Below are 57,671 nucleotides of genomic sequence, written 5' to 3'. Positions count from 1 at the left end.
ACTGCCTTTTTCAGGGCTTCTACGTAATCAATTTCAGAAGCGTAATAGCCCGGTTTTTTCTTCAAATAGCTTAAAGCTTCATGGGTTTCAGGTTTAGCTTCCGCCGCCAACCGGGTATATTTCAGCACCGACGCAGCCTGGGCATAAGTAAGGTTGAGCCGCTGCAGATTACTAATCAGCCGAATCGCCTGAGCGTTGCCCTCGAAGTTAGCGAGTTCATGGGTCAGCTCGGGCGATAAACCTCCTTTCAATTCTGGCAGGCAATGCGCAAACCAACGTGATATCGCCGCCTCGCCAAAATGACCAAAAGGCGGGTTGCCGATGTCGTGCATCAGGCAGGCCATCTCGACCATGCTTTCCATCGAGCGCTCGTAGCTGAGCAAAGGGTGTCCGGGTTGCTGTTGCTGCAATTTGCGACATAATGTCTGCACAATGAAACGCCCGGTCTGCTGCACTTCCAGCGAATGAGTTAAACGGCTACGCACCGCCGCATTGCGCTCCAGCGGAAATACCTGAGTTTTTTGCTGCAGACGACGTACGGCTGCCGAATTGATAATACGTCCGCGATCGCTTTCATTGGCCCGCTGCAGAGTTTCGTCCTGAGACGAGGGGTAGGGACGTTCTATCGAGAATTTACTATCAAAATCAAACATCTTGTACTCGCCTTGGTGGACGGATGAAGCAAAGTTACTATCCTAAACTAATTAACCATGTAACCAAAGGAGACGCAATGCAACGCTGGACCTTCTACATATCTGGAAAAGTGCAGGGCGTATTTTACCGCCAGTCCACGCTGGAAAAAGCCCGTCAACTGGAAGTGACCGGCTTCACCCGCAACCTCCCGGACGGCCGCGTGCAAGTCATCGCGGAAGGCGAGAAACACCAGTTACAACAACTGCTCGACTGGTGCTGGCAAGGACCTGAAAGAGCCCGTGTGGATGATATTGAGATAGTCCCGGAGCACGCCACCCAGGAATTTACTGGTTTTACCATTCATCACTAATGCTCAGATCACCACTAACACTCAGTATCGCTATGGCTGGCAACCAGATTGACAGCACTGACTGGCCGCAGCATCAGTTCAGTACAGAGTCGTTCAATCGTCCGTCGTACCTGACCTGCATGTTCTGCATGCTGCTCCGGCACATCCACGTCAATCAACAGGTAACTGCCCACCTGAGCGGCTCGTATGGTCGACACCGGCACCTGCGAGTCATGTAACTGCTGTTGTAGGCGTTCAATCAGACTGGAATCAGCACTGATTAGCAGAATTTCCCGCAGCGCTTTCTTCATCATCCCTAAGGGTGTTTTAAAGAAATAACTGACAATTAATAACACCATCACAGGGTCCGCATAGACAGCCAGATGTTGATAAGGCGTCAGACTAATTGCAAAAGCTATGATAAAACCTATAAGTACCGCGGCGCTCAGCCAGGTATCCATTTGCCATTGGCGCACTTCGGCCACCAGTAAAGGCCCATCACTGTCTTTCCGACAGCGCGCCAGATAAGCCCAGGTTATTGCGCAACCTATCACATTGATAGCTCCAAAAATGAGCACCAGATCCATCTCAACAGCACGTCCACCCTGCCATAAAGTCCATGCCGCGGAAAACAGGGAAAGCAGGCAAATCAACAGGAGCACCAGCCCTTTTAACAGCACCGCCAAAGGCTCCGCCGTCATACGACCAAAAGGATAACGTCGACTGGCGGGTTTATTTGCAGCCCGCATCGCAAATAAGGATAAAGCAGCCAGTAACAGGCCTATTAACGAGTAAGCGCTATCAAAGAGGATCATTATGGAACCACTCAGTAGCCCCATAATAAGACCCGACAACGCAAATAACGACGCAGAAAACGCGGAACATAACAAAGCTCGCCTTTGTACCTGATTCGTCGACATAGTACTGCTTCCTCAACCTGGATGTAGAGGCGCATAGTAACGCGGCAAAAAAGGTCGACATAATCGCTCAGTGCTAATAAAATTAGCACTCATGGAGGTAGGTGAATTATGCGAAGCGACCAGATCAAAGCCTTTGTAGCTGTCGCTGACTGCGGCTCTATAACATCAGCGGCAAGAGATACAGGTATTAAGAGAAGCACCCTGAGTGCAAGCCTGAGTGTCCTTGAAGACGAACTCAATGTGCAACTTTTTCAGCGCTCGGGTAACAGCATAGAGCTTACCCCCATAGCCAGAGCTATTCTGCCTGACTGCCGTCGTTTGCTGCATAACACCGAGTTGATAAATCAGCGTTGTGCCCAGCACATGCAAGGCACAGAAACTGAACTGCGCATCGCCCGGGACGACGCTTTGCCTGAAGCATTCTGGCGCTCCACCATGAATCGGCTTAAAGCAGAATTTCCGCTCACGGCGGTATCTGTCTATCTGTTACCGCCGCAGGAATTAGCCCAGTTTGTGCAGAAGCAAAGCGTTGATCTTGCCTTCGGTCTGGAGTATGCAAACGCGGAGCAGACTCTCGGCGAAACACTGGCCCCGGTCCAGATGCACCTGGTAGCCGCTTCCAGTCATCCACTGAGCAGCATGCCTAATATCGAAGAGAGCGACCTGGCCAGTTATACTCAGGTTACTCTGGCCCACCTGGCCAACGACAGAATTATTACCGATGCGCTCTATTCTACTAATTATTTGGGCCTGACACTTTTTGAAGTGATGCGGGACGCGGTTAAAAGTGGCAGCGGCTGGGCCTGGTTACCTGAGCCTCTGATACTTAATGAACTGCAAAAGGGAGAACTCAGTCAGCTTCGTTATCAGGAAGCCACCCTGGGCTTTGTGTATCAGAGCTTCCAGTTAGGATCGCCAGGGCCTGCCGCTACTTTTTTACGTAACCAGGTCATTCACTTTTTGCAGCACAAGGCGAATAATCCCGCATAAGTGAGCCTTGCGCCTTATCAATGCCGGGTTACGCATTCTCAGTTATGCTGCAACTCAGGTTAACGAAAAGGAATCCAGATGAGTACAGTACATATTGCCGCCAGCCCGGATCAGGTCGCCCCTGCTTTATTGATGCCCGGCGATCCGCTGCGCGCTCGCTTTATCGCGGACAATTTTCTGACCGAAGTCTCCCAGTTTAATCAGGTGCGTAACATGCTCGGTTATACGGGTAACTATAAAGGACAGCGCGTGAGCGTAATGGGCAGCGGCATGGGCATGCCAAGTATGGGCATATACGCCCATGAGCTTTTCACTCAGTTCAGAGTTGAACGTATTATCCGGGTCGGTTCCTGCGGTGCCTATACCCGGTCACTGCAACTCTTTGATCTGCTGCTGGCAGATGATGCCTGGAGCGAATCCAGTTTCGCCCAGGCCTACTCAGGCGCTGAAGGGCCGTTAACCCACCCCAGCCCCACATTGAACCAGGCAATCAAGAACTCCGCAGAGCAACTGCAACGCCCACTAATCAGTGGCCGCATTCATTCCACCGACGTATTTTACCGCCAGCAATCTGAAATATTCCGCGAATTGCATCGTCGGCACGGTTGCCTGGCCGTAGAGATGGAAGCTTATGCCTTATTTCATATCGCCGCCGAACTGAACAAAGAAGCCGCCTGCCTGCTGACGGTCTCAGACTGCCTGGAAACCGGAGCCGCAGCTACCAGTCAGCAACGCGAAGCAGCCTTCACCGGCATGATAGAAGTCGCTCTTAATGCGCTTTGATATCCAGCCAGTGTAGTTGCAGCCCTTGCAGCCACTGTTGTAACAGAGCACGCTGATTATCTTTGGCATATTCAAGATAAGGCGCTAAAAGACCCGTCGTCTCTGCATTCATAAAAGCGTGCTGCTCGCTCCGCCAGTGAGCGCCACTCGCCCTGGCGGTAAAGTCCTGCAACTGAGGTACTGCAAGATGTGTGTAGCCGGAATAAAGGGCTTCATGCATGCTTTTCAGATCAAGGTCGGCAAAGAACTTCAAGGCTTTGCCTGTAGCCAGCCAGCGTTTACATAACTGAGCTCTGCCGCCACCAAATTCGGAGTCGCCACGGTACAGAAGCAGGCTCTTGTCATTCCAGGGGAGTTGAAAACGACTCAACTGATAAAAACAATCCAGGTTTTCTACCACCACCAACTCTGTAAATACCTGCAGATCCAGTTGCTCAAAATGCACATCCAGATAAACCCAGCCATGCTCTGCAGCTGGCAAATTAATTCCAACAGGCAAACTGACTTCTTGTTGTGATACTGCGATAAGCACTCGATTTTCTCTCGGCTTGTTACCGACGCCTTTATGCTCAGCATTGGTAACCAGCGCCTGCTGCAAACGATCGCCATGAATTCCATGCGTTATGCTACCGGCCTGACTCAGGCGCAGTAGCGCATCAATACGCTCTAATAAAGTTTTATCAAAATAAAAATACTGCCCTTGTAGCTCACCGGAGCGAATCAAGTCAGCCTGATAACACCAATCCAGAATTTCATTAATATAGCGGGTACGTTTTTTCTTAACCGCCTGGGCATGCTGCATCTGCTTATATAAGGTACTCAGCACTTGTCGCGCTTTTGCCGAAAGCTCTGCCACGCCTAGAGTTCCCCCTGAAACTGAATACTGACATCCTCTATAATTCTCAGATCGTTAAAAATATGAGCAGGGACCTCTTCACGCTGCAGTTTAAATACTTTGCGTTGAGGTACAGGCAAACCCTGATGTTCGGCAAGCACCTGAAACAGCCAGATTTCGGCGTCCCAGTCCAAATTCTGCTCGCTTAGATACTGCAAAGAAGACAGACTGTGGTCACGCTCCAGAGCTTCCAGATAGAAGCTCTCCACGTCATTTTTCAATGCCTGTTGACGAGCCGCGACTTCTTCATCCTTTTGCCCTTCGCCAACCGCCGCGTTTTCGCTCGGCGGCGTAGCACTACTCGCGGGTGCTGGTAGCGCCTTTAGAAGGTCTGTCAATGCCGGGTAATTCTGACTTCGGTCCAGGGCGATAGCCGCTGCCGGGAGTATGGGTGCTGCCTGATTAATTAATTCAGGAACCTGACTACGCCAGGCATAATCGCCAACCTGAAAACCTGGGTGCTGGCGCAAAAAGGCGGCCATGTTACTGACCAGCAGGCTCCGCGCCTGTTGCTCTCTGAACCGTCCCATCAATTGCACCAGACGTTTTTGCACTTCCAGCAAGCTACCGTGATGCTGGTTCATGCGCGTTTGCAGCTGAGTGACCAGCAACTTGCGCAGAGTGGCATTGCCCTCGCCCAGTTCAATCAATTCATTGAAATTAATCAGCGACAAACCGTCCAGTAAACGGCGGATCTGATTTTGTGCTCTTTCGTTTTCGCGGATCTTATCTGCCAGGTTACTGACAAAACCAAAATTGGAATTCAGCCGATGCCACAAACTATCAATAGCTTCCTCAAACTGGCCCGCCAGATTGTGCACCTGCTCGGTTACCAGCTGCAACTGCAACTCTGCGCGCGGGTAGTCACCCCGATACTGAGCTTCACGATAGGTACTCACCCCAGTGCGAATACTCTCCAATTTGTCAGCGGTATCAGCATGAATACTGCGCCGTTGCTCGTCCTCGACCATGCTGGCTATCAGGTTATTGAGCAGATACGACAGCACCAGGCCGCGACTTTCATCCGGCTGATACAACAGACGCGCTTTGACCAGCCTTTTTAAGGCACGCTCAGAAAACTGCGTTTCGTCAATCTCGCCTTTCAGGTAACCCTGCATCAAGGCTTTGCTGTGTTTGCCAATCAGCGCCAGGCGTTCGCTGCCCAGACTCAGCAGATTACTGGCCAGCTGCTGTTCATCCATTACAGAAGCTCCTCCTGCTCGGGCTCTTCACTGACTGGCAGGTTTTCTTCGTCACGAATAAAACGCACCAGTTCGATCAGATGTTCAATTTTACCGGTCACTTCGTAATACTGACGGTCGCCATGGGGCTGACGCAAATAGCCATTTTCCTTCAACCTTTTGAATATTTGTTTGACCTGAGCATCCACTGCGTCGGCCTGAGAATTAAAAAACTTATCGTTCGCCAGCGCCTGCAAGCGTTGCCGCAAACTTTGGTTATCTTCGGTTTTTAAGGCAAATTCCTGCAGTTTAATGGTATCGCCAGCCGCCAGCGCGCCGTCTTTACCCAGCGCTTCCTGCACCAGTTGCATCCATTCCAGCAATGGCAATAAGGCGCTGATGGTTTGACTGAACTGTTGCTTCAGCGTTTCCCGGGCATGGTTATCCAGCTCTTGATAGGCCACAAAAAAGACACTGCCGTCCTGGCTTTGCGCCAGCCTCCGGTTCAGGGGTTTCAGATAATCACTCACCTGTTCTTGCAGTTGCTCGTCCTGCAGGCGTCGAAAGTTCTCGCTGTCGCTAATAGCGCAAATAAAAGCACCGGTTAGTAATTTTTCCAGTAAAGGGCCATGTTGCATCATGCCGACACCTCCGCCTGTGCAGCTTTTTGCTGCAGCTTTTCACTAAGCCTCGAAATACGCGGTTGAATGCGCTTCAGCTGGCCTTTGCCTGGCTGCTCCGGGTGCGGCTCTATTAAATAACGATGCTTAAATAACATCAGCACATCCGACTCAGGATTCGGGAAGGCACCAACAATTTGGATATTATTACTGTCACAGGCGGCAAAAAGCTTTTCTACATTGTGGTACGCCAGCGTACCTATCTCGTCAATCGGCCAGTGCACTACGACATCACTCTCGCCCCGCAGCAAACGGGTGAAGGCAAGCAAAAACTTGCAGAGAATTAAATACGCCATGCCATGACTGGACGATTCCAGCAACTGGCGGTCATTGCGAATCACTAATTCAGATCCGCGTTCGTTTAAGTGCAGCTCTAATTTAAGCAGCGACTCAAGACTGTATTCCTGATCGGCTCGCAGCAATTCCGCAACATCTGAAAGGGTGTCCAGATAGTCCTTATCCGGCAATAAGGCACCGGATTCATTCCAGCTACGAAACAGTCGGGTCAGGTTTTTCAAAGGTTGCCAGAAACCCAGCTCGTCAATAGTCGAGCTGATTTTGACCTCCGAACGGTTGATGCCTTCGAGGTTCAATTCATCGCCAACTACTTCGGTTAAACGACGGCTATACTGACCAACCCGGCGGTTGATATCGTCAAAAACGATAAAGAATTTCTCCAGCGCGCCACCTATATTTTTACCCTGATCAACAATCTGCAATTGCTGATCCTGCAAAATTTTAAGTAAAGCCTGCAACGCCTCTATGCGCTGTTGTTCATTAGGCTGCTCACCCAGGCCTGCATATTCACGATCCATAAGCTGCAAAAAGTCGGTACTGGCTTCGCGTCTTACCAGGCTTTCAAAGTTATCCACCTGCTCTTTCAAAGCACGTTGCAATTTACCCTGTTGCTCAAGCGCGGCATGCGCACGACCCAGGCGTTCGCTGAGATCCAGCGTGCTTATAGTGTTATCCGTTGCAGCTTCACTCAGTCTGAGATCCGCCAGGCGCTGCACCAGCAAGCTCAGGTCCTGCACCTTCACAGTCGCATCCTGCATCTGCTGTTTATAGTGCTTTTGCTGCTGCAGAAGTTGTTTTTCCTGCGCTGCGAACTCACTTTTTAACTGCTCCAGCTGCTGAGTTTTTTCCAGCTCGGCTTTTTTTGCCTGTTGCTCCTGCTGCATCCAGCGCGGGCGGTTGTGCTGCCAGTCGATGCGCATAAAGTCTCGATACTCGGTTAACTCCTGCTGCCGTGATTCGATCTGATGAATCTGCTCTTTATGCTGTTGAATCTGTGCTTTCAGGTTTTGCAGCCTTTTACTATCAACCCCTTCTGAAGCGAGCTGTTCGGCAAAAGCTTTTTCCAGCTCATTCAGCGTTTCTTTGTTCGCATTAAGCTTAGTTTCTATCTGCAGCTCAAGGTCAGCAAGTTGTTCTTGTAAGCGTTGTAATTCATCCTGAAATGTCGCTTTATACTCCAGTTCCTGTTCTTTTTGTTGATGCCGGATAGTGGCCAGTACTTCACTACGCTGTTGCTGCAAATCGGCCTGTTTCTGCTCATACTGTTGCTGCGTTTTTGCCAGTTCTGCATGGCGTTCTTTGACCAGTTCACGCTGGGCTGCCAGCAGTCGTTGTTTGGCATCCCGGGCAAATTCAAGATCCTGCTCAACATGGCGTTTTTGTTGCTGCAACTGATGCAGTTTCTGCTCTTGTTCACTCACCTGCTGACTGGCCTGTGCCAGCTCTTTTTGCTGCAATTCTTTATGTTGACTGGCGCTTTCCAGTCGCTGCTCAACAGACTCCAGTTGTTCTATCATCCAGCTTTCATCGCGGGCATACTCGGGGCTTTCTATAGCCCCCAGATCCAGCTCCAGACCAAACAGGTTTTTTTCTCTACCCGGGTCAAGCTCAGGTGCCAAATCCTGGCGTTGCAGCAAAGGTTCCGCAATCACCTTGCCCAAATTGTGCTCCCAGCCTTCATAGTGCTGACGCAAAAAGTGACGCAGACTACCAGGCGTTGGATTCAGCTGCTTACGCAGTTCAGTCTGCTCTTTTTCAACCTGATGCAAAGCCTGGCGTGCCTGAGTCAAATCACTGTCTTTTTGCACGCGTTGCTGGCGACTCTGCTCAAATTCGCGCTGCGCGCGCTCAACCGCACTGTTACTTAAGTTAAGCTGTTGCTGCGCCTCTTCCATGCGGGCGTCGACCTGCACCACTTCTTCCTGTTCAGCACTGGTCAAAGGTGACAACTGTAACTGGGTCTTCACAGCAGCCAATTGAGCACTGACTTCCTGCAGTTGATTCTGGAACTCCGCATGCTGCGCATCCAGCTGTTGCTGATACTCCTGCTGCAATTCACTCAAGGTAGTTTGTTGGCGATCACGTACCTCATCCTGCTGCTGACGGATTGCGTGAATACGTTGCTGATTTTTGCTTTGCAGCCGCTGCAATGCGTCCTGCAATTTCATTTTATGCTCATCCAGCTTGCGCTGAGCATCGTCATGCTTTTCCATCATCAGTTTATACTGCTCACCAAGTTCAAGCAGTTCTTCACGCCATAAAGACAACTTTTCGGTATCCCGTTGCAGCCCGTCCATGTCCCGCTCCTGATACTTCTCGTAGCGGTCCTGCAGGTCATCTAAGCGGCTTTGTAGCTGAGACAGTTCCGCCTTCACCTCGGCCAGCTCATCGTTAGCTTGCCGCTGCTGAATTTTATATTCAGCTTCGCTATCATTTAGTTTGTGAGTGCACTGTTGAAGGGACTGCTCAGCATCAGCGCGTGCCTGTTTCTGCTCGCCCAGGTCCTGCTCCAGCAAAGGTTTTAACTGCCATAATATCGCCAGGTTATCCTCTACATCGCTGGCGGTTTGCTGCACCACTGAGAACTGCTTCTGCAGCTCCTCCTGATTCATGTACTGACGCATTTCCTGAATCCAGGTGCGAATCCGGGCGGGTTTAAAAGTATTCTCCGGGCGCTTGTGGCCATCTTCTTCCAGAATAGTTGCCAACATGCTTTTTAAGGTATCCATTTTACCTTCTTTGGCATGCACGGCACTGACCAGCTTTTCAATATGACGCAGGCGCTGAGGCGATTGCACTAAAGCATAACGAGCCGCCAGTTGACGCAGCTTAATGCCGTCTTTGCGGTTGCCACGCATGGCGGCAATGTCATTCTGAATAATACTGCGGTATTCACTGGTAGCGCCTATTTTATGGCTGCTATCAATATTGGCCCGGCGCAAGGCCTGTCCCCAGTCGGCGTAACTAACTGCTCTGACGCCCTCCAGCTCTTCCTGCAAATACTGTTCAGGGGCATAAGGTGCATCAACAAACCGGTAATCTACGCCATCTGAACCTTTAGTCAGCACCACCTGGGCACGGTCACCATTAGCCCGGCTATATTCATAAACCACATAACTATTCTGGTAAGGCAGGTAATACACATCAAAGCGATCGCGGGTTTTAGGCACCACCCGATTCGGCTGCTCGCCGTAGAACACCGGCACCATACGTTGCAAGGTGGTTTTACCGGACGCGTTGGTGCCGCAGATATTGCTATGCCCGTCCAGAGCCAGCTCAACGATACCGGGCATGTGCCCGTTAATCATAATAATTCGCAGTAATTGAGACATATAAGTGAAATGCGCTGGTTAATTATTTGTTCCAGTCTACCTCAGTTTAATCGTTCAGGTGAAACCAAGATTATGTAAAAAAAGAACCCGGCCTGTGCCGGGTTCCTTCTGCTGCTTAACAAATAAAATCACTTATCTAAAGCTTAGAACTGGTAGTTCACCGAGGCCCAGAAGCTACGCGCCCGCTCCGTTGTATTGTAATCCGCGCTGCACTGGTACTCACTTTCGCTTTCCGCCAGTAAGCAGGTGCGGCTCGACAAATCCTCATCCAGCAAATTGTTAATACGGGCATTGAAACGCAGGTTATCGCTGAAGCGATACTGAGCCGCCAAATGCAACAATTCATAAGGTTTATAATAAAGCTTCTGTGCTTCCGGCCCCTGCGGACCTGCCACATTAGCTATACCCCGGAAACGCTCTCCGCGCACTTCTGCTAACAGACTCAGACTGAAGTTCTCAGTAGCCTGCCAGCGCAGATTACTGTTGAACATATGTGATGGTGTGTTCACCAGTGGTAAGCCGGCATCGGCACCACTGCGCACTTCACTGTCGGTATAGGTGTAGTTGGCGCGCAGCGACCAGGCATCGGTGAAGGCATAGCGGCCAGCGACCTCAACCCCTTGAGTGACTGCTTTATCGATATTCTGACTCTGGCTGAACCGGGTATAACCTAAGTCTGCCCAGCCCTCACCGATATCCACACAACGCTCATCTGAGCTCACCACTTCACAGTTGGGCAGGTCGTCCTGACGAATGATTTTATCTTCGAAATCATTATAAAAAACCGTCAGGTTAGCATTGAAATTATAGCCGTTGTCGTAATAGGCGGCCGCTTCATAATTAATGCTAGTTTCAGGCTGCAAGTGCGGAGAACCCACCATAGGAAATACCCCCTGGCCACCAAAACCTACAATCCCTGGGAATAACTGATTAGGCTCAGGAGTTTTGTAACCCGTGCTAACGCCCCCTTTAAAGGTCCAATCGGCACCCACACGCTGGGTCAGATAAAGGCGCGGGCTTAACTGGCTACCAAACACCTGATGGTTGTCATAACGGGAACCATAGGTCAGCGTCAGGTCCGGTAGAATATCCCAATTATCTTCAGCAAATACAGCCCACTGACGGTGACGTTGTACAACGCCCTCTTCAGTACCTTGTCCATACATACCAAATACACCATCTTCCATATCTGCATCAAAATACTGCGCGCCGATCACAAAGAAGTGCGCACCTAGCTGGCTTTCTGCTTTGGTGTCTACGATCAGATTTTCAATCGACAACGCGCGCAAAGGGCGCGGTAAAAAGTCAGCTTCCAGCTGAGCACGAATCTCATCTGTTAATTCAGGTCTGTTCACGCCCTGATCTTCCACGGCCTGGTCCCACATGGCCTGCACGCCAGCACGCTCAGTCACATTCAGCGGTAGTGAACGACCCAGGTTTTCACTGGTGCTGCGAGTAATTTGGGTGGTTGTCGTGGCATGCTCCCAGCGACCTATATGAGAAAGTACCAGCTGCTCGCGTTCCACACGTTGATGAGGGGTATAACCTACACGAGGCTGAACCGAGCCATTACTGGCGCGCCATAAACTTTCCGGAGCATCCAGAGTACCTACCTGGCCTTCTGTATTATCATAACGCTGTCGAGCCACATCATAACTAAGAATAAAATCATGGGCTTCAGCCGGGGTAAACGTCAGGTTAACGCCACTGTTCCAGATTTTAGCGCCGACCACTTTACGGTCGCCAAAACTGCCACTGTCTGACCAGGTGCTGCCATCAGGCAACGGCAGTTCGTCCTCATAACCCGGCTCACTATCGCCACGGGTAAAGATGCTGCCGTACAGGCTCATGCTCAACCGATCTTTAATTAACGGTCCAGTCAGATACACATCCAGATTGGAATCATCGCCATACTGGCTGTCCTGCTGTACTGTGGCGCCTGCGGTTACACTGCCATGAAAAGTATCCAGGTTACGACGCGTAATAATATTAATAACGCCGCCAATGGCGTCGGCCCCATAGAGCGTCGACATAGGTCCCCGCACGACTTCAATACGCTCAATCGCTTCCAGCGGAGGCATGTACATAAACTGGCTATTGCCGAAGTTATTCGGCCCTATATTGCCCACATCGCTTTGCCGGCGGCCATCAATCAGAATCAACGTATAATTTGCAGGTAAGCCACGCATAGTCACACTGATATTACCGTTTTTATCCTGTCCGGCACCGACATCAATGCCCTCCAGATCGCGCAGAGCATCGGCGAGTCCGCTATAAGGGCGGTTCTGTAACTCTTCACGACTAATAACGCTAACACTGGCGGGAGCATCAGTCAGTTTTTGCTCAAATCCTGATGCGGTCACTACCATTACTTCCATGCGCGCCAGCTCTTCTTCGCTTAATCCGCCTTTAGCCGATACCGCTCCGCTTCCAAGAACCAGCGCGACTGCCGTCGCGACGGCAGTTACATGCAATGACTTCATTGTTGCTCTCCTGCAATTATTTATGTTGAACCTACGAAAAGATTTGCAAATGATAATGACTATCATTTATATTGTCCACATCAAATACGAATAAATATCATTTAGGTTAAAAATGGTTCGAAATTATCTCGGCTCAGTTCGTCAGTGGCATTGGATCAGCTCTGCGTTGTGCCTGGCGGCATTACTCTTATTTGCAATAACCGGCTTTACCCTGAATCATGCCGCCAGCATTGAAGCTACGCCGAAAGTCACAGAGCATATTGTTGAAATGCCTCAGGCGCTGCTTGAACAGTTGCAGCAAAGCGAACCCGAGGTACCGGCCAACGTCGACCAGTGGATACGCGATGAGCTGAATGTTTCCATTGCCGGTAGCGGCGCCGAGTGGAGCCCTCATGATTTTTATCTGAGCATGCCCAGACCCGGCGGAGATGCCTGGCTCAGTATCGACTTTGCAAATGGTGAAGTGCTGTATGAAGTCACTTCCCGTGGTTGGATATCCTATTTCAATGACCTGCACAAAGGCCGCCATACAGGAGCCGCCTGGTCACTCTTTATTGATCTGACAGCGCTGGCCTGCGTCATCTTTGCGATCACAGGCCTTGTATTGCTACAGCGACATTCATCAAAACGGCCTTCTACCTGGCCCCTGACGTCGCTGGGCCTGCTGGCACCGATTCTTTTACTGCTTTTATTTAGTCATAACGGATAAGGACTTTTCACTATGCTCAAAACTTCCATTATCAGTGCTGCCCTGTTCAGCAGCCTGCTTCTGCCACTCGCCACTCAAGCCAGTACCATGCAGGTTGAGGTCGAAATACCGCGCCTGAATGTGGCTGAGTACCATCGCCCTTATGTGGCGATTTGGATAGCGGATGAACGTCAGCAGCGGGTTACTGATTTAACGGTCTGGTACGACATTGCGATGCGCAACCAAGAGGGTGAGCAATGGTTAAAAGATCTGCGCCAGTGGTGGCGTCGCAGTGGTCGCACTCTGGACTTACCGGTAGATGGACTCAGTGGTGCTACGCGTGCGCCTGGCACCCACAGCCTGACGTTTACTGATGCCGACTATGACTTTTCCAGTCTGCCAGAAGGTGATTACCAGCTGGTCATCGAGGCCTCCCGTGAAGTCGGTGGCCGCGAACTCCTGCAAATCCCTTTTAGCTGGCCGTTACAGCAATCTTTCAGCCAATCCGTACAAGGCGAAAACGAACTCGGCAACATTACTTTATCTATCAATCTTTAAAATTTAACCATTAAACAAAAGGACTTCTCTTATGAAACACAAAATTATTCCCCTTTGCCTTATTCTGGCCGGCGTTTTATCGGCCCCAGCTCATGCGCACCGCGCCTGGGTATTGCCCGGTTCTACAGTGCTCGCCGGCGATAGTCCCTGGGTTACCGTAGACGCCGCTATTTCCAATGACATTTTCCACACGGACTATCGCGCCATGGGCGCAGATTCTATTCAGGTACAAGGTGCTGACGGCGAGTTAATGGATCCGCAAAATCTGCACAGCGGACGTTATCGCACCGTATTTGATCTGCAACTGGAACAACCGGGAACTTACCGCGTATATACCGCCAGTTATGGATTAAGCGCGCGCTGGACCAATGAAGACGGCTCCCGGGGCTTTTTCCCAGGGCGTGGACAACAACCTGATGACGAAGCCTTTGCCCGCGAAGTGCCTCAGGACGCAGACGACTTGCAGGTAAGTATATCCTCACGTCGTATTGAAACCTTTATTACTGCCGGAGCACCGGACTTTGCTGTGATCGAACCGGTAGGTCAGGGCCTTGAGTTTAAAGCTCACACCCATCCTAACGACCTTTTTGCCGGAGAAACCGCCAACTTTCAACTGCTCATAGACGGCGAACCCGCTGTCGGTGCTGAAGTCTCCATTCTTGCCGGTGGCATGCGTTATCGCGATCAGCAGGACGCCATTGAACTGGTCACCGATGAGCAGGGCATGCTGCAAGTAAACTGGCCGCATGCTGGTATGTATTGGTTCTCCGCGCGTTACAGCGATGACAATGCACAGCCACCAGCTACCACTCGCCAGGGCAGCTACACAGCTACCTTCGAAGTTTTCCCGGGGTAATCTATGGATAGTCAGGTCATTGCAGGTGTCCTGATCTCGCTGTGGGCGGTAACCAGCTTCTGGTTACTGCGCCGTCCACAGCAGGCGTTATCCAAACGCCTGAGCGACGCACTGCAGGTAGCAACAAGCAGTGACAACAGTCACAAAGAACCTCTGCTCATTGGTTGGGCCAGCCAAAGCGGACAGGCTCAACTACTCGCTGAGCAGGCGGCGGCTCAACTCTCTGCTCATTTTCAGATACGACTGCAGGAACTGGATGCCATTGATGAACAGCAGTTGAAAGATGTGCAGCAGGCGCTTTTTATAGTCAGTACTTATGGTGTCGGTGAACCTCCGGATAATGGCCAGAAATTTAAGCGCCGCTTTATCAGTTCGGCCAGCAAACTGCGCTTACCCCACCTTAAATATGCGGTGTTAGCGCTTGGCGACAAAAGCTATCCGGATTACTGTGCTTTCGGCGAAGAGTTATACGCCGGACTGCAACGATTGCAGGGCAACCCTATACGTTCCATTATCAAAGTTGACCGCATGCATCGCTCCGATCTGGAACTCTGGTCACAATTACTTCAGCAACAATTTAATATTGAACTACAGGACAGTCATGACTTTACCGACTGGCGCCTGATACATCGTGAATGTATCAATGAAGGCAGTCCGGGCGCACCTCTGTTTCATTTAGGTTTGCACCCCTTGAACGGCCAGTTACCCGAATGGCGGGCTGGCGATCTGATTGACATTCGCCTTCCCGATGGCGATTTGCGCACCTATAGCATTGCTTCCGTGGTGCAGGATGAGCGACTGGATCTGGTCGTGCGTCAGATGCTTTTGCCAGATGGTCGTCTGGGTAAGGGGTCCGGATGGTTAACCGAACGCGCTGACGGCGGCAGCCAGGTGAAACTGCGCATCCGGCCTAACCCCGCATTCAGTTCGGTACCTGTGAAGACTCCCTTAATCCTGATTGGCAATGGTAGTGGTATGGCTGGCCTGCGCGCCTTATTACGTGAACGAAGCCACTTACCCGGCAGTCGTCAATGGCTTATTTTCGGAGAGCGGGACCCATCGTGTGACCGTATTTTTTGTGCCGAAACCCGCTCAATGCAGAGCTGCGGCCAGCTACTCTGCGAAGACCGTGCTTTTTCTCGTGACCCTAAACGTCCACGTTACGTACAGGATATTTTGCATGAGCAGGCGCCCCGACTGCGTAGCTGGTTAATGGCTGGTGCTGCGGTTTATGTCTGTGGTTGTAAAAATGGCATGGGCCAGGCTGTCGATGAGGCACTCAGGGAAATAGTGGGTAACCATGTGATCAGCATTATGCAGGAGCAAAACCGTTACCTGCGTGACCTCTACTGATTTATTGCTTATGCTAGAGGCATAATAAATAAATCAGGGTAGCGCATGAAAATCTGGACTCTATTAACAGCTGTTTTCCTGGTTAGCCTGAATCTGAATGCTTCGGCTAACCAGACGATTACCGCCGACCACGAATTCGAGCTACCGGAAGAAACTCTTCAGGTCGCAGTCAGGATCGGCGCACCCTTCGTAATCGAACGCCCGGATGGCAGCTATGCTGGCATTACCATAGAGTTATGGGAACGCATTGCCAGCCAACTGGATCTCGACTTTGCATATCAGCCTGCAGGCCTGGAATCTCTTCTTTCTGGTATGCGTGATATGGAGTATGACGTCGGCCTGGGCCCACTTACCGTCACGGCAGAACGTGAACGCTTTCTCGACTTTAGCCAACCCTTCCATAACGCAGGCCTGGCGATTGCACTAAGGCAGCAGGATACACCCGGCTGGTGGGCCGTTTCGCAGCGTTTTTTCACCACAGAATTTGCCAGTGTAATGCTCGCATTGGCGGCGATTCTACTACTTTCAGGGGTTCTGTTATGGATCTTTGAACGTAAGCACAATACCGAAGAATTCAGTCGGGATCCGGTTAAAGGTATAGGCTCCGGCTTCTGGTGGGCCGCCGTCACTATGACCACCGTCGGTTATGGTGATAAATCACCGCGCTCCCTGGGAGGTCGTGTCGTGTCACTGGTGTGGATGTTCACCTGCGTCATTATTATTTCCAGCTTTACCGCATCCATTGCCTCCTCGCTGACAGTTAATCAACTTGCCAGTAAAATAGAAGGGCCGGGCGAGCTAGACCGGGTACGCGTCGGGACGTTACCTAATTCTTTTACTTCCGATTATCTGGACCAGCGGTTTATCAGATACCAGGCTTACGCCACACTACCCGAGGCCCTCGAAGGTCTGGCCGACAATGAAATTGATGCTGTGGTATATGACGCACCGCTACTGAGTTATCAGTTACGTCAGCGTTTCGGCAGCGACCTGATGCTTCTGCCCAATACCTTTATGCCGCAAAACTATGCGCTCACGTTGACCGAAGGCAGTGACCTGGTTGAACCGGTGAACAGAATCTTGCTGGATGTTACGTCGAGCGCTGAATGGCAACGGTTACTGGATAACTATCTTGGCAACTAAGCGCGCAGAGCGGCGACGTACCGCGCTGACACGCAGGCTGACAACACGATTGCTGGTCAGCATTTCACTATGGTCGACACTGCTGGTTTTTATTATTACCGGCATCAGCTTCTGGCAAACCTATACGGAAGCTAAAAGCGAACAACTCAGCAATATGGTAAATACAACCTCCCAGCGAATTGAGCGCGAAGCCAAGATATTTCGTATTGCTGAACAAAATGCCGACATTCTGGCAAATGCTTTTTTGCAACGTTACCAGCGTAAACAAGGCGATACTTCGTTAGTGCAACAATACGAAGACTGGTTTGAAGAGACTGACCCTGGCGTAATGCGTCTGCGCGCCGCTTTTTATGAAGGTTTAGCAACCGAACAGCAATACTGGCAATACCTCAGTGCTTTTGCGGGGCCACGGAACGAAGCTATAGATACAGAGCTTCAATCACGTATCGTCATTGCACTGGAAACACTAGCGCAGTATGGCCCGGCATGGCAACATCTGGTCGCCAACACCCATATCAGCATGCCGGAAAATGTGCTCCTTATTTACTCTCAGGACAGTGCCTGGGGGTTGCTTGCTTCGCCCACCCTCGACATTACCGCCTATGCAGTGGTGCGCTCGACTCTGCAATCACATAATCCTGAACGCGAACCCAACTGGACCGGACTGTATTTCGATGAGTCGGCCCGGGAGTGGGTCATTACTTACCAGCGACCCACTGACCTGCAGGGGCGCCATCTGATAAGCGCCAGTCATGACATTTACCTGACTGACGTTATGGAACGTCTGGTTCGCAGCGATCGTGATGGAGTCTCTCATATGATCTTTAATCAGAATCGTGAACTGATAGCGACACCCGAAGACTTGTCATCCTCCATGCAGAAAAAAGGCATTATGAGTCTCGACCAGTTACAAAACCCAATCTATGAAGAAGTTTACCAGCTGCTCGAAAACAACCCGCCGGCCCATAATACTCCGGTGCAGATCCTCGAAAAGGAAGCGAGCGATAACTTCGTCATTGCGACTATGATTGCCGGTCCGGAGTGGTGGCATGTGACTATTTTCCCGCGCCAGTTGATTCAGCAGGCATCCATGCAAACTCCCCTGCGGGTAGCCGTGCTCAGTCTGACCTTGCTGATCATGGTGTTACTGGTGGTTTACGTGTTCGTAAATTACAGAGTTTCTATGCCTTTGCGGCAATTGTCTAACGCCGCTAATCTGGTCGGCCAGCAGCGCTATCAGGAGGTAGCCGATGGTGAGCATGAACTGACCGGGAAAAAGAGTGAAATCGGTCTGCTCGCCCGTTCTTTTCAGGATATGGCGAAACGCATCCTTGAGCACCAGTCGACTTTAGAACGAGCCGTACAGGCACGTACCGCAGCGCTCGCCAGCGCTAATCAAAAACTGGATGCGATAGCGCACATGGATGGCCTTACTGGCATTTTAAACCGGCGTGCTTTCGATCGCGATCTGGAACTACAGCTCAGTCGGCCCGCACCTGTTAATTGCGCTCTTTTGCTTGCTGATGTCGACCACTTCAAAGCTTTTAATGACAATTACGGGCATCAGGCAGGCGACCATGTGCTGCAGGACATCGCCAGTACCCTGAACAAGCCCGACAATGTAAGGGTTTATCGCTATGGGGGAGAAGAGATTGCCATATTAGTGGATGCCGAAACAGCGGAGCAGGCAGAAAAAATTGCCCACCAACTATGTCAGCGCATAGAGGCTCTTAATATTGAGCATCAACACAGTGAACATGGCCTGGTCACACTAAGTATGGGGGTCACTATGCTACGACCACAGGACACTGCTGAAGCTACTATTGAGCGGGCTGATAAGGCACTCTATCAAGCCAAGTCAGCAGGACGTAACCTGATACGATCAGGCTAAGTCCTCATACAGGTGCCAATGCCGTTGCTGTATCTGTGAAACTAACTGGCGCAATTCATGTTCAAGCATTCGGTCTTCCGCTAGCAGCTCTATTTGCTCACTTAACTGCGTCAGCATCTGCCGCACATCTGACTGTAAACTGACCTCGTCGAGTTCAGCCTTAGCCATGCGCAGGCGTACACCCTGCTGCACACTCATCAGGCTCGCCGCCAGCACCTGCTCGGTAAGCTGCAGAATACGCAGGCAATCGCGCGCAGCTATAGTGCCCATGCTGACCTTATCCTGATTATGACACTCCGTGGACCGCGAAAATACGCTGGCTGGCATGGTCAGTTTAAGGGCTTCCGCCGTCCACGCTGAACAGCCAATCTGCACCGCTTTAAAACCATGGTTTAAAGTGCTGCGCTCAATACTGGACGCCGACAAGTTAGGCGGCAAACCCTGATTATATTTAGTGTCCATAAGCAATGCCATCTGCCGATCATGCAAATCAGCCAGGTTTGCCACCGCCGTTTTCATGGCATCCATCACCATCGCAATATGGCCGCCGTAAAAGTGCCCGCCATGCAGCACCTGCTCGCCTTCGCCATCAATAATAGGATTATCATTAGCGCTGTTCAGTTCGTTCTCAATGGTTTCTCTGAACCAGGGCAGCGCATCCCGCAGAGCCCCTATCACATGAGGAGCGCAACGAATCGAATAACGATCCTGCAAACGCTCTGAGTTACGTGGGTAGGACTGATGATTCATATCTTTACGTATCCAGCCAGCTACCTGCTGCTGACCGGCATGCGGCTTAACGCTGAAAAGTTTTTCATTGAAATGATTGCTGTTACCCAGCAACGCCAGGCTAGCTAAAGCAGTTATACGGCTGGATAAACAGGTCAGATAATCGGCGCGCTGATACGCCAGGCAAGCCAAACCTGTCATCACTGCAGTACCATTCATAATAGCCAGCGCTTCTTTGGGCCTCAGCTGCAAAGGCTGCAAATCGTTTTCCGCCAGCACTTCAGCCGCCGGTCTTATTTGCCCCTCATAAAACACATCACGCTCACCACAAATCACAGCGGCCACATAAGATAAAGGCGTCAGATCACCACTGGCGCCCACACTACCTTCCTGCGGAATGCGCGGAATAATATTGCGATTTAATAATTCACACAAACGCTCCAGCAACCCCCAGCTCACGCCGGAATACCCCTGAGTCAGTGACGCCAGACGCGCCGCCAGAATAGCCCTGCTTTCCTGCTCGTTAAAGTAATCGCCCAGGCCACATCCATGGAAACGCAGCAGGTGTAACGGCAGCTCATTCACCTGATGCAAAGGAACCGCCACAGTACAGCTATCGCCATATCCGGTAGTAACCCCGTAAATCACTCCATCTTCAGTCAGCAGTTTATCCAGAAAAGCGACACCCGCTGCAATACGTTGCGCAAAAGCAGGATCCTCGGACAATGCTACAGGGCAGCCCTGGGTCGCTACGGCATCAACATCTTTAATAGTTAATGGACCCTGACCAAAAATAACGGCAGTTTGGGTTTTGCTCACTACGCTCATTCCTTCTTTTTGCGGCTATCTGACAGACGTCAGATATTTTAAAAATCAAACCATTGTAACGGATGCTGATTTAGTCTGAGTAAAGAAATACGTAGTTAGCCTAACCAGGATCACCAAAACCTGCCGACAACCAACAGCCATAGCGGTTATCTGATTGCCGCCGCTCGCCGGGTGCAGTAGCATATAGCTATCAGTTCTCAATCGGTTTATGTAATGCAGGATATCTGGCAACAACGTCGTTCTGGCCCTAATCAGCAACGTCAGGGTGATCTTCGTACGGTATGGCAACGGGATCGAGCCCGTATTCTGCACTCCGCCGCATTTCGCCGCCTGCAATCCAAAACTCAGATTATGAATGTGGGTGAAAACGACTTTTACCGCACCCGCCTGACGCATTCGCTGGAAGCTTCACAGATAGGTTCTTCACTGATTAATCAGCTGGAGCACATAAGCAGTCAGGAACAGCGTACCTTACTACCTGACGACAACCTGATGGAAGCCCTTTGCCTGGCGCATGATATTGGCCACCCGCCTTTTGGTCATGGTGGTGAAACCGCGCTTAATTTCAAAATGCTGGGCGCAGGCGGTTTTGAAGGCAACGGACAGACATTTCGGATTGTTGGCCGGCTGGAGTCTTATCACCAGCAGCACGGCATGGACCTGACCCGCCGTACTTTATTAGGTTTGCTGAAATACCCGGTGCTGATGCCTGAATTAACCCCACCAGACAATATGCAAAACCCTGGCAGTCTGGCTCAGTGGAAACCTGCCAAAGCCATATTCAGAGATGATGCTGACCTGCTTGACTGGGTGCTGGCACCGTTATCAGAAACAGACAAAGCATTATTTCAAAGTACCGAACAACTGCAACAAAGCCCCTGGCAGCGCTCGCGTTACAAGTCTTTCGATGCCTCTTTAATGGAGCTGGCGGACGATATCGCCTATGGCGTGCATGATCTTGAAGATGCCGTGGTGACCGGTACTCTCGCAGCTGCCGACTGGGATCAATTTATGAGCCCGGTGGTAACTCAACTCAGTCCAGCATTGCGTGAATTGCTCGATGAGTTAAGCCTTCAGCTGTTTTCCGACACTCATCATCTGCGCAAAAATGCGGTCGGGGCACTGGTGAATATTTTTGTCACCTGTATTCACATCACCGAAGCCTTACCAGGCGCCAGCGAACCATTAATTCGTTATAACGCCAGCCTGCCGGAAGAAGAAAGAAAACTGCTGGATGCGCTCAAAGCGGTGGTTTTTGAATACGTCATTAATCAGCCGTCAATTCAGCAACTGCGTTATCGTAGCCAGAATATGCTACTGAACCTGTTCAGCGCTTTTCACACCGAACCCACCCGTCTGTTGCCCCGCAATACCCGTAAACGCTGGGAAGAAGCATTTCATGAAAACGGCGAACAGGCTGCCAATCGAGTGCTCTGCGATTATATTGCAGGCATGACCGATGACTATGCAGAGCGTATGTACCTCAACCTGTTTCGCTAATATTGTGTAAAGGTGTCAGTTTTCAATTCCTTTACTATAGTGAGGGTACACATTTTGAGTTGAGAGGTAGCTATGAAAAAATTACCGCTTTTTCTCAGCCTATTAGTAAGCTGTATTCTGATAGCCTGTTCTCCACCACCCGAGTATGATCCGGGACAAGAACCAGACAACGACGATCCAACCTTGATGCAGGAAAGCGAACGACCCGATCAGGTAGAGGTTGTCGATTATCATCCAGACACCACGGATTGCGAGCTCACTATGGGCTATGAAGCCTGGGAACCCTATCAATACCTTGATATCGGTGACATCCCGCGAGGCCTTGATGTCGAAGTAGCTGAAGCAACCATGCAGAGCATGAACTGTGAGCTCAATTTGCAGCAGGGCAGCTGGGTTGACTTATTAAGCTGGCTGCAGTCCGGCGACATTGACTTTGTTATGGGAGCCTCAAAAACCGAAGCTCGGGAAGATTTCGCGCATTTCTCAGAACCTTATCGGGAAGAGCAATTTGTGCTCTTTATTCGTTCAGGTGAAGAACACCGTTATTCCGCATCGACACTTGAGGGTTTCATCGAAGAAGAACGACGCATTGGCATCGTTAACGAATACTATTATGGCGAAGAAACCCATCAGCTAATTAACAATGAAAACTACCGCGATAATTTTGTCGGCGCCATGATGGGCGAATTCAATCTGGTGCGTTTGCTGGATCTTGATGTCGACGCTTTCCTGGAGGACGAAGCAGTGGGGTATTCGCTGATACGCCGCAAAGGCTTACATGAATATATCGAGGCCTATCCAATTGAACTGGATGCCTCTGATATTTATGTCATGTTCAGCCGTGACTCTGTAGATGAAGATCGCGTAGAAGCTTTCAATGAAGCCCTGCAGGAACTTCATGACAGCGGTGCCTATGACACCATCATGCAACGCTATCTGAACTAACTTAAGCCCAACTCCCAGTCTTTCCATACCGGTTGCAGGCCTTGCTTCTGCAGAGCCTCTGCAACCTGGAGTGGCGACCGATTATCTTCAGTACTGAATTGCTCCAGAGCAATCGCCTGATCAGCATAACCGCCGGGCTGAGTTTTCGAACCCGCACTAAAGTGAGTCGCCCCCAGAGTTGCTGCATGATCTCTGAAATAAGCCGACTCCCGAGTCGACAAACTCAGTTCCAGTTCCGCATCAAATAAACGAAATGCACACAACAACTGCACCAGTTGCCGATCATTAACTTCGGCTGCCACCTCGACGCCACCAGCGCAAGGCCGCAACCTTGGGAACGAAACCGAATAACGGCTACGCCAGTAATGTTTCTGCATATAACGCAGATGCATTGCTGTCGCCACACTGTCAGTACGCCAGTCGGTCAACCCAAGCAAGGCTCCGAGCCCGATTTTATCGATACCTGCCTGACCGATACGCTCAGGTGTCTGCAGCCGCCATTTAAAATCCTGTTTACGCCCACGCAAATGGTGTTCAGCATATACCTGCTCATTATAGGTTTCCTGATACACCAGCACAGACGCTACCCCGAGCGACCGCAGTTCCGCATATTCGGCCTCACTCAGCGGTTGTACTTCCATAGCAATATGGCTGAAATAACGGCTGATTACGGGCAACATCGTCCTGAAATAAGCCATGCCCACTTTACGTTCGTGTTCACCGGTCACCAACAAAACGGAGTCAAAACCCTGTTTTTTAAGCGCCCGGCATTCAGCTTCCACCTCCTGCTCATTGAGGGTTTTCCGCTGAATAGCATTGCTCATCGAAAAGCCACAATAGGAGCAGTCGTTGGCACACAAGTTAGACAGATACAGCGGAATAAAAAGCTGCATAGTATGGCCAAAACGACGCCGGGTTAACTGTGCTGATAGTTGTGCCAGCGGCTCCAGATAAGCGTCCGCCGCAGGCGAGATCAACGCCATGAAATCTTCCACCGTTCGTTTACCCTGACGCTGCAAGGCCTGCTCCACATCGCCCTGGGTACAGTCCAACACACTTTGCTGTACGGATTGCCAGTCCTGCTCCTGCCATAACGCATAAAAACTCATAATTACTCCAGAAAAGCGGTCAGAGGACTGGATGCAGAAGCCCCGTTATGGCGACCGGCCAGGCCGGCTTCAAAAGCCTGACGCCCTGCACTTACCGCCTGAGCAAAGGCCCGGGCCATGACCACAGGGTTGCCTGAGCTGGCTATAGCGGTATTCACCAGCACCGCATCCGCACCCAGTTCCATAGCTTCGGCAGCATGACTAGGTGCTCCAATACCGGCATCCACAATGACCGGCACCGATGCCTGCTCAATAATAATTTGCAGGAAGTCGCGGGTTTGCAGTCCCTGATTGGACCCGATCGGCGAACCTAACGGCATCACAGCCGCACAACCTACCTCCTGCAAACGCTTACATAAAACCGGGTCTGCGTGGCAATAAGGCAATACCGTAAAACCCTGTTTAACTAGCTGCTCAGCCGCTAATAAGGTTTCCACCGGATCGGGTAATAAATGTCTGGGGTCGGGATGAATTTCCAGCTTGACCCAATTCGTCTGCAATAACTCACGTCCCAGCTGCGCGGCGAAAATGGCCTCTTTAGCATCTTTCGCACCTGAGGTATTGGGCAACAGGTGCAACGGCAAGTCAGCTGTTGCGCTCAACATGTCGTCGCTTTGCATATCATGCTCAATACGTTTTAACGCCAGCGTGACTATTTCGGTACCGCTTGCCTCGAGCGCCGCACGCATGAGCGAAGCGGATCCGAATTTACCACTGCCGCTGAGCAGCCGCGATTGCAATTCAACACCATCAATCATCCATGTCATTTTGTTAACCTCCCGCGACGGCTTGAAAAACCGCGACCTGATCCTGTTCCTGAATACCTACCTCCTGCCACAGACTACGAGGTATCACTTCATTGTTAACCGCAACCGCAACTCCTTGTATTGGTATATTCTGCTGCTCAAGCAGGGCGCTGATGCTTAACCCGGTGCTAATTTCCAGGCGCTGCTGGTTAAAGATTATCTGCACTGGAAACCTCCTGATGATGAAAAGAACAAGCTGGGCAATCATTGATCTGAGGAACCGCAAAGGACTGCCATTGCAGCTGGTGACCGTCAAATAGTTGTAACTGTGACCACTGCACCTTTTGCCCCAGCAAGAAACGAATTGCCTGCAGGCCCTGCAAGGCACCTAACATGCCGACAACAGGCCCCATCACACCGGCACTGGAACAAGACTCCGCAGGCAAATCCACATCCGGATACAGACAATGGTAACAACCCTTGCCTGACTGCGGATGCAAGGCTATATACTGGCCCTGATAACCAATAGCGGCGGCACTGAAGAGTACCTGTCGATACTTTTGGCAACTTTGGTTGACCAGTTGACGGGTGGCCATATTATCTGTGCAATCCAACACCGCATCTATGTCACCGCCCAGCAATTTTTTTGCATTGGCAGCATTCAAAGCCTGCGCAACGGCCTCAATACGGACATTCGGGTTCTGACTCAAGAGTCGCTTACGGGCAAGATCGGCCTTGCTTTGCTTTAACCCTTCCAGATCGTAGAGCGGCTGACGAGGTAAATTGCTTAATGACAGGCGGTCATGATCAATCAGTATCAGTTCGCCTACACCAGCACCCGCCAGGTAACTGGCGGCTACTGAACCCAGGCCTCCCAGCCCGACAATAACCACTCTCGACGCCTGCAAACGCAGTATTCCGGCTTCCCCACAATCCGGCAGCATGAGCTGACGGCTATAACGTAAAAAGTCTTCATCCGAAAGCATCTGTCAGCTCCTCGACGGCCTGAGTTATATCAGCAGCCTCAGTAATGGCCCGAACGACAGCCACACCATCCACTCCCGTTGCCAGCACAGGTTTTACCCTGAGCAGATCAATGCCACCAATAGCTACCGTGGTGTAGTCGCCGAGCAAAGCTGCATAATCCGCTAAACGACCCAGGCCCTGCGGCTGACTGGGCATTTGTTTGGTAGTGGTCGGGAATACATGACCCAGTGCGATGTAGGAAGGGCGCAATGCTTTGGCGCGCAGGATTTCAAAATAGCCATGCGTGGAAATACCCAACCGCAGGCCTGCCTGCTGTATTGCAGGCAAATCCGCATCGGCCAGATCTTCTTGCCCAAGGTGCACACCATAGGCCTGATATTTAAGGGCCAGTTGCCAGTAATCATTAATAAAAATACGGGCCTGGTACTGCCGACCCAAAGCTACAGTCTGCGCGATCTGCTGCTCCAGTTTCTGCGCCGACAGCGGGGTTTTAATACGCAGCTGCAAAGTACGCACACCTTGCTCCAGTAGCTGCTGTATCCAGTCAACCGAATCCACCACTGCATACAGCCCCATTTGCTCAGGCGGCATCAGCGCGAACGGCTGATCGGGCAGCGAGGACTTCTCATTCAGTGACCAGGGATAAGCGGCGAAATGCGGTGCCGCAACGGGCCACAAATGATGTCGCACCGGACCGGTTCCCTGTCCTACCGCTTCGGCATCATGCAAACCGGCCGCTACGTAGGCATTTGCCATTACCAGCGCATCCTCCAGCGGATAATTAAGCGCCAGCGCGCTGGCTAACACCGACGCCAGTGTGCAACCGGTGCCATGGCCATGCGCATTGGCTATGCGCGGTTGCTGGAACCTGACAACCCGATCAGCACTGACCAGTAAATCAGTCACCTGAGGCAGGTCTGTATTCAGATGACCGCCTTTCACGACCACCGCCTGAACACCTGTCTGCAACAGTTGCCGGGCTGCCGTTATGGCCTGTTCCTCATTGTCGACCGACACCCCTGTTAATAACTGAAGCTCGTTGATATTGGGCGTGACCAGCTGGGCTCTCGGCAACAAATGCTTATGGATAGCCTGCAACACGGCGTTATCGGCCAGGCGATAACCACTGGTGCTGACCGCAACGGGATCCACCACCAGCCAGACGTCGTTTATGTAGTTGAGCAGAATCTTTATTTGCTCTTCGCTGGCTAGCATGCCGGTCTTAATAACCCGGGCTGGCATATCAGCAGCCAAAGCCTGCAACTGAGCCTCGAACATCGCTGCAGAAGTCGCTTCAGCGGCGGTGACCGCCACTGAGTTCTGCGCCGTTAAGGCAGATACCACACTGCAGCCATGCACCCCGAGGTTATGCATGGCATGCAGATCCGCCTGAATACCCGCGCCACCACCGGAGTCTGAACCGGCCACGGTCCAGACTATCGGCCGGGTCACAATACCTCCGGCTTCAGTTCTTTAATTTGTATGGATTCAGCCAGCGCCACCTGATCGCGCACTTCCTGACTGATGCGCATGGAGCAGAATTTAGGTCCACACATAGAGCAGAAGTGAGAACTTTTATTGGACTGCTGCGGCAAGGTTTCATCGTGATAACTGCGTGCCGTTTGCGGGTCCAGCGACAGGTTAAACTGATCGTCCCAGCGAAATTCAAAACGCGCTTTGGACAGGGCGTTATCGCGTATCTGTGCGCCAGGGTGACCTTTGGCCAAATCGGCAGCATGGGCAGCGATTTTGTAGGTAATCAGCCCCTGTTTCACATCTTCTTTATTGGGCAAACCCAGATGTTCTTTCGGAGTCACATAACACAGCATAGCGCAGCCAAACCAGCCAATCAGTGCCGCACCTATGCCCGAAGTAAAGTGATCATAACCCGGTGCAATATCTGTGGTCAGCGGGCCCAGCGTATAAAAAGGGGCTTCATCACAGTGCTTAAGCTGCTCGTCCATATTTTCTTTGATTTTCTGCATCGGCACATGGCCTGGTCCTTCCACCATCACCTGCACGTCGTATTCCCAGGCAATACGCGTCAGTTCGCCCAGGGTACGCAGTTCGGCAAACTGGGCTTCATCATTGGCATCGGCCACAGAACCAGGGCGCAGACCATCGCCCAGCGATAAAGCAACATCATAAATAGCGCACAATTCACAAATTTCACGAAAACGGGTATATAAGAAGTTTTCCTGATTATGCGACATGCACCACTTGGCCATAATAGAACCACCACGGGATACAATGCCGGTCAAACGCTTAGCCGTCAGCGGCACAAAGTCTTTTAATACGCCGGCGTGAATAGTGAAATAATCCACGCCCTGCTTCGCCTGTTCCAGCAAGGTCTGATAAAAGACCTCCCAGTTCAGGTCTTCAGCCACGCCATTTACTTTCTCCAACGCCTGGTAAATAGGCACAGTGCCGACCGGCACCGGACTGTTACGTAATATCCATTCACGGGTTTCGTGAATATCTCGGCCGGTGGACAGATCCATAATAGTGTCCGCGCCCCAACGAGTCGCCCAGACCAGTTTCTCGACTTCTTCAGCTATCGAAGAGGTCACCGACGAATTACCAATGTTGGCATTCACTTTAACCAGAAAGTTGCGTCCGATAATCATAGGTTCGCTTTCCGGGTGGTTAATATTGACCGGTAAAATAGCACGGCCCGCGGCGATCTCGTCACGCACGAATTCAGCGCTGATTTGTTCAGGAAGCACAGTGCCAAAGGCCTCACCACTGTGCTGCTGCTTTAAGATCTCACTGCGTATGCGGGAGCGGCCCATGTTTTCACGCACAGCAACGTATTCCATTTCAGGCGTGACTATACCGCGCCGGGCGTAATGCAGCTGAGTGACGCCTGCTTCCCCAGCTCGCTCTTCAAGCCAGGCTTTGCGCAGCGGCGCCAGACCCGCGGTCACATCAACGCTGGCATTTTCATCGCCATAAGGTCCTGAGGTGTCATAAATAGGAATAGACTCGTTCGCTTCGTACTGCGGATTGTCCGTGCTGCCACTGACGGTGGGGCTTAAATTTATCTGGCGCATAGCGACACGAATGTCAGGTCGCGAGCCCTGAATATAAATACGTTCAGAAGCGGGGTAAAAGTCACCCTGCAGATGATTGATAAAATGTTCAGCGGCTTCACGGCGCTGACGGCGGGTTGGTGTAGTCTGGATAATCGACATAGCAATTTCACCTTTAAATATTGAAGGACGAAAAATTGCTTGCCAGGAGTGTACAACGAAAAAACTGACGCACTGATGGCGTCTGTTCTTACATGTTCCCTTCGCAGGTATTAGCCTGATCAGGTTCAACGGATCCCGCTTTCACGGTCTCAGCCCTAAGGGCACTCCGACAAGTTGAGTGCCCAGTATAATCAGGATAAAAGAAAAAACAACAGCTAGCCGATGACGTGATAACCGGACCAGTCCGGTTGCAACGGCTGCTGTTTGCCGTCATGGGTCAGCTTGATATGAAAGCCCTGCAACAGGTCCACCGCCAGACAGTCATCCACGGCTAAGAGATCGTCTTTGTGGGGTTGCACACTGTCAGTCAACAAGCGCCGCCGACCCAGCTGTTTGGCCTCTTGTACATTTTTTGCCACACATAAAGTAAAATCATGAAACTCAGGAATGCGTCCCGGGTAATAGCCGCCAAAATTTACAAACCAGAGCTTATGTTCCTGTTCCACGGGTTCCTCGACGACCTCAACCTGATAACCATCTACATGATGCACCGCCAGATAGCTGTCCAGGTGCAAGCCTTTCACAGTGCCAAACCACTGCCGCCGCAACTGTTCATAAGTGTCTTCCATCGACTCGCCAACCACAAAACGTATGTCGTGCAATTCAATGTTAGCGCCCGGTGCCGTGCCGCCCAGATAAACCATGAAAAGCTGCATTTCAACTCTGCCTTATTTGAATTTTTTTAACGCGGAACAGACACTGCGATGATCTTCTTCAGGAAAAATATTACGTAATTGTTGCTCCTGACCTTCGCTGAGGTTCCCCTCGCATTGCAGCTGATACCTATTGTATTTATTGACTACTTTAATGCGTCCCTTGCCCTGGGTGCCCTGCAGAATATGGTCCACTTCCTGCAAAAAGTCTTTTCTGAAGGAACCTTTACTAACCTTCCATTCGCCGTCTTTTACACGTATTTCAGCAATCGCGTCCGAGCCCATAAAAAGCATATAAAGAATCACAAGTGCCACTATTAATATTGGTATCCAAACCGGCATAAAACCTTCTCTTTGTAGCGTTACCTAATTGAATCCCGGAGACCGGGCTGAAGGCCAAATTGTAATATGCTTTTGGTAAAGAAAGAATGCCTGATGCCGATTTGCCTTTACGAAAATTTTTTTATTGTGATAAATTACTTCCTTTGGATACTTCGCGCTTGAGATACAACCCCCATAACTAAAACGAGTTAACAGGACTGACAATGCAACTAGCCGTACTGGTGATTTTTCTACTCGCTGCGCTTACCCCATCACTGAACAGTAGACTACAGGCCCGCACTTCTTTACTTTTAGCCTTAGTACCTGCTGCGCTAACCGTCTGGTTTGCATCCCACATCCCGTTGATTGCAGGCGGCGATATAGTGGTGCATGAGTATCCATGGATACCAGGTCTGGATATCTCGCTGACCATGGTACTAGATGGGCTGTCGCTGATGTTTGCCATGCTTATTTGTGGCATCGGTACCTTTATTGTGTTGTACGCTGGCAGCTACCTCAAAGGACATCAGGACTTAGGCCGTTTCCTGACTATTTTACTTGCCTTTATGGGATCCATGTTAGGTCTGGTACTGGCCGATAACCTAATCACTATGTTCGTGTTCTGGGAACTGACAAGTATCACCTCCTATCTGTTAATCGGCTTTAACCACCAGAGTCCGGACGCTCGTAAAGCGGCCTTACAGGGCCTGATAGTCACAGTGGGCGGCGGTCTTGCGCTGCTTGCCGGTATTGCACTGTTAGGCACAGCAGCCGGTAGTTATTCATTACAGGAAATATTTAACAGCTCAGAAGTGCTGACCGAACACCCGCTTTATGTGGGCATGTTAATTTGTTTATTGCTGGGTGCTTTTACCAAGTCCGCTCAGTTTCCGTTTCACTTCTGGCTCCCCAATGCCATGGCCGCACCCACACCGGTAAGCGCTTACTTACACTCAGCAACCATGGTAAAAGCGGGTATCTACCTGATGGCCCGCCTACACCCCGAACTAGGCGGTACGGAACTCTGGGTCATCACCTTAACCAGCTTCGGTGCCTTCACCATGCTAACCGGTGCCTTCATGGCCCTGCGCAGTACCGACCTGAAAAAATTACTGGCCTATTCCACGATCATGGCCCTGGGTACGTTAACCTTCCTGCTCGGTATAGGTACCGAACTGGCCATGATTGCTTTTGCTGCTTACCTGCTCGCTCACTCCTTGTATAAGGGTGCGCTCTTTATGCTGGCAGGCATTGTCGATCATGAAACTGGCAGCCGCGACGTGCGTCACCTCGGCGGCTTACGCAAAGTATTACCCGTTACCGCCATCTGTACCCTGATAGCGACTTTATCGCTGGCCGGTATTCCGCCGCTGTTCGGCTTCGTCGCCAAAGAACTGCTGCTCGAATCCATGCTGGACGGTGCACTGAGCTTTATTCTGATGGCCATGGTCATACTCTCTTCGATATTTATTGTGGTCGTTGCAGCCGTAGTCGCTATTCGTCCTTTCTTCGGCGCTTACAAAGCGCCCAATGAACATGTGCACGAAGCTCCCAGAATGATGCTGGCGGGTCCTGTGGTACTAGTACTGCTGTCACTGGTTGCGGGCTTAGTACCTGCGCTAGCCGGTGACTTCATTACATTGCCTGCTTCTCATGTAGTGGCCGGCTATAATGTAGAGGGTTATCTGGCGCTCTGGCATGGTATTAACCTGCCGCTGATTATGTCTATTGTCAGTGTCGGTCTGGGTCTGCTGTTGTTTAAATTCTGGGATCCTGTTCGCGAGTCACTCAAGGTATTAGACCCTGTTATCAAACGCGGCCCTGAAAGTGGTTACTTCCACTTTATGGACGGCATTGTGAAACTGGCAGACTGGCAAACCCGCCAATTGCAGGATGGTTCGATGCGCAACTATCTGCGTACCATTATCCTGACCTTTATCGCGGTTACTGGTTACACCCTGTTTGCCCGCTACCAGATACACTGGAACTGGGACGTTAATTTCTATTTCCACGAAATAGTCACGGTAGGCATTCTGGTCGCTGCCGCATTAGCTGCCTGTATCACAACATCCCGCCTCGGCGCCGTAGCTGCCATGGGTGCCGTTGGTTTCACTGTGGCTCTGATATTTATTCTGTTCAGCGCACCTGACCTGGGTATTACTCAGATTCTGGTCGAAACACTGACCGTTATTCTGCTGGTACTGGTACTGTTCCGGTTACCCAGCTTCTCGAACATTTCAACCATGGCAGAGCGCGTTCGCGATGCTTTTGTAGCTTTACTGACAGGTAGCTTAATTACGTTACTCATTATGATCACCATTGATGTGCAGCTATTTGAGCCAATCTCCGGTTACATGATTGAAAACAGTCAGCCACTGGCATACGGACGCAACATAGTAAACGTCATTCTGGTTGATTACCGAGCGTTAGATACCTTAGGCGAAATCTTCGTCTTGGCACTGGCTGCCATGGGTGTATATGCCATGATCAAATTCAACCCGGAGACCTTGCCGGGAGCCAACCATTACGCGGGTACTCTGATATTACCTCCCAAACAATTACCGGAAAAAGATATCGTGCACTCGCTGGATGAAATCCACCAGCAAATGCTGGAAGACCAGAACATTGTCGAAAGCCAGGAAGAGCGCGAAAACGGCGATGACCATTCTGAAAAGAATAGTAACAAGCAGGAAGATGCAGATAAGGAGGGCCGTTAAGATGATGAAGCCAGGCACACTGATTCTGCAGGTAGCGGCCCGCTATCTGGTTCCGTTACAGCTATTGTTCTCGGTATTTTTGTTATTGCGTGGCCATGACGAGCCGGGCGGCGGTTTTATAGCCGGGTTGGTGGCCTCGGGCGCCTTTGCCATGTATCTGTTCACTTTTGGTGCCGCAGTAACCCGGGATTTGATGCGAGTTGACCCACGTAACCTGATCGGTATCGGTCTGTTTCTGGGAATGCTCTCTATTTTCCCCGCCTTTTTTTACGGCGACCCCTTCTTAACAGCGCAGTGGTGGGACATCCCACTGCCTGGAGGAGGGGAGTTTAAATTTTCTACGCCGCTGATTTTTGATGTCGGCGTTTATCTCACTGTCTTTGGTTCAGTCATGCTTATGCTCATTGCATTGACTGAAGCAGAAGAACACTAAACCAAGGAGAGATGATGGAACCCATGATGGCCATTGTAGTCGGCCTGCTCTACGCTGCCGCCGTCTACATGATGCTCAGACGTAGCATTGTAAAACTGGTAATCGGCTTAATGCTACTCTCTAACGCAGCAAACCTGCTGATATTTACCTCTGCAGGAATGACCCGGGGGGCGCCTCCGCTCATCCCTGAAGGCGCCATGCTACCTGACGGTGTAGTAGCAGATCCTTTACCACAGGCCTTGATACTGACCGCCATTGTTATCGCATTCGGCGTGCTGGCTTTCGCTGTGGTATTGATTCACCGCGCTTATAACATCATTCGTACCGACAACCTGGATCAGATGAAGGATACCGATACGTGACCTCAGAAGTTGCTCTTCCAATAATTATTCCGCTACTCACTGGTACTCTTTGTGTCTTAGCCTGGCGTTCCAGCATGGCACAACGCCTGCTTTCACTGCTGGGTAGCTTAACCTTACTGGGTGCCAGCATCTGGTTGCTGACCAGTGTGCTCGAATCCGGCCATGTCGTTATGTATATGGGTAACTGGGCCGCCCCTTACGGTATTACCCTGGTAGCCGACATGCTGGGTGCCATTATGGTGGTGCTCACCGGCATGATGGCGGTCGCCATAGCTGTTTATTCGCTGGCCTCGGCTTCCCAGGCCCACGAGCGATTTGGTTATTACCCGCTGATGCAGCTTCTGCTGGCAGGTGTGGCCGGCTCCTTCTTAACCGGCGATATCTTCAACCTGTATGTCTGGTTTGAAGTCATGCTGATCGCTTCGTTTGCCTTGCTAATTCTGGGCGGCGAACGGGCGCAAATGGAAGGTGCGGTTAAGTATGTAACCCTGAACCTGCTTTCTTCAGCTATTTTCCTGAGCGCCATAGGCCTGCTTTACGGCCTGGTTGGCACCCTGAATATGGCAGATATTGCGGTGAAGCTGGGCGAAGCTGAACACACCGGCATGGTCGATGTGATTGCGGTAATGTTCCTGATTGCCTTTGGTATCAAAGCGGCAGCTTTTCCATTGTTTTTCTGGTTGCCAGCGTCTTACCACACCGGCCCGGTTGCCGTTTCAGCGTTGTTCGCAGGCTTGCTAACGAAAGTTGGGGTATACGCCTTATTCCGGGTCTTCACCCTGATCTTCAACGAAAACCCTGACTTCACTCACCAGCTATTGCTGTGGATGGCGACCCTCACTATGCTTACCGGGGTACTGGGAGCCGCGGCTCAGTTTGAGTTCCGCCGTATTCTGTCTTTCCATATCGTCAGTCAGATAGGTTACATGTTACTTGGCCTGGCCTTATTCACGCCATTGGCCATCGTTGGTGGTGTCTTCTATATCATGCACCACATTATAGTGAAGACGAATCTCTTCCTGATTAGCGGTATAGTGCATCGATTGCTCGGCACTTATGATCTGAAAAAATTAGGTGGTATTTATAAAGCACGGCCCGTACTAAGTATTCTATTCCTGGTACCCGCCCTGTCACTGGCAGGTTTGCCGCCGCTTTCCGGCTTCTTTGCCAAGTTCATCATCATCCGCGCCGGTATTGAAGCCAATGCCTGGGTAGTAACCGGCATCGCCTTGCTGGTTGGCTTGCTGACACTTTATTCGATGATAAAAATCTGGGCTGAAGTATTCTGGAAAAAATTACCGGAAGGCACCGACGATACGGCGCTGGTACATGGTAAAACCTCAACTTCACTCATGTTGATGTATGTTCCTGTCGTGCTGTTGGCGGGCTGTACCCTGTTTATAGGCCTGAATGGACAGCCCATTTACGCCATGGCAGAAATGTCGGCCAGCCAGTTACTGGACCCTTCGCAGTACATTGAAGCCGTATTGGGAGGTGCGCAATGATCGCATTTATCTGGAACCTGTTGCTGGCCCTGATGTGGGTTATGCTAACCGGTGATATTGGTGGTTATAACCTGATATTTGGCTTTTTTGTCGGTTACCTCGTGCTTGCAGTGATGCAGCGCCAGGTGCCGGTACTGCGCGGTTATACCCGGCGCTTGCCTAAGCTAATCCGCTTTATTTTCTTTTTCATTAAAGAACTGATTATGGCGAACATGACGGTTGCCTTCGATATCATCACCCCGGTCTGGCATATGAAACCGGGTATTGTTGCCATGGAGCTGGAAGCCAAAACTGAAGTCGAAATTACCATGGTGGCGAACTTTATATCCCTGACCCCCGGCACACTGAGCCTCGACGTATCAGATGACCGCCGGGTGTTATACGTCCACGCCATGTTCCTCGATAACGAGCAGGAATTACGTGACAGCATTAAGTATATGGAGCGCCGGGTTCTTGAAATCCTGCGCTAAGCAAGAATCACAGGAGGTTCTGTGCAGATAGTCATTTATATAACCTTTGCGTTGCTTAGCATCGCATTAATATTTACTTTTATCCGCCTGTTGCTCGGTCCGACACTACCTGATCGGGTGGTAGCACTGGAGCTGTTGCCTTCTGCTATCGTAGTCATGATCGGCACTTATGCCATATACACCGACATCGCCAGCTTTATTGATGTAGCTGTAGTTGTTGCCCTGATGGCATTCCTGGCAGCCATAGGTTTTGCCCGCTTTCTGGAACGCGGAGGTCCTCGCGATGATTGATATTGTAATCAGTATTTTTATGCTCAGCAGTGCGCTCTTTGTGCTGCTAGCGGCAGTTGGTATTTTACGCTTACCCGATCTGTTAACCCGCATGCATGCCAGTACCAAAGCCGGCGCACTGGGTATTGCCTTGATGATGGTCGCGGCCAGTCTGCATTTTGCTGACCTCGTAGTCATGGCTAAAGCCATTGCGGTTATCCTGTTTATTTTCATGACCGCGCCGGTTGCCGCCCATGCTATTGGTCGTGCTGGTTATTTTGTTGGTGTGCCAACCTGGGATAAAACCATTAAAGACGAACTCGAAGCCCGTTATGATCCGGACTCGCATCGGCTACGCAGTGGCTTGGAAACGGAAGAAGAACTGGAAAAAATGCCGATTAAGGCCAAGCCGAGGATACGGATAACGCCCAAGAGTAAATAACCTCCTGAGTCATCGACTCTGCAGAAGCCAGCCTATTCAGGCTGGCTTTTTAGATTATGACTCTGAATTCATCCGCTCAACAACTTTGAAGGCGAGCCGTCAGGGGTGTATAAATAGGGTATGCAAAAATTTAATGTCGATAATAGTTACCAACGGCTGCCAGACAGCTTTTTTAAACGCACCACTCCGACACCGGTGGCGGACCCGCAATGGATAAGTTTTAACCAGCCACTGGCTGATCAGCTGGATCTTCCGCAACAATACTGGGCCAGTGACGAAGGCTTGCAGCTTTTTGCCGGCAACAGCCTGCCCGATTGGAGTGATCCCGTCGCGCAAGGATACGCTGGCCACCAGTTCGCTAATTTTGTTGCCCAGTTAGGCGATGGTCGCGCTATTTTACTGGCTGAAATAATAGACAAACAGAAACGACGTTTCGATATTCAGCTCAAAGGGGCAGGCACCACCGCTTATTCCCGCGGCGGGGACGGCCGCTCACCTATTGGCCCAGTCATTCGTGAGTACTTACTCAGCGAAGCCATGCATGTACTAGGTGTGCCTACTACCCGGGCACTGGCTGCTGTCGCCACCGGCGAAACCGTACACCGTGACGTGCCTCAACCTGGCGCCATTTTAACCCGGGTTGCCAGCAGCCATATACGCATTGGTACCTTTCAGTTTATCGCCGCGCATCAGGGCACGGGCAAGGTTCAGGTCCTCGCAGACTATGTAATTAACCGCCATTACCCCGACTGTAAATCCGCTGAGCGGCCCTATCTTGCCATGCTTGAAGCCGTTATTCAGAAACAGGCTGAACTGGTCAGTCACTGGATGAGTCTGGGTTTTATCCATGGCGTTATGAATACCGATAACATGAGTATTAGTGGCGAAACTATTGATTATGGCCCCTGTGCCTTTATTGATAACTACCACCCTGATGCACTGTTCAGCTCAATCGATCGCGGTGGCCGTTATGCTTACAGCAACCAGCCTAAAGTCGCGCAATGGAACCTGGCTCGACTGGCCGAGTGTCTGGTGCCCCTGATAGATAAAGACGAAGAAAAAGCCGTAGAGCTGGCCACTGAGGCCTTAAAGACCTTTAGTCAGACCTACGAAGATCTGTGGTTAACTCGTATGGCCGCAAAAATTGGCATTCGTGAACCTCAGCCCGAGGACCGGGCTTTGCTCAACGAACTGCTTGATTTAATGGCTGACGATGAAGTGGATTTCACCCTTCTCTTCCGGGCACTTTGCGATTCGTTGGAAGCTGACCACTGCCTTGACCTCTTTAAACAGCAAAGCGCCTGCAAAACCTGGCTGCAAAAGTGGCGCCAGCGGCTTAGCCAGGAATCTGCCTCCGGCGAAGAAACAGCCTTGCAGATGCGCCTTATTAATCCGGCCATTATCCCGCGTAATCATAGGGTACAGGAAGCTATTCTGGCCGCTGAACAGGAAGGGGATTTACGGCCTTTTAATGAACTGAAGGCTGCACTGGCAGAACCTTTTAGCGACAACCCGGAGTATCAGCATCTGACTCTGGCACCCAAGCCAGAAGAAAAGGTGCAACGCACTTTTTGTGGCACCTGAGGAGTCAGGCATGAGCGATAAACCCAATCTGGTCGTGCTAACCGGTGCCGGCATCAGCGCCGAAAGCGGGCTGTCGACCTTTCGTGACAATAACGGTTTGTGGAATGAATATTCCGTGTACGAAGTAGCAACACCTGAGGCCTGGCAACAGAATCCGGAACTGGTACTGGAATTTTACAATCAACGCCGCCGTGAAGTCAGACAGGCACAACCAAATGCGGCACACCAGGCAATCAGTGATGCCGAAGCCGACTTTGAAGTAACGGTAGTAACCCAGAACGTCGACAACCTGCATGAACGCGCGGGTTCCTCTCAGGTACTGCACGTTCATGGCTTGATAACGCTTGCTCGCAGCAGCATTAATGAACAGGTTTTTGAACTGCACGACAAAGATATTCAGCTGGGTGACCACTGTCCGGCAGGCAGTCAACTGCGCCCGCATGTAGTCTGGTTCGGAGAAATGGTGTATCACATGGACGCAGCCGCTCAGGCCATAAGCAAGGCTGACTACCTGCTGGTGATAGGTACTTCGCTAAGCGTATTTCCGGCGGCAGGTCTAGTGGATGAGGCGCCCGTTGAAGCCCATAAGGCCTTAATTAATAAAGAAGCAGACAACGTGCCACCTGGCTTTGAAGTCTTCCAGGGAAGCGCCGCTCAATTAACCCCTCAGATACTGCAGGCCTACCCAAAACAGACCTGAATCATTCATCATCCGTTTTCGCGATCACCTCAAGCCCTTCGTGACCTTCGACTATCATCACTTCAATAGGCTGACAGCAGATCTGGCAGTCCAGTATCTGCTGCTGATCAAGGTCATTGATAGGATCGATTTCTATATCGTTAACAGCCATACAATAAGGGCAATTAAATTCCTGTTGCTGCGCTAAACTCATAAGTTCTCCTCACCAGCCGGTCAGTCCAGCAAACCCCTCATTCCAACAAATCAGCATCGCGAAAGCGGGTGAAATCCTGCTGCTGCTCATCCCCCCACACTTCCTCGACAAACTGATAGCGGCCCGAGTTCCGTGTATAGAAACGATAACGAATGGGATTTTCCCGATAATAATTCTGGTGATAGTCCTCTGCCTGATAAAATTCATCCAGGGCTGTCACCGGCACAATAATAGCTTCGTCAAAAGGTCCTGTTTCCGCCAGGCGCGCAATAGAGGCCTTAGCCAGTTGCCGCTGCTGCTCGTTGTGATAAAAAATTTCAGGTCGGTACTGGCGACCCCGATCAACAAACTGCCCCCCGGCATCATTCGGGTCCATCATGCGCCAGAACGCTTCTAACAAACCGGCGTACTCAATCACCTCAGGGTCATAATATACCTGCACAGCTTCAGTATGGCTGGTACGTCCGCCAGCTACCTGCTCATAAGTTGGGTCAGGCGTCTGCCCACCGGTATATCCAGAGATAGCTTCATGGACACCAGGCAACTTTTCAAAACCTTCTTCGACACACCAGAAACAACCTCCGGCAAAAGTGGCGACTGCAAATGCTTCCAAATCACGCTCCGACTCAGCATCCGAGCCACTGCTGCAGCCGGAAATCAGCATAAGCAGCAAACCGCTAAGCACCATATACAGATTATTTTTCATAACTTCACTCCGGGAACTCATTCGATGCTTGTGAATACGTGACAACGACACAAAAAGAACAGTAAACCAACACACGACTCTTGACAGAAGTGTTATATTATAACAATAACTCAGTTTATCCGCTGATACATTCAGCATAAGGAATTGCCCGTGAACAAAGACTTATTCGGAGCCTGGCTTTCTGCCATCTGCGTTTGCCACTGTGTATTGACTCCTTTCATACTCATTTTTACCAGTAGCGGTTTGCTTGGAGTCTTATTCGGCAGCGAACTCTTTCATTGGTTTATGTTAGCTCCCGTAACCATAGTCGTCATTCTTTCTTTTCCTTCAGCCTGGCGTATCCACCATAATCTCTGGCCGGGAAGCCTCTCTTTTGCAGGCCTGGCGTTACTGCTGTCGGCCCTGGCCTTTCATGGATGGCCAGAAATTGCACTCACCATTCTTGGGGGCAGCCTGCTATTCAGCGCTCATATTATGAATCGCAGGTTATTATTAAAAGCCAACATAGGGTGCGGTGGTTTGCCTCTGAAGAACCCGGACGCAACTTAAAACAGTCCGCTAACAACAAAGTGAAAAGTTACACATCTCTGCTAGGGTTTAAGCAGGAGGTGTTTAATGAAAACCCTGAATCATCATGAACTGGGCCTTTTTACCGATCTATACGAGCTGACCATGCTGCAGGCCTATTACGATCAGGACATGCATGAAAACGCTGTATTTACGCTATTTGTAAGGGAGCTCCCCGCTACCCGTAATTACCTTCTGGCCTGCGGCCTGGATACCTTGCTCGAATACCTGGAAAACTTCAGCTTCAACGCGGACGATATTGATTACCTGCGCTCATTAGACAAGTTCTCGGATTCCTTTCTGGACTGGTTACACAACTTTCGTTTCACCGGTCAGGTGAGAGCTATGCCGGAAGGTACCCCCTGCTTTGGCCATGAGCCCCTGCTTGAAGTCTCAGCACCCCTTCCACAAGCCCAGGTAATTGAAACCCTGGTCATGAATCAGATGCAACTGCAAACCGTGCTGGCGTCTAAAGCCAGCCGTGTCGCCAATGCCGCAGAGGGTCGTTCAGTACTGGATTTCGGCCCCCGTCGTATGCATGGCATCGACGCCGCTGTTAAAGGCGCCCGCGCCTATTATATTGCGGGTATCAACGCCACTTCCAATGTACTGGCTGGTAAGCTCTACAATGTGCCGGTAGCCGGCACTATGGCCCATAGTTATATCCAGGCACACGACGATGAACAGAAGGCTTTTGACAACTTTATAAAAAGCTATCCACAAACCGTATTGCTGGTAGACACCTTCGACACTTTAAGTGGCGTGCAAAAAGTTATTCAACTGGCTGAACGGTTAGGCGATAAATTTGCGGTGCAGGGCATTCGGCTGGACTCTGGTGATTTAGCTGAGCTCGCCCACAAAGCACGACAACAACTGAATAAAGCCGGCTTGCAAAAAATGCAGATCATGGTCAGCGGCGGTCTGGATGAGAGCGCCATCGAGGACTTAGTAAAAAGTGGAGCCCCTGTAGATGGTTTTGGCGTTGGCACCGACATGGGCGTGTCACAGGATTCGCCAGCACTGGATATCGCTTATAAGCTCTGTTACTACGCCGGGAAAGGACGCCTCAAATTATCCAGCGGCAAGCCTATTCTCCCCGGCGCCAAACAGGTCTTCCGGGTCTCCGATAACGAGGGTTATTGCGGCGATACCATTGCCCGAGCCGATGAAAAATTGCCAGGCCGGCCACTGCTTCAGGAAGTGATGCGGGACGGTCGACGCTTAGCCAGTCATACTCAGGATCTGGAGGATATTCGCAATTACAGTCAGGCGCAGGTACAGCAGCTACCAGCCAGATTCAGACGTTTACAGAAACAGGACACTCCCTACCCGGTGGCCGTCAGCGATAAACTCAGTACCTACCAGCATCAGGTCAGCGAAGCGGTAAAAAAAGGAGGATACGATGAATAAACAACTACAGACAGGCGATGCCTTACTGATTGTCGATGTACAAAATGACTTCTGCCCCGGTGGTAAGCTGGGAGTGGAAGATGGCGACACTATAGTACCGGTACTGAATCAATGGATAGCACAGGCTGAAACGCACCAGCTGCCGGTATTTGCATCCCGCGACTGGCACCCTTTAGGTCACCTGAGTTTTTCTGAACAGGGTGGCCCCTGGCCCGAACATTGTGTTCAGGATACTCCCGGCGCCGCTTTTCATAGCGACTTACAATTACCCAAAAACAGCATTTTAATATCCAAAGGCGCGCGCTTTGATAAAGACCAGTATTCTGCCTTCGACGACACAGGCCTGGCAGAAGAGTTACACAAACGAGGCATTAAGCGACTTTGGGTTGGTGGACTGGCCCAGGAAGTCTGTGTTCAGGCCACCGCCTTAGATGCCCGGGAAGCTGGTTTCGAAACCCTACTGATACAAAAAGCCACCCGGGCTATTGATGCGAAAGACGGTGAACAGGCATTAAAAAAAATGCGCGACGCCGGGGTGATACTTCAGGACTGATCTGAGTGTGCCTGCTGCAGAGCCTTTTCATAGACATCCTGATCTGACTCACTGAACAGAACGAAAACAATGCTTTTGACCGTGCTCAGTTCGTTGAGCGAACTGACAACCGTCTCAATCGCCACTTTCGCGGCAGGCTCTATAGGATAACCAAAAGCGCCGGTTGAAATAGAGGGAAAAGCGATCGAGGAGATGCCTTTCTTGTCAGCCAGTTTCAGTGCATTGCGGTAACAATCTGCCAGCAACTCATCCGCCGGTTCGTCCTTCCCATAAACAGGACCCAGGCAATGAATGACGTATTGATTAGGCAGCTGATACGCATCGGTAATAACCGCCTGACCCGGTTTAAGTGGGGCCAGTTTCGAACTTTCCTGCTCCAGGTCCGGGCCCGCGGCCTTATGAATAGCGCCAGCTACACCGCCCCCAGTAAGCAGCTGGGCATTCGCTGCATTGACCACTGCTTCTATACCTTTCTGGTCGGTAATATCACCCTGTACGCATTGAATATTAACGCCCTTAATTGTAACTTCAGCCATACTTAACCTCCGTTAAAAACTATCTTTAAGGTTAGCTAAAAGTAACTAAAAATCAGCATCACAGGATATAAAGTGCTAACTTAATGAGACTACTATATTAAGGATAATTTCAACATGCCGGCTATCGTGACCTTTACTATGAACCCAGCCGTGGACTTGTTCGGGGTAACTGAGGAAATTTTTGACGACAGTAAAAGCCGCTGTCGGCAAACGGCTCTGGAACCTGGCGGTGGTGGCATCAATGTAGCCCGCAATGTGCGCCGTATGGGCAGCGAATCCCTGGCTATTTTCCCAGCAGGCGGACTTAATGGCGAATTATTAAAAAGCCTGCTGGAAAAAGACAACACCCAGTTCAAAGCCATTCCCATTAGTGCTGACACCCGCATGAATTTCGCTATTACCGAGCGTAAACGCAGCATCATGCAACACTTTGTATTTCCCGGTCCCGACTTAAGCACTACAGAATGGGATGCCTGCCAGCAGGCGGTTCTCGACCAGCCCTGTGGCTACCTGGTACTCAGCGGCAGCCTGCCTGACAACGCGCCGCACAATTTTTATGTTGATATTACCCAGCAGGCGAACCAAAAAGGCTGCAAAGTTATGCTCGACACGTCCGGAGTGGCGTTACAGGAAAGTCTGTACCAGGGTGCTTACCTGGCCAAGCTGAACCGTAAAGAATTCGCTTCACTGGGTTATGACGAAAACGATGATATACCCACTCTGACCCAGCAAATGCGTACGCTGGTCGACAAAGGCGCCGCCGACGTGCTCATCGTCACCCTCAGTCGCGGCGGAGCCGTGCTGGTTGCTCAGGACGGCAGTGAATATCAGTTTAGCGCTCCCAAGGTACATATAGTTAGCCATGTCGGCGCAGGCGACAGCTTCATGTCTGCCCTGGCGCATCAGCTTAATCAGGGCGCTGATCTTAAAACCGCCTTTAAATACGGCGTCGCAGCCGCCTGCGTCACCGTCCAGACCGAGGGCAATCAACTGACCGACCTGGGCTGGTTGCAACGTATGCTGGATGAAATCGGCGAAGCATAATCCAAGCGAAGCATTGACGATACTGTTAGTCTGAATACACTGAATGCGCGAACACAACACTGTTAAGAGGTATTCCATGAAAGCCATAAAACTAGGCCAACCCGCCGGTCTTGACCAACTGAAAATGGTAGATATAGCCGATCCGGGTGAACCAGGTCCTGATCAGATTCGCGTGAAAATCCATGCAAGCTCACTGAACTTTCATGATCTCGGTGTGGCCTTAGGCCATATACCTGCAGACGACGGTCGCATTCCGTTATCAGATGGTGCTGGAGTGGTCGAAGCGGTGGGAGCAGGAGTCTCCGACTTTAAAGTCGGCGACCATGTAGTCTCAACCTTTTTCCCTGACTGGCTGGACGGCCAACCTGCCATTGCCAACTTCTCCACGACACCAGGCGACGGCGTTGATGGTTTTGCCAGCGAATATGTAGTGCGCAGCGCTACTGCTTTCACTAAAGCACCAGAAGGTTACAGCCATGCTGAAGCGGCAACCATAACTACAGCTGGTGTCACCGCCTGGCGTGCGTTAATCGACAATGGCGGACTCAAAGCCGGTGATACCGTATTGGTGCTGGGTACAGGAGGCGTTTCTATCTTTGCCCTGCAAATTGCTAAAGCCATGGGAGCCCGGGTTATCGCCACCTCATCGTCCGACAAAAAACTGGAGCGGGTGCGCCAACTGGGTGCCGACCACACCATCAATTACCGCACACATCCCGAATGGAGCAAACAGGTACTGGAATTCACCCATAACCGGGGCGTTGACCATACCATTGAAGTAGGCGGCCCCAATACCCTGAACCAATCTATCCAGGCAACACGCATTGGCGGTCATATTGCTCTGATAGGGGTATTAACAGGGGTATCCGGAGAAATTGCAACGGTAGCAATGATGGCCCGTCAGCAACGTTTGCAGGGTTTGATTGTTGGCAGCCGCCGACAACAGAGCGACTTTGTGCGAGCGCTGGAAAGCAGCGACATTAAGCCGGTTATCGACAAATCCTTTCCGCTGGAAAAACTACCTGAGGCTTTCGCTTTGCAAAAAGCCGGAGGCCACTTTGGTAAAATCGTAATCGAATTTTAACGCGCAATTTATATACGGAGACTACTATGCAGCAGGACATACTGGATTACTGGTTCGGCGATAAATCGGACACAGCGGCCATCGCTAAAGCACAACAGAAGTTATGGTGGTCGAAAGACGAAACTGTGGATGCTGAGATCCGAACCCGTTTCCAGCCCCTGCTGTCAGCGCTGGAGGAAGGTTTGCTCGACGACTGGGCGGACACCGCCGAGGGCACACTAGCTCTCATTATTCTAAGCGACCAGTTTCCCCGTAATATGTTTCGCGGCAGCCCACTGGCGTTTCACTATGATCCCTGGGCATTGCAGTTTTGCAAAGAAGCCATAGCTAAGGGCTTCGAGAAAGAACTCAGTGTCATGCAAAAGGCCTTTTTATATATGCCACTGGAGCACTCCGAAAACCTTGATGACCAGGAAGCTGCCGTTGCCCAATTCAGTGCCCTTCACGAAGAAGAGCCAGGCGAAGAAACCGCCGTGCTACTCGACTTTGCCAAACAGCATCATGCCATCATTCAACGCTTTGGCCGTTACCCCCACCGCAACGAAATACTGGGCCGCGAATCCACCGTCGAGGAACTGGAGTTCCTGAAACAACCCGGCTCATCGTTCTAGCCAGCAAACACACATGTTAAGGAAACAAACCATGACTCGTTTTTTACTGATCATTTCACTCCTGTTCCTGAGCTTGCAAAGCGCCGCCAACGAAGCTGAGCTGAAGACGGAGATAGAGCAAACCTTAGAAGAGTTTTTATACGCTGCCAGCGTCAACGATGCGCAGGTACATGACAATTTCTGGGCTGAAGAGCTTGTCTATACCAGTTCGAGTGGCGAGCGCTTTGGCAAAAACCGGTTAATGGGCGGGGTAAATCAGGGTAACACCATTGAGGCCGATGAAGTCTCAGCCTGGTACAGCGCGGAAGATATTCAGATTAATCCAGTAGGAGAAGTCGTTATTCTGAACTTCACGCTGGTATCAACGCCCGCTAACGAAACCCAAGGCGACGTCAATCGCTTTTTAAATACCGGCGTCATGATACAGCGCGATGGCCGTTGGCAGGCACTGAACTGGAATGCTACTCACAAAGCGGGAAACTAAAGTCTGGCACAAACTCGATTCATGTCGATATTTATAGAGAACTTAAACATGACCTGGCGAGCCACTTCGCCTTATAACGAGTTACCAAGACATTGCGCAACGACAGCAATGCTATCAGCGGGTATTCCTAGCCGATATAAATAGCTAATAAAAAAGCGGCTTAAAAACGCCGCTTTTTAGTCAATCAACTGCAAAGTTACCTATCGAAACGGTCCAGAGTCATGACTTTAGCCCAGGCGTTGACGAAATCCTGGGTGAACTTAGCTTCAGCGTTATCTGAGGCATAAACTTCAGCCACAGCGCGTAGCTCAGCGTGGGAACCAAAAACCAGATCCACCGGCGTGGCGGTCCATTTTTGCTCACCTGATGCGCGGTCAAAACCTTCATACAGACCCTGCTCAGACTCAGACTGGGCCCAACGCGTAGACATATCCAGTAAGTTAACAAAGAAATCATTGCTCAAAGTGCCGGGACGATCCGTAAAGACACCATGTTGCGTGCCCATTGCGTTGGCATCCAGAGACCGCAAACCACCCACCAGTACGGTCATTTCAGGCACCGACAGGGTCAGTAAGTTTGAACGATCCACCAGCATTTCTGCAGGCGACAAACGACCAGACTCACCGTAGTAGTTACGGAAACCATCCGCTCGTGGTTTCAGCACTTCAAAAGCCGCTACGTCGGTTTGATCCTCAGTGGCATCGGTACGTCCTGGTACAAAAGGCACTTCAATATCTTGCCCGGCATCAGCGGCTGCTTTTTCAATCGCTGCTGCGCCACCCAGTACAATCAGGTCGGCAAGCGAAATGCGTTTGTCACCACGCTGAGAGTCATTGAAGTCCTGCTGAATCAATTCCAGCGCATTCAGCACCCGGGTCAGTTCATCGGGATTGTTTACTTCCCAGTTGATCTGCGGTTCCAGGCGAATACGGGCTCCGTTCGCGCCACCACGCATGTCACTGCCACGGAAAGTTGACGCCGAAGCCCAGGCCGTTCTGACCAGTTCAGGAACTGTTAAACCTGAATCCAGCACCGTCGACTTTAACTGCGCAATATCCGACTCGCTCACCAGAGTATGATCAACAGCCGGTACCGGATCCTGCCAGATTAGTTCCTCTTCAGGTACCAGATCACCCAGATAACGTGCACGAGGGCCCATATCGCGGTGAGTCAGTTTAAACCAGGCACGAGCAAATGCATCTTCAAATTCTTCCGGGTTTTCTTTAAAGCGCAGAGCAATTTCACGATACGCAGGATCTTCTTTCAGCGACAAATCCGTAGTAAACATGATCGGTGCATGTCGCTTGCTGTCATCATGCGCATCCGGCACTAAATTCGACGCCTGACCATCCACAGGTACCCACTGCACGGCACCTGCCGGGCTACGAGCCTGCTCCCATTCAAAATCAAACAGGTTGTCTAAGTACTGGGTTGTCCAGGCTACCGGATTAGCTGACCATGCACCTTCCAGCCCACTGGTAAAGGTATCTTCAGCGTTTCCTTTGCCACAAGTATTGACCCAGCCTAAACCCTGTTCTTCAACACCGGCTGCGGCAGGCGCTTCTCCCACACACTCTTCAGGATCATTTGCGCCGTGCGCTTTACCAAAAGTATGGCCGCCAGCAATAAGGGCTACCGTTTCTTCGTCGTCCATCGCCATGCGTCCGAAAGTTTCACGGATATCATGGGCGGCCGAGATCGGATCATGGTTGGCGTTCGGACCTTCCGGGTTTACATATATAAGACCCATTTGTACGGCCGCCAGGGGGCGTTCAAGTTCACGTTCGTCACTATCAGGTCCGTGTTCATAACGCTCGCTATCGCCAAGCCATTCAGTTTCACCGCCCCAGTACATGATATCAGCCTGCCAGTCATCTTCACGCCCGCCGGCAAAACCAAATGTCTTAAAGCCCATCGACTCCAGTGCCACATTACCAGTTAGCACCATAAGATCAGCCCACGACAGGCTGCTGCCGTACTTCTGCTTAATTGGCAATAATAAACGGCGAGCCCGGTCCAGGTTAACGTTATCCGGCCAGCTATTCAGCGGTTCAAAGCGTTGTTGACCACCACCCGCGCCACCGCGGCCGTCGCCTTCACGGTAGGTACCGGCGCTGTGCCAGGCCATACGAATGAAAAAAGGTCCATAATGACCATAATCGGCTGGCCACCAGTCCTGCGACGTCGTCATCAGCTCTTCAATATCCGCTTTCACTTCCTCTAAGTCCAGACTTTGAAAAGCTTCTGCATAATCGAAGTCTTCGCCCATCGGATTTGATCTTGAATCATGTTGACGAAGCGGTGCGAGATCCAATTGATCAGGCCACCAGAACTTATTCGAACTGGGGTCCGCCTGAGCCATAACCGGTCCCGACAGCAGAGCAGCCGACATCGCCAGAGTTAATAACTTAGGTATGAGTTTCTTATTCTTGAGCATCTTAATTTCCTCGTTAAGAGTTTCTGCATTGCCATTACACTATAAAATATTAATGAAATGTTGCAGCCTCAAAAAACAGATTGTCGTCATCGGAAATACTGAAATGTCCTGGAAATCGCACACTTAGCTGATTACAATCAAACACTCGTTTAAATGCAGGAAGCATCTTCACATGCAGTTTTCAGAAGTTCTCAGCCAGGTAGCAGCAGACGCCGAACACGACTTTAATCTCCCCGAGGGTTGGGCCCAGGGACGTGCCTTATTTGGTGGTTTAACCGCTGGTATTGCCTATCAGCATGCACTGCAGGCTGTCGAATCTGAGCAGCCACTACGCGCAATGACCGTCTCTTTTGTCGGCCCATTAGCGCCCGGCAGGGTTCAGTTAAAACGGCGCGTTTTACGCAAAGGCAAAAGTGTTACCCAGATCAGTGTTGATATCATGCAGTCGGGAGAAGTTGGCTTAAGTGCTTTGCTGACCTTTGGCCGCTCACGTGCTTCGGTAGTGCGGGTTACTGAAACTCCGAAAGCTCAGATTCCACCAAGAGAGCAAGGCCCGGCTTTTCCAAAGTCAGAGCTAAGCCCGGAATTTACCCAGCACTATGATTACCGGGTCAGTGTCGGAGGTTTACCCTTCAGCAACCAACAAACGCGTGAATTTGGCGGTTGGATGCGCTACTCGCAGGAAGACAGTCCCATTAACATTGGCCTGTTCTTAGGATTGGTAGATGCCTGGCCACCAGCGGTATTGCCGCATCTGAGTGAGCCCGCTCCGGCCAGCTCGCTGACCTGGACCATTGAGTTCCCAGAGCCACTACCTGCTAATAAAAGCAGTCACGACTGGTGGCAATATAAAGCCTATATCGATTACGCCGCCGATGGTTATGGCCACACCCAGGCCCACATCTGGGACAACGAAGGCAAGTTAGTAGCTATTAGCCGACAGACCATAACGGTGTTTGGGTAAGCCCGCTATAATCATTTTTTCGATTACTGGCATAGAGTTTTTGCACTTATTGAATGACGCGTTAGGGCGTAAGATGGCTCGCTAAGTTTCTATCTTGGCTTTTACCCGAGCCACGGCCCCTCTTTTCCGGGTAATCATGGAGTTCATCAGGCATGTCCGCATTATTCAGTAGTTATACTTTAAAAGACGTCACGCTTCGCAACCGTATCGCAGTGCCCCCAATGTGTCAGTACATGGCCGAAGAGGGTGTGCCCAACGATTGGCATCAGACACATTACACCAGTATTGCCCGCGGCGGAGCCGGTCTGGTTATCGTAGAAGCCACCGCAGTATCCCCGGAAGGACGTATCACACCAAACTGCACCGGCCTTTGGAACGACGAACAGGCGGAAGCTTTTAAACCCATAGTTGCAGGCATTAAAAAAGGCGGCGCTGTAGCCGGTATTCAGATTGGTCATGCCGGACGCAAAGCCAGCTCAGAACGCCCCTGGGACGGTGGCGACCATATTGCCGAAAATGACCCGCGTGGCTGGGAAATCATTAGCCCCTCTGCAACAGCCTTTGGTGCCAATCTGCAACGCACACCGACAGCTATGAGTAAAAACGATATTCAGCGCGTGCAACAGGATTTTGTGGCATCTGCTGAACGTGCTCGTGATCTTGGTTTTGAATGGCTGGAGCTGCATTTTGCCCACGGTTACCTGGGGCAAAGCTTTTTCTCTCCCCATGCCAATCAGCGTGACGACGAATACGGTGGTTCTTTTGAAAATCGCGCCCGTTTCTTAATTGAAACCGTACGTGCCGTGCGCGAAGTATGGCCGGATAACCTGCCGCTTACCGCCCGTTTTGGTGTAATTGAGTTTGATAGCAATGACGAAGCGCAATTAAAAGAAAGCGCAGAACTGACTAAATTATTAAAAGCTGAAGGCCTGGATTTTCTCAGCGTCAGCATCAGCTTTTCCACTCCTGATGCGAATATTCCCTGGGCACCCGGATTCACGGCACCTATTGCCCAGCGCATTCGCGAGGAAGCTGGTATTCCAGTAACTTCAGCCTGGGGACTTGGCGAACCTGAAATTGCTGAGAAGGCTATTGCTGACAAGCAAATGGATCTGGTCATGGTCGGCCGCGCACACCTGGCGAACCCACATTGGCCTTATCACGCCGCTAAAGTACTTAAAGTAAGCGACCCAAGCTGGGTATTGCCGGCCTCCTACGCACACTGGCTTGAGCGCTACTAAAACAGCCTAATGCACTGAATGTTCCCGCCTGGCCTCTATCTGGTCAGGTGGGATAACAGTTCCAGCAATCGGTTCCAATGCCCACTGAACCTCAGTCACCAGTCTTTCCAGCCCATGCTCGATCTGAGCTTCTGAAGTCTGTTCAGTAAACACCAGTGTCACCTGTAAACTCTCCGGAAAACGCTGATAATCCACGTCATGAGTTAACCAGCTAAAGCCCGTAACTCTGGGTTTAGCCTGCTCACATACCTCAGTCAGTGCCTGAATAATAGCTCGTTCCATTTTCTGTTCGTTATTGCGCATGCCGCTCCACCATGTTCTATCTCGAAATCTACTAAAACATTATCACTTAATGTGCAGGTAGTCGCTAACACCCGCTTCTTCCACAAAATGCCTGTCATGGCTGACCAGCACTAAGGCACCGGGGTAGGCGCGGATGGCCTGGGCTAGTTGTTGTTTCGCCTGAATATCCAGATGGTTATCCGGCTCATCAAACAGCAAAAGCTCGGGTTCCGGCTGCAGGGTGACCATCAACATGGCTAATTTCATGGTTTCGCCCCCGCTTAAATAACGGGCTTCCCGGTTCACCGCCTCAGCCAGTAAACCCGCCTGAGCCAAAGCCGTGCGCGCATCGGTAACACTCAAACCTTCTGCGTAATTCATCAGGTTGTCCAGCACCGAACGGACCGGATCCACCAAAGAGAACCGCTGATCCAATACATGCACCCGGCTATTCAAGATGAGCTGCCCAGACTGCGGCTTGAGCTGTTGCGCTAAGACTTTCAATAAGGTCGACTTGCCGCTGCCGTTGGCCCCTCGCAAATGAATTTTGTCGCCCGGCGCCAGGGTGATATTCAGCGGCTGCTGCGAACCATGGGGCAACACCAGATCTTCACAGCTCAACAAGCGCTTTTTGCGTAGCCCCTGGCTTTCGTTAAAACGCAGCTGCACATCCTGCATGGCCGCAAGTCGCTGCCTGGCATCCGACAGTTGTTCACTCGCCTGGGTTTGTTGTCTTTGCATCTGTGTCGACAGGGTGCCTGCAGTCTGTTGCGAATTTTCTTTGGCAAAATCCAGCATCACTTTAGCCTGCCCGCCTTTGGCACGATCAGACTTACCTTTTGACTGGCGTTTCTGGGCTTTTTCCTGAGTGCGCTGCAATTGTTGTTTGAGCTGCTTTTTATGTTTTACTGCATCTTTGAGTTGCCGCTCTGCCGCCGCGACCTGAAGCCCGGCTAACTCAGCATAATCGTCATAGTTACCCTCATACGACTGCAAACCCAGGCTACTGAGTTCACTGATGCTTTCTACATGCTGCAGCAACTGACGATCATGACTGACCACCAATAAACAATGGCCTGGCTGGGCGGCAAACTTTTTGCACTGCTGTATTAACCAGTCACGACCCGGTGCATCCAGATGATTACTGGGTTCATCCAGGATAAGATTGACCGGGTTATCACCAAAGGCCTTTAATAAGCGCAGGCGCATCCGCTCACCACCGCTTAAAGCCGCCAGCGTTTTATCAAAACCCGCCGCCGGATCCCATAAGTTAAGCGCCAGCAATTGTTGTTTCAGCTCTTCAGCAAAGATCCAGCGTTCGCCCACCAGCTCAAAGTCCGCTTCGTCGACACTACCTTCAGCAATGCGCTGCAAAGCGCTCAGAGTAGGTGCGGCGTTTAAGTATTCAGCCAGACTCTGCTCTGAAGTCATGTCGCTTTGCCCCACATAACCAACAGAGCCGATACGATGCACATGACCACTGATTGGCAACAATTCAGGCTCAGCCGCCGAGCCGGCAAGCACAAGCGCCAGGCTCGATTTGCCGCTGCCATTAGGGCCTACCAGCCCATGAAAGCCCGCAGATAAAGTGAAGTTAATAGATTCAAAAGCGACACTGCCGTCGCTCCATTGCAAGGAGATTGATTGCGCACTGATTGTCATAAGCCTGACCCACTAATCCTGTTGAAAGAAAAAACGTTTTCAAAGGTTTAGTTGTTCATGGCTGCAGACTCCGCAAGAAAGGATAAGAAAATAATAGCTTATTTTAAGCCAATGCTAAATTACACGCACAAAAAAACGCACCCGAAGGTGCGTTTTTGTCGTTGCAATAATTACACTGCTACGATGTTTTCAGCCTGAGGACCTTTAGGGCCCTGAGTCACTGTGAATTCAACAGTTTGGCCTTCAGCCAAAGTTTTGAAGCCGCTGCTAGCGATAGCGCTGAAATGTGCAAACACATCAGCTCCGCCTTGCTGCTCTAGAAAACCAAAACCTTTTGCTTCGTTAAACCACTTTACAGTACCAGTTACAGTATTAGACATAATTAATATCCTGAAATTAAAATATAATGAGCTCAAAATCATTTTGAGCGGAATTCGGAGAGATAAAGATTAAAATATGGAAACTACAGGACGGAGATAATTACGAATAATTGTGCAACGAAGTGAAGATCTTAATAATATTTACTATCCAACGCCGCCTACAATACGCTGATCTGAAGGGAAGTCAAGCCCTCATTCCTATTTATCGTCAACCGCTTCTTCTTTTCAAGGTTTTTAACGATTGACCGTATATAACTGATCAGACCAAAAATTCATATCCAGTGGTTGAGTTTTAACCACGATTACTTTACAACAGGTATATGAAATAGGGATATAGGACACGCATGCTACGGATAATTAATGTATTTTTCTTGCTCACACTTAGCTTCCAGGCGCTGCCAAACCAGGTTTTGCAAGTTACAGAAGAGCAACCACGTATCGAAATCGCGCCGCAGCTACACCAATGGCGTGAAACAGAAACTGTCACCATCAATAACCTGGAATTATTAGCAACACAAACGTGGGAACGTGTAGGTTCAGGTACGAATAAAGGTTACATAGAAGACGCTTACTGGTATCGCGTCGACCTCCGCAATGCTCAAGACACGCCACAAATACGTTATCTGGAACTCGCTTACCCGCTTATTGATTACGTTGATGTCTATATAGTAGAACGCAATAATGTCGGCGTTAATTACCCACAACCGCTTGCACACTTCGCTACCGGCGACAATAGAGCCTTCAGCAGCCGTCCTATTCAATCAAGAACCTTCGTTTTTCCACTCAACCTATCAGCCCAGGGCGACTATCGTATTTATTTGCGTGCACATTCAGCAGGGGCGCACCAGATTCCCTTAAGGTTGTGGACCAGTGAAGCTTATATTCAATACAGCAACAACGATGCCACGATTCGCGCGATTTATTATGGCTCACAGCTCATGCTCATCGTATTTATGCTCGGGTTATGCATGCTCATGCGAGAACGGGTGTATCTGTACTTTAGCGCGTCGCTAATTGGCTTATTAACGCTGCAAGCCTCATTACATGGGGTCATTTTTCAGTACATAGTCCCGGATTTTCCACGCCTGAATGAATATATAGTGCTGATGAGCGTGCCTTTCACTCTGGCGGTTATGACCTTGTTCACCAGCGACTACCTGCAGCTACGACAAAAATCGCTGCGCTGGTACCGTTTATTAAAAATTGCCACCTGGGTCTCGCTAGCGGCATTGCTGGCCATTTTTCTGCTCCCGTACCAAAGTGCAACCGTACTGGGACTTGGACTCTCAGTACCAGTTTCTGTGATGATGATCTCGGCTGGCCTGGCCTCATGGTCTTTAGGCACTAAAACCGCTCGCTTATTTACCATATCCTGGGTGGTATTGTTAACTGGCTGCCTGGTTCTCATCGTTAGCCAGCTGGGTGCCGGTTCACTCCCACAGGTTTCCCAATACGCGGTACCTGTAGCTTCCAGCATACAAACGCTGTTACTGGCTTATGCCCTTGCCGACCGCTTCCAGCAGGATCGTAACGAGAAGGTTAAAGCGCAGGACGCCAGAATTGAGGTCTTACAACAACAACGGGACATTCAAAGAGATCTGGTGCTAAGCGCCAGCCGGAACCAGGTTACCGGCCTTTGCAACCGACAAATCTTTGAGCATGCATTACATAAGTTCCTCTCAGCGGACAGCGGCAAGACCGCCGCGATTGCCTTATTTCATTTAACAGGCGTTGGTGACCTGAATAAAACCCTGGGCCATGAAAATAGCGACGACCTGATTAAACAACTGGCAACCCGCCTGAATCTGGCCGCTCGTGAAATACCCGGTATTATCGCTCTGGATCGTCAAGATGAGATCATGGTCAGTAACATCGAAACCACCACCTTCGGTTGTATTGTGCAGAACCTGGACCAGAGTGAATTAGTTACCAGGGCCACTCAACTCAGGGACATTTTGCAGCAACCCATAGGCTGCATGGGCTTATCTATTGAGATGTCTGTACAAACAGGTTGTGCAATCGCGAAGAAAAACTCAGACGTTTCCGTGCTCCTGCGCCAGGCCTTCATCGCCTTTGACCAGGTATTACCACATGACAATCATATAATGCTTTATGATCAGGGCATGGATGCTTACAGTCCGCGCCGGCTTACGCTGATGACCGAACTCAAACAGTCACTTCATAACAATGAACTGGAGCTATATTTTCAACCTCAGGTCGATCTGAAAACCAATAAAGTCATTGGCCTCGAAGCGCTTGCCAGATGGACTCACCCAGAGTTTGGATTTGTCCCTCCGGATGAATTTATACCTATTGCTGAACGCACCGGGCAAATCCGGGCCCTGACCAGCTGGGTTATCAAGAGTGCCCTTGCTTTTAACTCCCAACTGCGCAGCGCAAATATCGATATAAATATGTCCGTCAATGTTTCCGCCGAAGATTTAAACGATACCAGCTTTCCCGGCCAAGTGGCCATAATGCTCGAAGAAAGCCAGGTACTCGCCCAGAACTTAACACTGGAAGTGACCGAAACCGCCGCCATGCGTAATCCGGAAGTAGCCGTCAATGCACTTACTGCACTGTCAAAATTAGGTGTCAGAATATCCATTGATGATTTTGGTAGCGGCTACAGTTCACTCACCTATCTGCGCAGACTGCCCGCTCATGAAGTAAAAATAGACCGCTCCTTCGTATTGGAAGCTCACCAGTCCAGTGACGCTGAGACCATCATTCGCACCATCATTAATATGAGCCATGAACTGGGCTTCAAGGTCGTTGGCGAAGGGGTAGAAAACCAGGCCATGGTAGCGCTATTGAAAACCCGTGGTTGCGACTACGGGCAAGGCTACTACTTTGCCAGGCCCTTGCCAGAGAACCAAGTCGTGGATTGGCTGGAGCAGTATTAATACAAAAAAACGCATCACCGGGTTACCGATGATGCGCTGCTTCTTGTACTAACTCGTACGGTCTGTTTAAGCTAGCCGTTATGCACTTTTGGTATCGCGAATATAGTCATTCACAAACTGCTCAAGAATGTTGAGCGGTACCGGGCCACTGCCCAGCACTACATCGTGAAATTCACGAATATCAAAGGCATCGCCAAGCTCAGACTGTGCTTTGTCACGCAGTTCCAGGATCTTGATCATGCCAATCTTGTAGGCTGTGGCCTGGCTTGGCATCACGATATGACGCTCCACCATCTTCACGGCATCGGCGCGAGCATTCGGGGTATTCTCGACATAAAACTCAATGCCCTCTTCGCGAGTCCATTTTTTGTCATGAATGCCGGTATCAACCACCAAACGCACCGCACGCCACAATTCCATGGCTAAGCGACCGAAGTCCGAGTAGGGGTCTTCATACATGCCAATTTCTTTAGGCAGGTACTCGGTATACAGCCCCCAGCCTTCACTGTACGCGGTATAACGTCCAAAGCGACGGAATTTAGGAATGCCTTCCAGTTCTTGCTGAATAGCGATTTGCATATGGTGACCAGGAATACCTTCGTGGTAGGCCAGTGCTTCCATCTGATAGGTCGGCATGGATTCCATATCGTACAGATTGGCGTAATAAATACCCGGGCGTGAACCGTCCATCGATGGCTGCTGATAAAACGCCTTACCCGCTGACTGCTCACGGAAAGGTTCCACCGCTCTTACAACCATGTCGGCTTCTGGCTTATTAATAAACAGCTCATCAAGGCGTTCGCGCATATTGTCGATGTAAGCGGTCGCTTCATCCAGGTAACGCTGACGGCCTTCGTCCGTTGCCGGATAGATAAAGTCCTGATTGTTGCGCATGTGCACAAAGAATTCGCCCAGGCTGCCGTCGAATTCGACCTGCTCCATGATCTCACGCATTTCTTCGTGGATACGCGCGACCTCGTCCAAACCAATTTGATAAATTTCATCAGAGGTTAAGTCCGTGGTGGTCGTTCGTTGCAGAGCATTGTTATAAAAGGCTTCACCGTCCGGGAATTTCCAGGCACCGTCTTTGGTATCTGCTTGCTCAGCAATGTCTTCTACCGCGCTGATCAGGTTCTGGTAGGCGGGTTGCACCGACTGCAGCATAGCCTGCTCAGCGGCTTCCATCAGTTCGTTGCGCTGAGTATCGTCAATGTCCAGATCCTCAACCTTATTCGAGAAATCAGCCCACAGGGTACTGGCCTCACCATCGTCAAATGGCGCGCCCGTGATAATATTTTTACTATCGTTAATCACATAGGGATAGACAAATTTTGGCGCGATAATGCCCTTCTCAGCACGAACCTGAAGGTTCTCCGCCAATTGCTCAAATAATGCCGGCAGCCCATTCAGTCGGGCGATGTAGTCTTCAGCATCCGACACTTCGCCAATGCTATGCTGATTGATCAGCAGGGAAGCCACACTGGAATGCAGACCAAACATCTGGTTGACCGGGTAGTTGTGATGACGCCATTCAAAATCCGCGATGTCGTTTTGCAAACGTTGCTTCATCAGCAACCAGCTTATTTTGGTCTGCTCATCCAGCTTTGACTCTTCAAGTGCCATCACCCGTGCCAGCTGCGCTTGTTGAAACTCAAGATTTTCCTGGGCACGCTGCTCAGAAATATCGTCCCATTTGTCCTGATCGTCCTTAATGCCCAAACGAGACTGATACATAGGGCTGCGCATGACCATGGCCATGAAAATATCTTCAAAGAGTTCGTTGGCCTTTTCCGATTCACTTTCCACCGCCGCTTGCGTAGCCGACTCAGCCGCCGTGTACGACCCGCCATTTGTAGTGGTGGCATCGTTCGCGGCATCAGAGCACGCCGTTATCGCCAACGCCAGCGAAACCGCCAGCGCAATACGTTTATATTCGAACATCCGTTATCTCCTGAAAGGTGTTTTCGATTGCTATCGTTTATATCACAAGAGGCCTGTATGTTGGAAACCAGAGGGCAGAGGCA

54 protein-coding genes and 1 riboswitch (1 of these 55 only partly in view) are annotated in these 57,671 nt (G+C 50.7%); of the genes, 30 read left to right on the top strand and 24 right to left on the bottom strand.

The window, feature by feature from the left end; translation table 11 throughout:
• On the bottom strand, positions 1-653 hold the 5' portion of the coding sequence (gene dgt, locus CWE09_RS12525) for a dGTPase (protein ID WP_126804397.1). It extends 799 nt beyond the left edge of the window; only the first 653 of its 1,452 coding nucleotides appear in the window; it begins with the start codon at positions 651-653; its stop codon lies off the left edge, out of view.
• A gap of 77 nt (positions 654-730) precedes the next feature.
• Between dgt and CWE09_RS12520 the strand changes: the two genes are divergently transcribed.
• Positions 731-1,003, top strand: coding sequence for an acylphosphatase (locus CWE09_RS12520; RefSeq protein WP_126804396.1), 273 nt, complete (start codon positions 731-733; stop codon positions 1,001-1,003).
• 14 nt (positions 1,004-1,017) lie between these two features.
• On the opposite strand, the gene CWE09_RS12515 is transcribed toward CWE09_RS12520, so the two are convergent.
• Entirely contained in the window at positions 1,018-1,902 is an 885-nt protein-coding gene (locus CWE09_RS12515) for a cation diffusion facilitator family transporter (protein WP_126804395.1), read from the bottom strand.
• Between the two features lie 108 nt (positions 1,903-2,010).
• Between CWE09_RS12515 and CWE09_RS12510 the strand changes: the two genes are divergently transcribed.
• Positions 2,011-2,892, top strand: coding sequence for a LysR family transcriptional regulator (locus CWE09_RS12510; RefSeq protein WP_126804394.1), 882 nt, complete (start codon positions 2,011-2,013; stop codon positions 2,890-2,892).
• 78 nt (positions 2,893-2,970) lie between these two features.
• Positions 2,971-3,675, top strand: coding sequence for a purine-nucleoside phosphorylase (gene deoD / locus CWE09_RS12505; protein ID WP_126804393.1), 705 nt, complete (start codon positions 2,971-2,973; stop codon positions 3,673-3,675).
• Here deoD and CWE09_RS12500 read toward each other — a convergent pair.
• From CWE09_RS12500 to CWE09_RS12480, 5 genes are all read right to left on the bottom strand, one after another.
• On the bottom strand, positions 3,662-4,531 hold the full coding sequence (locus tag CWE09_RS12500) for a DUF7281 domain-containing protein (protein WP_126804392.1): 870 nt from the start codon (positions 4,529-4,531) through the stop codon (positions 3,662-3,664). The genes deoD and CWE09_RS12500 overlap by 14 nt on opposite strands.
• A 2-nt stretch (positions 4,532-4,533) precedes the next feature.
• Positions 4,534-5,772, bottom strand: a complete 1,239-nt coding sequence (locus CWE09_RS12495; protein ID WP_126804391.1) for a hypothetical protein — start codon at positions 5,770-5,772, stop codon at positions 4,534-4,536.
• Complete coding sequence (locus CWE09_RS12490; RefSeq protein WP_126804390.1) at positions 5,772-6,392, bottom strand: DUF4194 domain-containing protein; 621 nt, start codon at positions 6,390-6,392, stop codon at positions 5,772-5,774. The genes CWE09_RS12495 and CWE09_RS12490 overlap by 1 nt, the downstream gene beginning before the upstream one ends.
• Positions 6,389-10,060, bottom strand: a complete 3,672-nt coding sequence (locus tag CWE09_RS12485; protein WP_126804389.1) for an ATP-binding protein — start codon at positions 10,058-10,060, stop codon at positions 6,389-6,391. The genes CWE09_RS12490 and CWE09_RS12485 overlap by 4 nt, the downstream gene beginning before the upstream one ends.
• A 143-nt stretch (positions 10,061-10,203) precedes the next feature.
• Positions 10,204-12,543, bottom strand: coding sequence for a TonB-dependent receptor domain-containing protein (locus CWE09_RS12480; protein ID WP_126804388.1), 2,340 nt, complete (start codon positions 12,541-12,543; stop codon positions 10,204-10,206).
• Positions 12,544-12,655: 112 nt separating this feature from the next.
• On the opposite strand from CWE09_RS12480, the gene CWE09_RS14275 reads away from it, so the two are divergent.
• Genes CWE09_RS14275 through CWE09_RS12450 form a run of 6 tightly spaced genes read left to right on the top strand, consistent with a single transcriptional unit; the run spans position 12,656 to position 19,032 of the window.
• On the top strand, positions 12,656-13,252 hold the full coding sequence (locus CWE09_RS14275) for a PepSY-associated TM helix domain-containing protein (RefSeq protein WP_126804387.1): 597 nt from the start codon (positions 12,656-12,658) through the stop codon (positions 13,250-13,252).
• Positions 13,253-13,264: 12 nt separating this feature from the next.
• Positions 13,265-13,789 carry a DUF2271 domain-containing protein gene (locus tag CWE09_RS14270; RefSeq protein ID WP_126804386.1) on the top strand — a complete coding sequence of 175 codons (525 nt, stop codon included), beginning with the start codon at positions 13,265-13,267 and terminating at the stop codon, positions 13,787-13,789.
• A gap of 31 nt (positions 13,790-13,820) precedes the next feature.
• Positions 13,821-14,645: a DUF4198 domain-containing protein gene (locus CWE09_RS12465; protein ID WP_126804385.1), complete on the top strand. Its 825-nt coding sequence runs from the start codon at positions 13,821-13,823 to the stop codon at positions 14,643-14,645.
• 3 nt (positions 14,646-14,648) lie between these two features.
• Positions 14,649-15,998 carry a sulfite reductase subunit alpha gene (locus CWE09_RS12460; RefSeq protein ID WP_126804384.1) on the top strand — a complete coding sequence of 450 codons (1,350 nt, stop codon included), beginning with the start codon at positions 14,649-14,651 and terminating at the stop codon, positions 15,996-15,998.
• Between the two features lie 45 nt (positions 15,999-16,043).
• A complete protein-coding gene (locus CWE09_RS12455; protein WP_126804383.1) occupies positions 16,044-17,141 on the top strand; it encodes a transporter substrate-binding domain-containing protein in 1,098 nt (365 codons plus the stop codon).
• Positions 17,086-19,032: a GGDEF domain-containing protein gene (locus CWE09_RS12450; protein ID WP_126804382.1), complete on the top strand. Its 1,947-nt coding sequence runs from the start codon at positions 17,086-17,088 to the stop codon at positions 19,030-19,032. The genes CWE09_RS12455 and CWE09_RS12450 overlap by 56 nt, the downstream gene beginning before the upstream one ends.
• On the opposite strand, the gene CWE09_RS12445 is transcribed toward CWE09_RS12450, so the two are convergent.
• A complete protein-coding gene (locus CWE09_RS12445; protein WP_126804381.1) occupies positions 19,024-20,589 on the bottom strand; it encodes an HAL/PAL/TAL family ammonia-lyase in 1,566 nt (521 codons plus the stop codon). The two genes, CWE09_RS12450 and CWE09_RS12445, sit on opposite strands and share 9 nt — an antisense overlap.
• Positions 20,590-20,802: 213 nt before the next feature.
• On the opposite strand from CWE09_RS12445, the gene CWE09_RS12440 reads away from it, so the two are divergent.
• Both CWE09_RS12440 and CWE09_RS12435 read left to right on the top strand, forming a co-directional pair.
• Positions 20,803-22,089, top strand: a complete 1,287-nt coding sequence (locus CWE09_RS12440; RefSeq protein ID WP_126804380.1) for an anti-phage deoxyguanosine triphosphatase — start codon at positions 20,803-20,805, stop codon at positions 22,087-22,089.
• Positions 22,090-22,161: 72 nt separating this feature from the next.
• Positions 22,162-23,034: a substrate-binding periplasmic protein gene (locus CWE09_RS12435; protein WP_126804379.1), complete on the top strand. Its 873-nt coding sequence runs from the start codon at positions 22,162-22,164 to the stop codon at positions 23,032-23,034.
• Here the strand turns inward: CWE09_RS12435 and thiH are convergent.
• The 8 genes from thiH to CWE09_RS12395 all read right to left on the bottom strand — a co-directional run bounded on the left by thiH (position 23,031) and on the right by CWE09_RS12395 (position 30,125).
• Entirely contained in the window at positions 23,031-24,143 is a 1,113-nt protein-coding gene (gene thiH / locus CWE09_RS12430) for a 2-iminoacetate synthase ThiH (RefSeq protein WP_126804378.1), read from the bottom strand. The genes CWE09_RS12435 and thiH overlap by 4 nt on opposite strands.
• A 2-nt stretch (positions 24,144-24,145) precedes the next feature.
• Complete coding sequence (locus CWE09_RS12425; protein WP_126804377.1) at positions 24,146-24,910, bottom strand: thiazole synthase; 765 nt, start codon at positions 24,908-24,910, stop codon at positions 24,146-24,148.
• A gap of 4 nt (positions 24,911-24,914) precedes the next feature.
• Positions 24,915-25,115, bottom strand: coding sequence for a sulfur carrier protein ThiS (gene thiS, locus CWE09_RS12420; RefSeq protein WP_157982857.1), 201 nt, complete (start codon positions 25,113-25,115; stop codon positions 24,915-24,917).
• The gene (locus CWE09_RS12415) at positions 25,099-25,875 is read right to left on the bottom strand and encodes a HesA/MoeB/ThiF family protein (RefSeq protein WP_126804375.1); all 777 of its coding nucleotides are present in this window, start codon (positions 25,873-25,875) and stop codon (positions 25,099-25,101) included. Before CWE09_RS12415 ends, thiS begins: the two co-directional genes overlap by 17 nt.
• Positions 25,862-27,328 (bottom strand): thiamine phosphate synthase, encoded by a 1,467-nt coding sequence (gene thiE, locus CWE09_RS12410; protein WP_126804374.1) that lies wholly within the window; start codon positions 27,326-27,328, stop codon positions 25,862-25,864. Before thiE ends, CWE09_RS12415 begins: the two co-directional genes overlap by 14 nt.
• Entirely contained in the window at positions 27,325-29,070 is a 1,746-nt protein-coding gene (thiC, locus tag CWE09_RS12405; protein WP_126804373.1) for a phosphomethylpyrimidine synthase ThiC, read from the bottom strand. Before thiC ends, thiE begins: the two co-directional genes overlap by 4 nt.
• A gap of 79 nt (positions 29,071-29,149) precedes the next feature.
• Positions 29,150-29,249: riboswitch (TPP riboswitch) on the bottom strand.
• 36 nt (positions 29,250-29,285) lie between these two features.
• Positions 29,286-29,786, bottom strand: a complete 501-nt coding sequence (locus CWE09_RS12400; RefSeq protein ID WP_126804372.1) for a DUF1543 domain-containing protein — start codon at positions 29,784-29,786, stop codon at positions 29,286-29,288.
• Positions 29,787-29,798: 12 nt separating this feature from the next.
• Positions 29,799-30,125, bottom strand: a complete 327-nt coding sequence (locus CWE09_RS12395; RefSeq protein ID WP_126804371.1) for a DUF3634 family protein — start codon at positions 30,123-30,125, stop codon at positions 29,799-29,801.
• Positions 30,126-30,328: 203 nt separating this feature from the next.
• On the opposite strand from CWE09_RS12395, the gene CWE09_RS12390 reads away from it, so the two are divergent.
• From CWE09_RS12390 to CWE09_RS12350, 9 genes are all read left to right on the top strand, one after another.
• Positions 30,329-32,821 (top strand): putative monovalent cation/H+ antiporter subunit A, encoded by a 2,493-nt coding sequence (locus tag CWE09_RS12390; RefSeq protein WP_126804370.1) that lies wholly within the window; start codon positions 30,329-30,331, stop codon positions 32,819-32,821.
• 1 nt (position 32,822) lies between these two features.
• Complete coding sequence (locus CWE09_RS12385) at positions 32,823-33,254, top strand: Na+/H+ antiporter subunit B (protein ID WP_126804369.1); 432 nt, start codon at positions 32,823-32,825, stop codon at positions 33,252-33,254.
• 11 nt (positions 33,255-33,265) lie between these two features.
• Positions 33,266-33,616 carry a Na+/H+ antiporter subunit C gene (locus CWE09_RS12380; protein WP_241974372.1) on the top strand — a complete coding sequence of 117 codons (351 nt, stop codon included), beginning with the start codon at positions 33,266-33,268 and terminating at the stop codon, positions 33,614-33,616.
• The gene (locus CWE09_RS12375) at positions 33,613-35,121 is read left to right on the top strand and encodes a Na+/H+ antiporter subunit D (RefSeq protein ID WP_126804368.1); all 1,509 of its coding nucleotides are present in this window, start codon (positions 33,613-33,615) and stop codon (positions 35,119-35,121) included. The genes CWE09_RS12380 and CWE09_RS12375 overlap by 4 nt, the downstream gene beginning before the upstream one ends.
• Complete coding sequence (locus CWE09_RS12370; RefSeq protein ID WP_126804367.1) at positions 35,118-35,591, top strand: Na+/H+ antiporter subunit E; 474 nt, start codon at positions 35,118-35,120, stop codon at positions 35,589-35,591. The genes CWE09_RS12375 and CWE09_RS12370 overlap by 4 nt, the downstream gene beginning before the upstream one ends.
• Positions 35,592-35,612: 21 nt before the next feature.
• Positions 35,613-35,882 carry an MrpF/PhaF family protein gene (locus tag CWE09_RS12365; protein WP_126804366.1) on the top strand — a complete coding sequence of 90 codons (270 nt, stop codon included), beginning with the start codon at positions 35,613-35,615 and terminating at the stop codon, positions 35,880-35,882.
• A complete protein-coding gene (mnhG, locus tag CWE09_RS12360) occupies positions 35,875-36,303 on the top strand; it encodes a monovalent cation/H(+) antiporter subunit G (RefSeq protein WP_126804365.1) in 429 nt (142 codons plus the stop codon). Before CWE09_RS12365 ends, mnhG begins: the two co-directional genes overlap by 8 nt.
• Before the next feature lie 120 nt (positions 36,304-36,423).
• The gene (locus tag CWE09_RS12355; RefSeq protein WP_126804364.1) at positions 36,424-37,887 is read left to right on the top strand and encodes a protein adenylyltransferase SelO; all 1,464 of its coding nucleotides are present in this window, start codon (positions 36,424-36,426) and stop codon (positions 37,885-37,887) included.
• Positions 37,888-37,897: 10 nt separating this feature from the next.
• Positions 37,898-38,587 carry an SIR2 family NAD-dependent protein deacylase gene (locus CWE09_RS12350; RefSeq protein WP_126804363.1) on the top strand — a complete coding sequence of 230 codons (690 nt, stop codon included), beginning with the start codon at positions 37,898-37,900 and terminating at the stop codon, positions 38,585-38,587.
• Between the two features lies 1 nt (position 38,588).
• On the opposite strand, the gene CWE09_RS12345 is transcribed toward CWE09_RS12350, so the two are convergent.
• Together CWE09_RS12345 and msrA are read right to left on the bottom strand one after the other, a co-directional pair.
• Positions 38,589-38,780, bottom strand: coding sequence for a zinc ribbon domain-containing protein (locus CWE09_RS12345; protein WP_126804362.1), 192 nt, complete (start codon positions 38,778-38,780; stop codon positions 38,589-38,591).
• Between the two features lie 37 nt (positions 38,781-38,817).
• Entirely contained in the window at positions 38,818-39,486 is a 669-nt protein-coding gene (gene msrA / locus CWE09_RS12340; RefSeq protein ID WP_126804361.1) for a peptide-methionine (S)-S-oxide reductase MsrA, read from the bottom strand.
• A gap of 150 nt (positions 39,487-39,636) precedes the next feature.
• Between msrA and CWE09_RS12335 the strand changes: the two genes are divergently transcribed.
• The 3 genes from CWE09_RS12335 to CWE09_RS12325 all read left to right on the top strand — a co-directional run bounded on the left by CWE09_RS12335 (position 39,637) and on the right by CWE09_RS12325 (position 42,016).
• A complete protein-coding gene (locus CWE09_RS12335) occupies positions 39,637-40,035 on the top strand; it encodes a MerC domain-containing protein (RefSeq protein WP_157982856.1) in 399 nt (132 codons plus the stop codon).
• 66 nt (positions 40,036-40,101) lie between these two features.
• Positions 40,102-41,463 carry a nicotinate phosphoribosyltransferase gene (locus CWE09_RS12330; protein ID WP_126804359.1) on the top strand — a complete coding sequence of 454 codons (1,362 nt, stop codon included), beginning with the start codon at positions 40,102-40,104 and terminating at the stop codon, positions 41,461-41,463.
• Entirely contained in the window at positions 41,456-42,016 is a 561-nt protein-coding gene (locus tag CWE09_RS12325) for a nicotinamidase (RefSeq protein WP_126804358.1), read from the top strand. Before CWE09_RS12330 ends, CWE09_RS12325 begins: the two co-directional genes overlap by 8 nt.
• On the opposite strand, the gene CWE09_RS12320 is transcribed toward CWE09_RS12325, so the two are convergent.
• Positions 42,007-42,552 (bottom strand): macro domain-containing protein, encoded by a 546-nt coding sequence (locus CWE09_RS12320; protein ID WP_126804357.1) that lies wholly within the window; start codon positions 42,550-42,552, stop codon positions 42,007-42,009. The genes CWE09_RS12325 and CWE09_RS12320 overlap by 10 nt on opposite strands.
• Before the next feature lie 114 nt (positions 42,553-42,666).
• On the opposite strand from CWE09_RS12320, the gene CWE09_RS12315 reads away from it, so the two are divergent.
• The 4 genes from CWE09_RS12315 to CWE09_RS12300 all read left to right on the top strand — a co-directional run bounded on the left by CWE09_RS12315 (position 42,667) and on the right by CWE09_RS12300 (position 45,775).
• Positions 42,667-43,596, top strand: coding sequence for a 1-phosphofructokinase family hexose kinase (locus CWE09_RS12315; RefSeq protein ID WP_126804356.1), 930 nt, complete (start codon positions 42,667-42,669; stop codon positions 43,594-43,596).
• A 76-nt stretch (positions 43,597-43,672) separates the two neighbouring features.
• Positions 43,673-44,680 carry a zinc-dependent alcohol dehydrogenase family protein gene (locus tag CWE09_RS12310; RefSeq protein WP_126804355.1) on the top strand — a complete coding sequence of 336 codons (1,008 nt, stop codon included), beginning with the start codon at positions 43,673-43,675 and terminating at the stop codon, positions 44,678-44,680.
• A 26-nt stretch (positions 44,681-44,706) separates the two neighbouring features.
• Positions 44,707-45,291, top strand: coding sequence for a DUF924 family protein (locus tag CWE09_RS12305; RefSeq protein WP_126804354.1), 585 nt, complete (start codon positions 44,707-44,709; stop codon positions 45,289-45,291).
• Positions 45,292-45,322: 31 nt separating this feature from the next.
• Positions 45,323-45,775: a nuclear transport factor 2 family protein gene (locus CWE09_RS12300; RefSeq protein ID WP_126804353.1), complete on the top strand. Its 453-nt coding sequence runs from the start codon at positions 45,323-45,325 to the stop codon at positions 45,773-45,775.
• Between the two features lie 196 nt (positions 45,776-45,971).
• Here the strand turns inward: CWE09_RS12300 and katG are convergent, their stop codons facing one another.
• Complete coding sequence (gene katG / locus CWE09_RS12295; protein WP_126804352.1) at positions 45,972-48,212, bottom strand: catalase/peroxidase HPI; 2,241 nt, start codon at positions 48,210-48,212, stop codon at positions 45,972-45,974.
• Positions 48,213-48,384: 172 nt separating this feature from the next.
• Between katG and CWE09_RS12290 the strand changes: the two genes are divergently transcribed.
• Positions 48,385-49,176, top strand: coding sequence for an acyl-CoA thioesterase (locus CWE09_RS12290; protein WP_126804351.1), 792 nt, complete (start codon positions 48,385-48,387; stop codon positions 49,174-49,176).
• Between the two features lie 152 nt (positions 49,177-49,328).
• A complete protein-coding gene (locus CWE09_RS12285) occupies positions 49,329-50,417 on the top strand; it encodes an NADH:flavin oxidoreductase/NADH oxidase (protein WP_126804350.1) in 1,089 nt (362 codons plus the stop codon).
• 6 nt (positions 50,418-50,423) lie between these two features.
• Here CWE09_RS12285 and CWE09_RS12280 read toward each other — a convergent pair whose 3' ends face one another.
• The 3 genes from CWE09_RS12280 to CWE09_RS12270 form a co-directional block, all read right to left on the bottom strand.
• Complete coding sequence (locus CWE09_RS12280) at positions 50,424-50,720, bottom strand: hypothetical protein (protein ID WP_126804349.1); 297 nt, start codon at positions 50,718-50,720, stop codon at positions 50,424-50,426.
• A gap of 42 nt (positions 50,721-50,762) precedes the next feature.
• On the bottom strand, positions 50,763-52,361 hold the full coding sequence (locus CWE09_RS12275; RefSeq protein ID WP_126804348.1) for an ABC-F family ATP-binding cassette domain-containing protein: 1,599 nt from the start codon (positions 52,359-52,361) through the stop codon (positions 50,763-50,765).
• 170 nt (positions 52,362-52,531) lie between these two features.
• Positions 52,532-52,741: a cold-shock protein gene (locus CWE09_RS12270; RefSeq protein WP_126804347.1), complete on the bottom strand. Its 210-nt coding sequence runs from the start codon at positions 52,739-52,741 to the stop codon at positions 52,532-52,534.
• A gap of 344 nt (positions 52,742-53,085) precedes the next feature.
• Between CWE09_RS12270 and CWE09_RS12265 the strand changes: the two genes are divergently transcribed.
• Positions 53,086-55,647: an EAL domain-containing protein gene (locus tag CWE09_RS12265; protein ID WP_126804346.1), complete on the top strand. Its 2,562-nt coding sequence runs from the start codon at positions 53,086-53,088 to the stop codon at positions 55,645-55,647.
• A 78-nt stretch (positions 55,648-55,725) separates the two neighbouring features.
• On the opposite strand, the gene CWE09_RS12260 is transcribed toward CWE09_RS12265, so the two are convergent.
• On the bottom strand, positions 55,726-57,588 hold the full coding sequence (locus CWE09_RS12260) for a DUF885 domain-containing protein (protein ID WP_126804345.1): 1,863 nt from the start codon (positions 57,586-57,588) through the stop codon (positions 55,726-55,728).
• Positions 57,589-57,671: the final 83 nt, after the last annotated feature.

The sequence above is a fragment of the Aliidiomarina minuta genome (genome assembly GCF_003987145.1).
GTDB classification, from domain to species: domain Bacteria; phylum Pseudomonadota; class Gammaproteobacteria; order Enterobacterales; family Alteromonadaceae; genus Aliidiomarina; species Aliidiomarina minuta.
Note: the sequence above shows the minus strand (reverse complement) of the source record. Positions and strands in the feature narration are given on the sequence as shown.

Excerpts from the sequence above, each read along its gene's own strand:
- CWE09_RS12260 (WP_126804345.1), bottom strand. The coding sequence starts at position 57,588 with ATGTTCGAATATAAACGTATTGCGCTGGCGGTTTCGCTGGCGTTGGCG.
- CWE09_RS12285 (WP_126804350.1), top strand. The coding sequence starts at position 49,329 with ATGTCCGCATTATTCAGTAGTTATACTTTAAAAGACGTCACGCTTCGC.
- CWE09_RS12400 (WP_126804372.1), bottom strand. The coding sequence starts at position 29,786 with ATGCAGCTTTTCATGGTTTATCTGGGCGGCACGGCACCGGGCGCTAAC.
- CWE09_RS12315 (WP_126804356.1), top strand. The coding sequence starts at position 42,667 with ATGCCGGCTATCGTGACCTTTACTATGAACCCAGCCGTGGACTTGTTC.
- CWE09_RS12265 (WP_126804346.1), top strand. The coding sequence starts at position 53,086 with ATGCTACGGATAATTAATGTATTTTTCTTGCTCACACTTAGCTTCCAG.
- CWE09_RS12485 (WP_126804389.1), bottom strand. The coding sequence starts at position 10,060 with ATGTCTCAATTACTGCGAATTATTATGATTAACGGGCACATGCCCGGT.
- CWE09_RS12415 (WP_126804375.1), bottom strand. The coding sequence starts at position 25,875 with ATGCTTTCGGATGAAGACTTTTTACGTTATAGCCGTCAGCTCATGCTG.
- CWE09_RS12440 (WP_126804380.1), top strand. The coding sequence starts at position 20,803 with ATGCAGGATATCTGGCAACAACGTCGTTCTGGCCCTAATCAGCAACGT.
- CWE09_RS12300 (WP_126804353.1), top strand. The coding sequence starts at position 45,323 with ATGACTCGTTTTTTACTGATCATTTCACTCCTGTTCCTGAGCTTGCAA.
- CWE09_RS14275 (WP_126804387.1), top strand. The coding sequence starts at position 12,656 with ATGGTTCGAAATTATCTCGGCTCAGTTCGTCAGTGGCATTGGATCAGC.
- CWE09_RS12330 (WP_126804359.1), top strand. The coding sequence starts at position 40,102 with ATGAAAACCCTGAATCATCATGAACTGGGCCTTTTTACCGATCTATAC.
- CWE09_RS12450 (WP_126804382.1), top strand. The coding sequence starts at position 17,086 with ATGTTACGTCGAGCGCTGAATGGCAACGGTTACTGGATAACTATCTTG.
- CWE09_RS12465 (WP_126804385.1), top strand. The coding sequence starts at position 13,821 with ATGAAACACAAAATTATTCCCCTTTGCCTTATTCTGGCCGGCGTTTTA.
- CWE09_RS12275 (WP_126804348.1), bottom strand. The coding sequence starts at position 52,361 with ATGACAATCAGTGCGCAATCAATCTCCTTGCAATGGAGCGACGGCAGT.
- CWE09_RS12310 (WP_126804355.1), top strand. The coding sequence starts at position 43,673 with ATGAAAGCCATAAAACTAGGCCAACCCGCCGGTCTTGACCAACTGAAA.
- katG (WP_126804352.1), bottom strand. The coding sequence starts at position 48,212 with ATGCTCAAGAATAAGAAACTCATACCTAAGTTATTAACTCTGGCGATG.
- CWE09_RS12490 (WP_126804390.1), bottom strand. The coding sequence starts at position 6,392 with ATGATGCAACATGGCCCTTTACTGGAAAAATTACTAACCGGTGCTTTT.
- CWE09_RS12385 (WP_126804369.1), top strand. The coding sequence starts at position 32,823 with ATGATGAAGCCAGGCACACTGATTCTGCAGGTAGCGGCCCGCTATCTG.
- CWE09_RS12325 (WP_126804358.1), top strand. The coding sequence starts at position 41,456 with ATGAATAAACAACTACAGACAGGCGATGCCTTACTGATTGTCGATGTA.
- CWE09_RS12270 (WP_126804347.1), bottom strand. The coding sequence starts at position 52,741 with ATGTCTAATACTGTAACTGGTACTGTAAAGTGGTTTAACGAAGCAAAA.
- CWE09_RS12380 (WP_241974372.1), top strand. The coding sequence starts at position 33,266 with ATGATGGAACCCATGATGGCCATTGTAGTCGGCCTGCTCTACGCTGCC.
- CWE09_RS12305 (WP_126804354.1), top strand. The coding sequence starts at position 44,707 with ATGCAGCAGGACATACTGGATTACTGGTTCGGCGATAAATCGGACACA.
- thiC (WP_126804373.1), bottom strand. The coding sequence starts at position 29,070 with ATGTCGATTATCCAGACTACACCAACCCGCCGTCAGCGCCGTGAAGCC.
- CWE09_RS12460 (WP_126804384.1), top strand. The coding sequence starts at position 14,649 with ATGGATAGTCAGGTCATTGCAGGTGTCCTGATCTCGCTGTGGGCGGTA.
- CWE09_RS14270 (WP_126804386.1), top strand. The coding sequence starts at position 13,265 with ATGCTCAAAACTTCCATTATCAGTGCTGCCCTGTTCAGCAGCCTGCTT.
- CWE09_RS12345 (WP_126804362.1), bottom strand. The coding sequence starts at position 38,780 with ATGAGTTTAGCGCAGCAACAGGAATTTAATTGCCCTTATTGTATGGCT.
- CWE09_RS12350 (WP_126804363.1), top strand. The coding sequence starts at position 37,898 with ATGAGCGATAAACCCAATCTGGTCGTGCTAACCGGTGCCGGCATCAGC.
- CWE09_RS12280 (WP_126804349.1), bottom strand. The coding sequence starts at position 50,720 with ATGCGCAATAACGAACAGAAAATGGAACGAGCTATTATTCAGGCACTG.
- CWE09_RS12510 (WP_126804394.1), top strand. The coding sequence starts at position 2,011 with ATGCGAAGCGACCAGATCAAAGCCTTTGTAGCTGTCGCTGACTGCGGC.
- CWE09_RS12390 (WP_126804370.1), top strand. The coding sequence starts at position 30,329 with ATGCAACTAGCCGTACTGGTGATTTTTCTACTCGCTGCGCTTACCCCA.
- CWE09_RS12480 (WP_126804388.1), bottom strand. The coding sequence starts at position 12,543 with ATGAAGTCATTGCATGTAACTGCCGTCGCGACGGCAGTCGCGCTGGTT.
- CWE09_RS12370 (WP_126804367.1), top strand. The coding sequence starts at position 35,118 with ATGATCGCATTTATCTGGAACCTGTTGCTGGCCCTGATGTGGGTTATG.
- CWE09_RS12355 (WP_126804364.1), top strand. The coding sequence starts at position 36,424 with ATGCAAAAATTTAATGTCGATAATAGTTACCAACGGCTGCCAGACAGC.
- deoD (WP_126804393.1), top strand. The coding sequence starts at position 2,971 with ATGAGTACAGTACATATTGCCGCCAGCCCGGATCAGGTCGCCCCTGCT.
- msrA (WP_126804361.1), bottom strand. The coding sequence starts at position 39,486 with ATGAAAAATAATCTGTATATGGTGCTTAGCGGTTTGCTGCTTATGCTG.
- CWE09_RS12515 (WP_126804395.1), bottom strand. The coding sequence starts at position 1,902 with ATGTCGACGAATCAGGTACAAAGGCGAGCTTTGTTATGTTCCGCGTTT.
- CWE09_RS12425 (WP_126804377.1), bottom strand. The coding sequence starts at position 24,910 with ATGACATGGATGATTGATGGTGTTGAATTGCAATCGCGGCTGCTCAGC.
- CWE09_RS12290 (WP_126804351.1), top strand. The coding sequence starts at position 48,385 with ATGCAGTTTTCAGAAGTTCTCAGCCAGGTAGCAGCAGACGCCGAACAC.
- thiH (WP_126804378.1), bottom strand. The coding sequence starts at position 24,143 with ATGAGTTTTTATGCGTTATGGCAGGAGCAGGACTGGCAATCCGTACAG.
- CWE09_RS12445 (WP_126804381.1), bottom strand. The coding sequence starts at position 20,589 with ATGAGCGTAGTGAGCAAAACCCAAACTGCCGTTATTTTTGGTCAGGGT.
- CWE09_RS12455 (WP_126804383.1), top strand. The coding sequence starts at position 16,044 with ATGAAAATCTGGACTCTATTAACAGCTGTTTTCCTGGTTAGCCTGAAT.
- CWE09_RS12395 (WP_126804371.1), bottom strand. The coding sequence starts at position 30,125 with ATGCCGGTTTGGATACCAATATTAATAGTGGCACTTGTGATTCTTTAT.
- CWE09_RS12320 (WP_126804357.1), bottom strand. The coding sequence starts at position 42,552 with ATGGCTGAAGTTACAATTAAGGGCGTTAATATTCAATGCGTACAGGGT.
- mnhG (WP_126804365.1), top strand. The coding sequence starts at position 35,875 with ATGATTGATATTGTAATCAGTATTTTTATGCTCAGCAGTGCGCTCTTT.
- CWE09_RS12435 (WP_126804379.1), top strand. The coding sequence starts at position 22,162 with ATGAAAAAATTACCGCTTTTTCTCAGCCTATTAGTAAGCTGTATTCTG.
- CWE09_RS12495 (WP_126804391.1), bottom strand. The coding sequence starts at position 5,772 with ATGGATGAACAGCAGCTGGCCAGTAATCTGCTGAGTCTGGGCAGCGAA.
- CWE09_RS12520 (WP_126804396.1), top strand. The coding sequence starts at position 731 with ATGCAACGCTGGACCTTCTACATATCTGGAAAAGTGCAGGGCGTATTT.